Annotated in this window: 36 protein-coding genes and 4 pseudogenes; 21 read left to right on the forward strand and 19 right to left on the reverse strand. The window is 70.0% G+C overall.

The window, feature by feature from the left end; translation table 11 throughout:
• Positions 1-123: 123 nt before the first annotated feature.
• The 10 genes from ABT147_RS41720 to ABT147_RS41765 form a co-directional block, all read right to left on the reverse strand.
• Positions 124-1,125: a DUF6236 family protein gene (locus ABT147_RS41720; protein ID WP_351416524.1), complete on the reverse strand. Its 1,002-nt coding sequence runs from the start codon at positions 1,123-1,125 to the stop codon at positions 124-126.
• Positions 1,126-1,767: 642 nt separating this feature from the next.
• A complete protein-coding gene (drmB, locus tag ABT147_RS41725) occupies positions 1,768-3,702 on the reverse strand; it encodes a DrmB family protein (RefSeq protein ID WP_351416526.1) in 1,935 nt (644 codons plus the stop codon).
• The gene (locus tag ABT147_RS41730; protein WP_351416528.1) at positions 3,699-7,145 is read right to left on the reverse strand and encodes a helicase-related protein; all 3,447 of its coding nucleotides are present in this window, start codon (positions 7,143-7,145) and stop codon (positions 3,699-3,701) included. Before ABT147_RS41730 ends, drmB begins: the two co-directional genes overlap by 4 nt.
• A complete protein-coding gene (locus ABT147_RS41735) occupies positions 7,142-8,845 on the reverse strand; it encodes a nuclease-related domain-containing DEAD/DEAH box helicase (RefSeq protein WP_351416529.1) in 1,704 nt (567 codons plus the stop codon). Before ABT147_RS41735 ends, ABT147_RS41730 begins: the two co-directional genes overlap by 4 nt.
• Complete coding sequence (locus ABT147_RS41740) at positions 8,833-10,350, reverse strand: DISARM anti-phage system protein DrmE domain-containing protein (protein ID WP_351416531.1); 1,518 nt, start codon at positions 10,348-10,350, stop codon at positions 8,833-8,835. Before ABT147_RS41740 ends, ABT147_RS41735 begins: the two co-directional genes overlap by 13 nt.
• Entirely contained in the window at positions 10,347-11,282 is a 936-nt protein-coding gene (locus ABT147_RS41745) for a hypothetical protein (protein ID WP_351416533.1), read from the reverse strand. Before ABT147_RS41745 ends, ABT147_RS41740 begins: the two co-directional genes overlap by 4 nt.
• 638 nt (positions 11,283-11,920) lie before the next feature.
• Positions 11,921-12,085: a hypothetical protein gene (locus ABT147_RS41750; protein ID WP_351416535.1), complete on the reverse strand. Its 165-nt coding sequence runs from the start codon at positions 12,083-12,085 to the stop codon at positions 11,921-11,923.
• Between the two features lie 163 nt (positions 12,086-12,248).
• Positions 12,249-12,626 (reverse strand): (2Fe-2S) ferredoxin domain-containing protein, encoded by a 378-nt coding sequence (locus ABT147_RS41755; protein WP_351416537.1) that lies wholly within the window; start codon positions 12,624-12,626, stop codon positions 12,249-12,251.
• A gap of 635 nt (positions 12,627-13,261) precedes the next feature.
• Positions 13,262-13,642 (reverse strand): 2-keto-4-pentenoate hydratase, encoded by a 381-nt coding sequence (locus ABT147_RS41760; RefSeq protein ID WP_351416539.1) that lies wholly within the window; start codon positions 13,640-13,642, stop codon positions 13,262-13,264.
• Positions 13,643-13,706: 64 nt separating this feature from the next.
• The gene (locus ABT147_RS41765; RefSeq protein WP_351416541.1) at positions 13,707-14,345 is read right to left on the reverse strand and encodes a TetR/AcrR family transcriptional regulator; all 639 of its coding nucleotides are present in this window, start codon (positions 14,343-14,345) and stop codon (positions 13,707-13,709) included.
• Between the two features lie 202 nt (positions 14,346-14,547).
• Here ABT147_RS41765 and ABT147_RS41770 point away from each other — a divergent pair.
• From ABT147_RS41770 to ABT147_RS41795, 6 genes and pseudogenes are all read left to right on the forward strand, one after another.
• Positions 14,548-14,871 (forward strand): annotated as a pseudogene (locus tag ABT147_RS41770) (VOC family protein); the annotation flags it as partial.
• A 265-nt stretch (positions 14,872-15,136) separates the two neighbouring features.
• Entirely contained in the window at positions 15,137-15,988 is an 852-nt protein-coding gene (locus ABT147_RS41775) for a methyltransferase domain-containing protein (protein WP_351416543.1), read from the forward strand.
• A 14-nt stretch (positions 15,989-16,002) separates the two neighbouring features.
• Positions 16,003-16,892 (forward strand): annotated as a pseudogene (locus ABT147_RS41780) (IS5 family transposase).
• Positions 16,893-16,990: 98 nt separating this feature from the next.
• Positions 16,991-17,207: pseudogene (locus ABT147_RS41785) on the forward strand (VOC family protein); the annotation flags it as partial.
• A gap of 656 nt (positions 17,208-17,863) precedes the next feature.
• Positions 17,864-18,874, forward strand: a complete 1,011-nt coding sequence (locus ABT147_RS41790) for a lysylphosphatidylglycerol synthase transmembrane domain-containing protein (RefSeq protein ID WP_351416546.1) — start codon at positions 17,864-17,866, stop codon at positions 18,872-18,874.
• A 146-nt stretch (positions 18,875-19,020) separates the two neighbouring features.
• Positions 19,021-20,289, forward strand: coding sequence for a beta-ketoacyl-[acyl-carrier-protein] synthase family protein (locus tag ABT147_RS41795; protein WP_351416548.1), 1,269 nt, complete (start codon positions 19,021-19,023; stop codon positions 20,287-20,289).
• Between the two features lie 346 nt (positions 20,290-20,635).
• Here ABT147_RS41795 and ku read toward each other — a convergent pair whose 3' ends face one another.
• Complete coding sequence (gene ku, locus ABT147_RS41800) at positions 20,636-21,760, reverse strand: non-homologous end joining protein Ku (RefSeq protein WP_502983254.1); 1,125 nt, start codon at positions 21,758-21,760, stop codon at positions 20,636-20,638.
• A 271-nt stretch (positions 21,761-22,031) separates the two neighbouring features.
• Here ku and ABT147_RS41805 point away from each other — a divergent pair.
• From ABT147_RS41805 to ligD, 3 genes and pseudogenes are all read left to right on the forward strand, one after another.
• Positions 22,032-22,305: pseudogene (locus ABT147_RS41805) on the forward strand (VOC family protein).
• 232 nt (positions 22,306-22,537) lie between these two features.
• Entirely contained in the window at positions 22,538-24,937 is a 2,400-nt protein-coding gene (locus ABT147_RS41810) for an ATP-binding cassette domain-containing protein (protein ID WP_351416552.1), read from the forward strand.
• A gap of 210 nt (positions 24,938-25,147) precedes the next feature.
• Complete coding sequence (ligD, locus tag ABT147_RS41815; protein WP_351416554.1) at positions 25,148-26,029, forward strand: non-homologous end-joining DNA ligase; 882 nt, start codon at positions 25,148-25,150, stop codon at positions 26,027-26,029.
• A gap of 4 nt (positions 26,030-26,033) precedes the next feature.
• Here the strand turns inward: ligD and ABT147_RS41820 are convergent, their stop codons facing one another.
• On the reverse strand, positions 26,034-26,837 hold the full coding sequence (locus ABT147_RS41820) for a nuclease-related domain-containing protein (RefSeq protein ID WP_351416556.1): 804 nt from the start codon (positions 26,835-26,837) through the stop codon (positions 26,034-26,036).
• A 112-nt stretch (positions 26,838-26,949) separates the two neighbouring features.
• Between ABT147_RS41820 and ABT147_RS41825 the strand changes: the two genes are divergently transcribed.
• From ABT147_RS41825 to ABT147_RS41855, 7 genes are all read left to right on the forward strand, one after another.
• Entirely contained in the window at positions 26,950-27,471 is a 522-nt protein-coding gene (locus tag ABT147_RS41825; RefSeq protein ID WP_351416558.1) for a protein-tyrosine phosphatase family protein, read from the forward strand.
• A gap of 67 nt (positions 27,472-27,538) precedes the next feature.
• Positions 27,539-28,306, forward strand: a complete 768-nt coding sequence (locus ABT147_RS41830; RefSeq protein ID WP_351416560.1) for a hypothetical protein — start codon at positions 27,539-27,541, stop codon at positions 28,304-28,306.
• The gene (locus ABT147_RS41835; protein ID WP_351416562.1) at positions 28,303-29,571 is read left to right on the forward strand and encodes an ATP-binding protein; all 1,269 of its coding nucleotides are present in this window, start codon (positions 28,303-28,305) and stop codon (positions 29,569-29,571) included. Before ABT147_RS41830 ends, ABT147_RS41835 begins: the two co-directional genes overlap by 4 nt.
• A 129-nt stretch (positions 29,572-29,700) precedes the next feature.
• The gene (locus ABT147_RS41840; RefSeq protein ID WP_351416564.1) at positions 29,701-30,060 is read left to right on the forward strand and encodes an SH3 domain-containing protein; all 360 of its coding nucleotides are present in this window, start codon (positions 29,701-29,703) and stop codon (positions 30,058-30,060) included.
• 52 nt (positions 30,061-30,112) lie between these two features.
• On the forward strand, positions 30,113-31,546 hold the full coding sequence (locus ABT147_RS41845; protein ID WP_351416566.1) for an FtsW/RodA/SpoVE family cell cycle protein: 1,434 nt from the start codon (positions 30,113-30,115) through the stop codon (positions 31,544-31,546).
• A complete protein-coding gene (locus ABT147_RS41850; protein WP_351416568.1) occupies positions 31,543-33,006 on the forward strand; it encodes a penicillin-binding transpeptidase domain-containing protein in 1,464 nt (487 codons plus the stop codon). Before ABT147_RS41845 ends, ABT147_RS41850 begins: the two co-directional genes overlap by 4 nt.
• Positions 33,007-33,157: 151 nt before the next feature.
• Entirely contained in the window at positions 33,158-33,679 is a 522-nt protein-coding gene (locus ABT147_RS41855) for a DUF3291 domain-containing protein (protein WP_351416570.1), read from the forward strand.
• Here ABT147_RS41855 and ABT147_RS41860 read toward each other — a convergent pair.
• Complete coding sequence (locus ABT147_RS41860; protein WP_502983256.1) at positions 33,672-34,517, reverse strand: hypothetical protein; 846 nt, start codon at positions 34,515-34,517, stop codon at positions 33,672-33,674. The two genes, ABT147_RS41855 and ABT147_RS41860, sit on opposite strands and share 8 nt — an antisense overlap.
• A gap of 127 nt (positions 34,518-34,644) precedes the next feature.
• On the opposite strand from ABT147_RS41860, the gene ABT147_RS41865 reads away from it, so the two are divergent.
• The 4 genes from ABT147_RS41865 to ABT147_RS41880 all read left to right on the forward strand — a co-directional run bounded on the left by ABT147_RS41865 (position 34,645) and on the right by ABT147_RS41880 (position 37,779).
• On the forward strand, positions 34,645-35,601 hold the full coding sequence (locus tag ABT147_RS41865) for an AurF N-oxygenase family protein (protein ID WP_351416574.1): 957 nt from the start codon (positions 34,645-34,647) through the stop codon (positions 35,599-35,601).
• A gap of 303 nt (positions 35,602-35,904) precedes the next feature.
• Complete coding sequence (locus ABT147_RS41870) at positions 35,905-36,630, forward strand: TetR/AcrR family transcriptional regulator (RefSeq protein WP_351416576.1); 726 nt, start codon at positions 35,905-35,907, stop codon at positions 36,628-36,630.
• A 24-nt stretch (positions 36,631-36,654) separates the two neighbouring features.
• Positions 36,655-36,996: a DUF8847 domain-containing protein gene (locus tag ABT147_RS41875; RefSeq protein WP_351416578.1), complete on the forward strand. Its 342-nt coding sequence runs from the start codon at positions 36,655-36,657 to the stop codon at positions 36,994-36,996.
• A gap of 102 nt (positions 36,997-37,098) precedes the next feature.
• A complete protein-coding gene (locus ABT147_RS41880) occupies positions 37,099-37,779 on the forward strand; it encodes a coiled-coil domain-containing protein (protein ID WP_351416580.1) in 681 nt (226 codons plus the stop codon).
• A 110-nt stretch (positions 37,780-37,889) separates the two neighbouring features.
• Here the strand turns inward: ABT147_RS41880 and ABT147_RS41885 are convergent, their stop codons facing one another.
• The 5 genes from ABT147_RS41885 to ABT147_RS41905 form a co-directional block, all read right to left on the reverse strand.
• Positions 37,890-39,125, reverse strand: coding sequence for a styrene monooxygenase/indole monooxygenase family protein (locus tag ABT147_RS41885; protein ID WP_351416582.1), 1,236 nt, complete (start codon positions 39,123-39,125; stop codon positions 37,890-37,892).
• A gap of 104 nt (positions 39,126-39,229) precedes the next feature.
• Positions 39,230-39,805 carry a GTP-binding protein gene (locus tag ABT147_RS41890; protein ID WP_351416594.1) on the reverse strand — a complete coding sequence of 192 codons (576 nt, stop codon included), beginning with the start codon at positions 39,803-39,805 and terminating at the stop codon, positions 39,230-39,232.
• Between the two features lie 244 nt (positions 39,806-40,049).
• Positions 40,050-40,526, reverse strand: a complete 477-nt coding sequence (locus tag ABT147_RS41895) for a DUF742 domain-containing protein (RefSeq protein WP_351416584.1) — start codon at positions 40,524-40,526, stop codon at positions 40,050-40,052.
• Entirely contained in the window at positions 40,523-41,026 is a 504-nt protein-coding gene (locus tag ABT147_RS41900; RefSeq protein ID WP_351416586.1) for a roadblock/LC7 domain-containing protein, read from the reverse strand. The genes ABT147_RS41895 and ABT147_RS41900 overlap by 4 nt, the downstream gene beginning before the upstream one ends.
• Complete coding sequence (locus tag ABT147_RS41905) at positions 41,023-43,905, reverse strand: sensor histidine kinase (protein ID WP_502983255.1); 2,883 nt, start codon at positions 43,903-43,905, stop codon at positions 41,023-41,025. Before ABT147_RS41905 ends, ABT147_RS41900 begins: the two co-directional genes overlap by 4 nt.
• A 378-nt stretch (positions 43,906-44,283) precedes the next feature.
• Between ABT147_RS41905 and ABT147_RS41910 the strand changes: the two genes are divergently transcribed.
• The gene (locus tag ABT147_RS41910) at positions 44,284-45,069 is read left to right on the forward strand and encodes a protein phosphatase 2C domain-containing protein (RefSeq protein ID WP_351416590.1); all 786 of its coding nucleotides are present in this window, start codon (positions 44,284-44,286) and stop codon (positions 45,067-45,069) included.
• A 21-nt stretch (positions 45,070-45,090) separates the two neighbouring features.
• Here the strand turns inward: ABT147_RS41910 and ABT147_RS41915 are convergent, their stop codons facing one another.
• A complete protein-coding gene (locus ABT147_RS41915; RefSeq protein ID WP_351416592.1) occupies positions 45,091-45,585 on the reverse strand; it encodes a MarR family winged helix-turn-helix transcriptional regulator in 495 nt (164 codons plus the stop codon).
• Positions 45,586-45,842: the final 257 nt, after the last annotated feature.

Raw genomic sequence — 45,842 nt, forward strand, 5'->3', positions numbered from 1 at the left:
CATCGCCCGCCTGCACAACCTCACCCTCGCCGGATGACAAAGCAAACAGCCAGGTCAGCAGGCATACCCGAAGCCATTTACGGGACAGCGCTTAGTCTCGCGCGCTGCCGATGGCAGTCGTGGTTACGCCAGCTCGCGATCAACCTGGTGCAGATAGCTGAACGGGTGCTCACTCCTCGCGTGGAACAGCGGGCGGACTTCACGGGTAGCGATATTGAACCCTATGCCGCCCGCTATGCCAGCTACCCAGGCAAGATCCGGAACAACCAACGCGCCAGCAGCGGCTGTAGCCACTCCCACCGTCACTGAGATAGACCTCTGCACCCAGGCCATGCGGCTGGCTCGGGCAGCGGCCTGGTAGTCCTCGCGTGCCTGTTTCAACCCGACGCGCATGCGTTGCAGCACGTCGGCCGGGTGCTCCCATTCCTGGCGCAAGTCGCAGAGCATGGTCTGAGTGGCGCCCATCAAGCGTTCCCGCTCGGCGGCATACCTTTCACGAAAGGCCAGGACTTCAGATGTCGGGGTCCCCGGTGCTGGCATGGGCAGCAGACGGCTAAGCTCAAGTCGCCAGGCTGCCACACCGAAGCCAGGAGCCATCGGCCGCAGCGACGTCTCGTGAGCGGATCGCTGATCGGTGTACGGCGTGTAAGCGCGAGTGTCAGTCGTGAGGGCCACTTGCGTGGCCAGTGTGCCGAGCAACAAGAGGCGCACCTCCCGAGACACTGCGAGACCTGCACCGCGCCGCCTATCCGAACTGTCAAGCCTTCGCCCCAGCCCTAGGCGGATGACTTCTTCCTCCAAAAGGTGACCGAGCTTCGAGCGGAAGAGGAAGGCGTCCATGACGAGTGCCTGACGACTAGGCGGCCTGGCGGCAAGCTCACGAAGCTCTCGGGTCAAGACTTCAAGATGAGGCGGGTCGTCGAGCGGCTCGCGGAACTGGGTACCGAGGGCGATTGGGTGGTAGAGCCCTCGTTCCTTGAGATCCTTCAGCTCCTCCGAGATCGCATCCTCGTATACCTCTCGATCCTTCGGCACCAGGGACGCAATGTCGTCCCAGTACAACAGCGCCTGGTGCAGGACCTCCTGAGGTGGTCTGACAAGAGGGTAGTAAAGAAGCGTAGGCATCGGGCCCCCCTTTCAACTGGGTGATCAACCGTAGTGGACAGTCGGAACGGTCACCAGGAGGCATGACTCGCCGGACGGAATGAGCGGTTGTCCTCCAGCAACTGGCCCATGCAACAGCGCAGGCGACGGCAGCACCGGGACCTGCACCATCACCTGCTGCGCGCTACCGCCTAAGCAACGGAGTGAGTATCTTCGGCCTGTTTCTGGTGGCTCCGTCTCCAGGTCCTCTGACAGAGCCGGCCGCACACGTCCGCCCCCATCAACGACGCCTTCCGGAGCCTCCATCAGACCCGGAGCGGTTCACTCTGCCCCTACCCGGATCTGATGGACGGCTGGCATCCATGACTGACATCAACGACGCCGGACGGATGCCTAGACCAGCGACTCTGTCCGGCCGCCGCACCAGTCGTCGGCAGCAGTCAGAGCGGGCCCGGCTCGACTGAGGTGACAGAGCACCTCATCCGTAGAGGGAACAGCGACATGCGGGACTATGCTGACCGGTCGCGGGAGCCTGGTTGAACCGCGAGCGGTCGGCCTCTCTGAGGGGAAGCGGTCAGTCAACTGCCGTGTGCGGTTGGGCACCCTCCGACTACCGACCGCGAGACACGTCTGTCGCGGATGCTCTATACAAGAGCGACGTAGCTACAGCGCGAAGTCCGAGAAATACCCCAGGGTAGGTTGATCGAACGTACCGATCACCAAGCCGCGGTCGAGGAAACGGTTGAACTCCTCGCAGCTCGTCTCAGGCAGCAGTGCGCAGCCATGGCAGGCGGCCAAATTGCATGAGTCTGGGCCTTGGCCCTTCTCCCCCGCGTCCATACAGACCGGATCCGTCGAGCACCAGCACGCATCACTCAAGGCGGACGCGAAGACGGACCGCAGGTGCTCCTTCCGGGCCATCCGGACTAGACCTCCCATGGTGCCCTCAGAGTCGCCAGCTGCGGTATAGATCAGCAGACCAGCCATGTCACGCCCACTCTGTTGCGATACGTAGAGACGCTCCCGCAACGATGCTGAGCTATAGCCACTGGTGAATACAAGCTCGTTGATCAGCAGGTGTCCGAGCGTGTGCAGCATTACGAACCCTGGGCTAAGGTCTCGGAGTCGTCCGCCCCGATCGGTGATCACTTGCGAATGGCGCTGCGCAATCATGGCTGCACGCGCCTGGACTTCGCCCCGAGCCTCCCACCGCGCGAGCCGGTCGGGGTCGAGCTCGAGGTAGATGCCCTCGCCCTTCACCACATACGCGGGGAGCCAGTCCCTGTCCGGCGGCAATGCGCGGCGCCGGAGCATGGCCTTGCCTACCGGCAGCTTTAGCTCACCGTCGCGTCCCCGCGTAAAGCCTCGCAGGGCACGCGTCTCCTGGAGGACCCTCACGCTTCTCACTCGGCCGATGTGAGAACTCAGATCAGCGTGGATGCCGGGGTCGGTCGCGCGCAGGGCGTCGTCATCGGGGGTCTCGCGGAGCCTCTTGAACTCGGGGTAGCGCCAGATGTCGTCGCTAGTCAGGTCGTCCGCGCCGTCTCCCCCTCCCTCGCCATCGGCGCCAATGCCGTGTCGGTCGTGGTACATGGCGAGAAGTTGCTCGTCGCTGTACGAGTCAAAGAGCTCGGGCGCCAACTGCTTCCGGAGCATCGCAGGGGTCGCGTCAGCACCCGCGAACGAGTGGACGATCTCCATGACCACGCCGACGTCAGCCCGCTTCAGAAGCTCTCGCATGGCATCGGTTACGACTCCCTCCTGCTGTGGCAGGAAGATCGATGATTCGACCTGCGGGAAGTAGACGTTGCCGGCAGCTCGGAGGGCGCCACGGACGGGCTTGTCGCACGGACCGTCCGCCTCGTGGAGCCACGGACGGGCCCCCGAGCAGCGATAGGGATCGCTGCGTCCGGCCAGGTCCTCGGTGAGGACGGTGCTTTCCAGGCCGTCGTCACCGCGACGGCCGCCCATCGTGATGCCCTGCAAAGTGCGGGACGCCCCACACCCCCGCCGCTCGTCGCGCTTGCCCTTGTCGTCGTAACCACAGCGGACGACCTGTCCTTCAAGCCCGCCGCCGCCGGTCGAGAACAGCCGCAGCACGCCCGCGCAATTCGGGTTCTTGGACCGGTGCACCCACTTGTCGAATGGGAAGTCGTCAACGTGTCCGCTCTCGCAGATGGCCACGAACGGCACTTGTGCCATGCGCGGACCGCTGCCACGACGCCCCTCGTGGGCACGGTCCTCGCAGCGGACGACATCCTGGAAGCTCAGCGTCGTCAGCGTGAGCCGCTTGCAGTACATGCAAAAGCACCAGCGAGGGAACCGCAGGACGGGGACTGTCAGCTTGACGTTGCGCTGGTCCTTGCCGCTCCCAGCCGACCGGAAGTCCGGAGGTAGTCGGAACCCGGCCACCTTGAGACGAGCTTCAAGGCGCCAGTCGTGGACGACAAAATCCTCCAGCGCGAGGTTAGGATCATCCTTCGGGTACCAGTGATCTAGACCGGCCGTAATCACCGACGTACCGTCGACGAGCACGCTCATCGCACCCACGCCGAACGGCGCCACAAGCTGCGCCCGCCGAATGCTTCCGCTACTCATGCCTCACTGTCCTCCGCTGCCAGGTCATCCATGATGTACGCCCGCGTGATCTCCAGTCGGCACTCCGCGTCGACGCTGCGCATGCTCATGGGTGTGTCCCAGGTGATCGTCTTATTGTCGGGATCGGCGAGTTCACCGGCCGGGCGCATCAGGCCCTGCTTTGAGTCGCCGTCGAAGTATGTGCTCGCGGCCCACGCTGTCCGCTCACCCAGGCCCCACTGACGGGCCCGCTCTGCGGCCCAGTGGTCAAACACGGGGACCTCCTCGGGGTCGGCAAGCTCGGCACGCTGGCGCAAGAGCGCGATCGCCGCGTCGTATGCAGCCTTCGGGAAGGGATACGGCTCGAGGTCGGGATCCAGCTGCCGCATGCGGGAGATCGCCGCAGCGTGGAGTGCACGCTTCAGCACAGGCTCGGCAAACGGCGTAACGGATGTCGGTTCGACTTGGGCGTACAACTGCTGGTGGTACGTCCGAAACCGCTCGTAGTGGCTCCGGTCGCGCGGCTTCGCGGCGCCGTAGATCGTGATGACGAGGCCGGGCGCTCTCGGATCGCGGCCGACACGGCCGCTGACTTGGATGTACTGGGCAGTCGTCTTCGGCTGGCCCACGATCGTCATGAGGCCGAGGCGGGACACATCGATACCGACCTCGATGATGTTGGACGCAAGGCAGATGTCGATGCAGTCCGGCGAGGGGAGCTTCTCCTGCAACTGCTCGATCGCCTTGGGGATCTCGTCGCTACGCCGACGCGACGTTAGCTCCATCGCGTTGCGGGGCCAGCGCGGCGCGATGCCGTCGCGGCGCTGCAATCCGACGAGGTAGTCAGGCACGTCGGACTGCAGTAGCGAGACCGTGTTGCCCAGCTCTCGCAGGCTGTTCAGGAAGTTGAGGTTCGTCCAATAGCTGTCGCGGTCGGCCTCGTCCGGGATCTGCGGTCCCGCCTGAAGTGTCGCGGCGGCGACGCGGACCTGCACGGTCTGCGTCGAGCCGAGCGAGGAGCTCATGACCCCCAAGTACTTCCGGCCGGGGGCGGGCGTTCCATCCTTCAGCGTTGCCGGCTCGGCGAAGAACGAATGCCCCTCGGTCAACCCGTGCGGCGGGAACAGCGCCACTTCAGTGCGCCCGAACAGTCCCTTGATCTGGTCCTCGTAGCGCCGGACGGTCGCGGTCGACGCGATGATCTTCGCGGGAATCGGCTGCCCTCCACGGCGATCGGTAGTCAGATCGTCGATCACCGGCTCGTAAAGGCCGACCATCGACCCGAGCGGGCCGGAGATTAGGTGTAGCTCGTCCTGGATGATGAGACCCGGTGGCGAGTACAGACGCTTGCCATGCTCATCGAGCCCGAACAAGTAGCGCGCCTTGGGGCGCCACGCCATGGTCGCGAACTTGTCGACGGTGCCGATCACGATCGACGGCCTGGACTCGTAGATGTCGTCGTCGACGACATGCACCGGCAGCGTTCTGCGCCCGCTGAAGCGGCAGAGCTCGTCGATGCACTTGAGCACGAAGCGGTTGCCTGACCATACGTACCCCGGCGTGTCCTGCCCCTTTTTGGCACGTCGTACTGGTCCCATCTTTGTGCCACACCAAGGGCACTTGAGGAGCAGGAACCGGTTCGGCGCAGTGGAATCCGAACGCAGCTTTTTGAGGCTTGAATCGGCGCTCTTCCACGTGTTCGGCGTTGAGTCGCCGCCAAGCCAGACGCCGATACCGAATGGACTCTTGCCGAGCTCTTCCTCGTTCTTGGAGCGCATGTCCTCAAGCACGCAGATCAGGGATGACGCCCGAAGGAACTGCTGGGCGGTCAGGAGCCGCAGGGTGTAACGCATCAGGGTGTCGGTGCCGGCGTCGTCCGGGTTGCGCAGACGGCGGGCGATGAGCGAGATGGCCGAAGCACCCAAGTAGGCCTCAGTCTTTCCGCCACCGGTCGGGAAGAAGATCAGGTCGACGACGGACCGCTTCGCGTGCGTCGGGTCAACGAGCTCTGGCAGGCTCGCCAGTACGAACGCGACCTGGAAAGCACGCCACCGACCGTCACGGAGTCCAGGCACGGCGTCCGGATGTGCGCCGACAGGACGGTAGACATCCTGCGCGTCTTTGACGACCTCGCGAGTGTCAAGGCGAGAGCGGACCTGCTGATAGAGCATCGCGAAGTTGGCGAGCTGGAAGGCGCGCGCCGCCAGAGGGTCATGCAGCACGAGCTGCCAACCCTCCTCCATCCGCTTGAGCGCTTCGCGGCAAAGCCGCATGTGCCGCAATGCGGCCGGGTGGAAGCGCTTGTCGAGATCGTGGATCGAGGCCTCGCGCTGTTCGATCCATTCGCGGTACAGCCTGAGCACCTTCTCGACCTGGGCATCACCCTCAGGGGTCTGCTCCGCAAGCTCGGCCATGCTGACGCTGACTGAGGTCCGGCTTCCGTCCTGATGTACCTCGTAGACGTCAGGCGTCAAACTCGCGACTTCGTACGCAGGCATGGTGTCCGCCTCGACCCAGGTCACGGGCTCGGATTCCTCCCAAGCTGCGGCGCAGCCGTGACCGATCGCGTAGGTGAGACGCTCGCGGTAGAGCAGCGCGATCGACTCCTCTTCCTCGTCACTATCTGGCTGTTCGACGGCCGGGTAGGGCTCGATCCGGAGACCTCCCTGCGCGGTTGCCTTGAACCCCATCTGGAAGAAGGCGCTGCTCGGTCCCGTACCGGGCACCTCGTTGGTCACGGCAAGGGTGACGAGTCGGAGGTCCGCATCAGGCTCGCCCGGCACCATCCGGCTAAAGACACTGAGCGTCGGCACCTTGGCGGGAGCAATCTTCGGCTCACTCACCGACGGCGCCGTCGGCACGACCTTGATCCTGTGCACCTCGTTTAGGAGCGTGGCGCCGGACACCGTCGCGTCGAGCTCGAACGGTCGGCGCACCCACCAGTCGAGATCCGAGACACCGGGAATTGTTACGACGACCCGGTCGTAGTACGCGCCGGTCACGCGCACGCCGAGCGAACCGTCCGACGGCACCCTGACCTTGAACGAGATCGCCATCGCCGAGGGTTTCCGCCGGTTGGCGTCGGAGAGGTCGAAGTCGTCCGTGTCAACCTCATCCCGGGCGACGTGCCCCTTCACTTCGACCGGCGGCTGATCGGGGTTTTCCTCACTCTGGGGAGCGCCGTCGATCACGACTGGGTGCTCGTCGACGACCGTGCCCCCGGCGCTCCCGCCGCTGGAGAGGACACCCACGCCGTACCGCCGCAGCGGGTCGGAACGCGTCAGCACCTCTTCAAGGGTGTCACGGTCATGGAACTGCCCGTTGCCCTCCTCCTTGGTCGTGAACCTGTACTTTGGCCCCGAGCAGTCAATCGGGGCGCCGAGGGGCTGCTCGCCCGGTTCCGGTCCGAACAACTCGCGGCGCACCGCTGCCTCGACGATGCCGCGTGCTTCCTCACCGGTCACCGCTTGCCCTCCATACATGCGCGTAGCGTGTCAGCCTCAATAACTCCGTACAGCCGGTCGGTCGCCCTGGTGAGCCCGACGTACATGAGCGACTCGAAGTTGGGCACGAGCTTTCGGTCAAGATCTGTGACCACGACCGCCGGCGCCTCAAGGCCCTTGTACGCCTGAATCGTGGCGTACTGCACTTCACCCTTTCTCCGCGCCTGGCCGGTCGCCGGTTGCAGAATCTGCCGGAGCCACTGATCGGTCGTGGACGCCGCGACTGACCCTTCCGCAAGTGGGCTGAGAACGACAATCTCGTCCAGCTTGTAGTGGTCATCCCGGAGCCTCCGGATCGCCTCCAGCAGCAGTGACGTCTGGTCGCTCCCGGCCTCGTATTTCATCCATCCGGGGTTTATGCCGTCATCGCTGCGGCGGAACTTCCTGTAGCCAGGCTCGAGGCCGCTGAAGATGTTGACGCTGTGACCGATGCGCGGCAGGTTGCGGCAGTTCATGGTCAGCCGACAGCTGGGCAAACGTGGCATCCTCGTGCGAAGCAGTTCCCGGCCCGCGCCGTCGTCGTAGATCACCTGCCGCTCAAAATCACCGAACAGCAGCACACGCCCTGACCGGAGTCCCCCTTTGACCATCAGGTCAAGAACATCAAGATACGGCTCGCTGAGGATGTCCTGGACCTCGTCGATCACAAGGAAGTCCACCGCCGCGCCGTCGCCCATAGCAACGATGCTCTCCATAGCTCGTTCCGGCAGCTCCTCGGTCCAGAACTCGGCTGGTGGATCAGCGGGCGGCTTCACCCCGGCAACCGCCAGCAGCTGGCGATGCAGGGTACCGACCTTCAGGTTTGGATCCTCGGGCATGTCGGCCATTAGGCGCCTACCGAGCAGATGGTTGAAGCAGAGCAAGCGGCCCTGATGCCCCTGTGCAAGCTCACGCCGTGCCGCTTCCATGGCCAGGAGAGTCTTGCCAGACCCGGCCGGCCCGGTGAAGAGCACCGCATGGTTGTCAGCCATAGAGTCGAGTGCATCGTATTGCTCTTCGACGAAGTGGATGAGCTGGTCCTGGCGGGCGTGTCTGAGATCGCCGGCGACCACCCCCACCTCGAACTGGGGTCGCAACAAGGACGCGATCTGTTGGGCCATCGTTCTATCGGGGCCGACCCCGCCATACGCGACATACGTGGTCTTGTCGAGGTGCGCAGTGCCCTTCTTGATCGTGCGCATGACCGCAGCCGCGACGCCGTTCTTGAGGTCTTCGGAATCAAACACCTGCCAGTCGTGCCACTCGGGCGACTCGGGAAGCATCCTCCGCGCACGCACGGCGGTGAACCACGCGGCGCTAAGCACCGGGATCGAGCTGAGGTTGACCTTCTTCTTCAACAGGTACTTACGCAAGCTGTGCATGGCGTCACTCGCCTGCTTGAACGGACTTCGCGCAGTTGGAGCGTCGTTGCCAAGTTTCCACACCCCGTTCCGATAATCGAACGTCAGGTGCGACTTCACTTCGATGACCAGAATCCCGTGTTCTGGCACGATGACAATGAAGTCGGCCTCCCCCTCGGGCTTCCTCACATGATCGGCAATCGCAAGCGAGTGCAGCACGATCCAGCCGTCAGTGCCGTCGCTCTCGGCGAGCGCCTTATACAGCTCCTGCTCCCCCGGCGGCGCACTCGTCGGGAAATATGAAGGAATCATTCGAGCCATTCGCCGCTCCGATCGAAGAAGGGAACCCTCGTGCGCAGCCGCGGCACGATCTCTGTGTACGGGGAACGCGCCTGCACCTTTGCGACCACGATGCTTCGGAAGCCCTCGCGCTGGATATCCAGACTCATGCGGCCGTCACGCTCAAGGGCCGCCAGGTCAGCCCGACTCACCGCATTCTCCAGTTCTTCGCGCAGATCAGCGCTCGCCTGATATACCGCCCGGCGCAGCGCCATCGCATTCTGATGCGAGGGCTCCGCAGCCAGGCCCAACCACTCGAGCAAGAGAACCAGATCCTGCTCATTTTTCGGGCTGATGAGCGTTGTCTCAGTCCACGCCCGAACGCGTGCTGCCGACCTGACACCCCGTGCTCGCAGCTCCGCGATGCTCGCTCTCACGCCCCTGCTTGCGAGCCGTTCCTCCAACGCCGTCTTCCATCCGCGCTGCGTCGCCTCGATTGCCCCGGCGCGCGGCCCCATGAGATGCAGCGCGGCCTCGTACATGGCGCCGCGTTCCGTCTCCCCATCGCGCAGCACCAGGTATGTTCCCGGCACGACGTCCTTGACCGCGGCGTATGTCACCCGTTCGCCCTCAGGCTGACGCGGGTCAAGCGCCCGGATCCGGTCGCCATCATCCAGCCAGATAGCGAGATTACCTGCGAGGAGGACCTTCCACGCCTCGGCTTCGTCCGGTCCCGGCTCGCTATCACCAGAAATACGCCCGCGCCATATCGGCTGCGGATAGTAGACGTCCTCCATCGGCTCATCGTCGGAGATAGGCGCCTCCGGCTCGCTGAGATCGCCGACAGTCCACTCCCTAACCCTGGCTTTTATCGCACCGTCAGCCTGGTCGGCAAACCGCGAGACCGGGATCGCTCGATGGCGAAACCATGCCGGCATGAGGAAGGTCAGCTCGTTCGCCGCCGGCGCCGTCACCAGCGACGGCGGGAAGAAAGACGGCGGCCCAACGACGTACAGCTGCTCAACGCGCTCACTTACGTCACTGAGCTCGCCGGGTAGCAGCACGGGAACGGAAAGCGAGGTAAGCCACTCTTGCAATCCTGCCCGGGCCCTATTACTGCTGGCCACGACGGCACAGATCGACGGGTCTGCCTCTTCGATCGAGCGCCAGAGCTCGCCGCTAACCGGCGAATCGGTCTGACACACACCCTGGGCGGCCGCGGCGATCTCGTCTAGGAGCACCTCGTCTGCCACTGCGCCGCGAAGCATGCGTGCCTCGCGGACGACCGCGCTGGCGGCCTCGGTAACGGCCAGATGGAACCCGTCGGGCTGCGGCTGCATCATACGGCGCCAGCGCAGGGCGTTCGCCGCACGTAGCAGGTCGCCCCTAACGTCGCTGCTGTTCTCGCTGACGGTGTAAGCGAGGCTGCGAACCGCTGCATTGAGCCGGGCACCCGCCGGATCACCGACGACAAAGATCTCAACGCCATGACGTACTACTTCGACGGACGCCTTATACCGCCTGATGACGTCGTGCACCCGGTTCATAGGGCCACCGTGAACGCAAGCGCCTCTACACCCCCGGGCGGTTGCCAGTGCAGCTCACCCTTCAGACCAACTGGGCGGCTGTTGGAACTCCGGGCTTCCATTATCGTCTCCGCAGCGGACTCATCCGCAACCGACCGGTCAATCACACAGACCACGATCGGCGCAAGGATGTCGTTGAGGTACTTGATCGCACCGTAACCATCGAGGATGGCGGCTTGGTACCGCTCGACAAGGTGCGGATCATCCGCCAATTTGGGAGCCGACACCACCTGAGTTGACCACGTCGCCGCTCCCTTCACCTCGGGCAGCACGTAGTTCGAGAGCGGGCACGGCACATCCTTCGGATCCTCAGCGTTACCGATGCACGCTGCCAGGTCCTCCAGGAGCCATTTGGCGGTGCCGACAAGGACGAGGTCCGACGGCGGATCAGCCATCCGCTCCGCCCACGACTCTGACGCGCCAACGAACTGCGCCAGGAAACCCGGTGCGGGCAGCACGGAGTGCGCCGATTCCACCGCTGCATCGAGCTCGGCTACCGCCTCGTATCGCGCGACAGGCAGCAACTTGTCGGCGACGATGACCCGCAGCTCCTCGGGGCCGACTTGAAGCCCCGCGAACGCGCCGGTGTAAATGCGGTTGCTCGTCACCGCCCGGAGGTACGTCGTCTGGGTTGCCGCCTGGAAGACCTCAATCGGATCCGCTAGCTCGGGCGCCGGGCTGGACAGCATCCAGCCACTGGCGATGAGCGCGGCCGCATAGTCGCGCTGCGGAACCGAGACGGCGAGCACCAACTGCCGTCCATCGAGCTTCGGTATGAAGCGGCGGAGCCTTGAGCCAAGCACGATGAACGATCCGATCCACGGGGCCCACTCGATCGCTCGTTCGGGAGCATCCGCCAGACCAAGTCTGACTGGCGAGCGTCCCTCCGTCACTGTGGCTGGCTCCCTCCGGCTGGGCATACGACTCTTACTAGGCTTAGACCGGATGCTAGAGCCGGGTACTGACATATGACTCAGAGATCGAAAATCTTATACCGGCGGTGGCGCATGGTCGCCTCCCTGGCCGACAGGGAATCGCCGGCGCCAGTGGACGCTGTGGGGCCGTGGACTATCCGTGGACTCGCCTCGCCTCATCTGCCACGTGCAGATCCGTGACCTGCTGTGTTGCCCAGGCCCCAAGCGGCCTCCGGAGCCGTGTGCGCAGGTTCGAATCCTGCCGGGGGCACTCGCCGGTCAGACAGCAAGAATCATGTTCTGACCTGTGCGGATGCCGATATGAGAGAGCGGGAGTCAGTTTCACTGGCTCCCGCTCTTTCTCGTTGTCTCCCTGTTCACGCATCATCTGCGATTCACCGCGACGCACCCACGCGCTGCTCACGCCCCCCCAATTGTCGTCGGGGGCCGTGCTGAAAGATGTGGACATCCCCAGACCGAAGAGAGCGATCGTGAGAGCGGCAGCGGCGGCCTCGCCCGCGATGTCGTCGCTGATCCCGACTGGCCGTCTGGTACGCCGGCGCAGAAGGCGCTGCACGGGATGGACGCAGTGCTCCATGCCGCCGTGGGGTGGCCTTTCACAGCTCGGAACCCTCGTCCAAGCAGACGACGAGGAGTTGCTCCGCCGTGTCGAGGATGGCGACAAGCCGATTCAACTGGCGGACGCGTAGCCCCAGACCGACGCGGACGCCGTGACGCTCCTCCGATGGATTAGCTCCGGTGGCCGCTTTGGAGGTGTTCATTTTATTGGCCGTTGTGAGGCATCGCTGCTTACGGCCACTATGGGCGGGGAGTTGCAGGATTCGATCGACGGTCGCCAGATCCGCGGCCGCGTGGTGGGACATCTTCCGGACCGCCCTCTCCGCACGTTCGGAGCCTGCCGGGGACACCCTGTGTGAGGTGCCGTTATGGGGAAGGGCGGCGGCGGGGTGGGGTGAAGATGTAGAGGTCGAGGATGGGGGGCATGGGGGTGATGCCTGGGCCGCCGGACCTTACCCAGGTGGCTATGTCCTCGGTGGCTTCGGGGTCGTTGACCAGGCCCAGCCAGACGGGGCGGGCGCCGGCGGCTCGGCCTGTTGAGGAGGGTTGGACCACGATCACGTTGGCCTGGTCGCAGGTGTCCAGGCAGCTGGAGATGCGGGTGGGGACCAGGGCTTGGAGGCGGGTGGTCTGGGCCTCGTGGTCCACGCCGGGGAGTTTGGGGGTGCCGCAGCAGCAGTCTCGGCAGATCGTTACTCGGCACGGGGTGGGGGTGGGGCCCGTGTTTGTGTGTTCGGGGGTCACCTGGGGGTGGAGGGGGTGAGGGTGGGGGGCATTGGGCGGCGGCCTCGTGTGGTGGGTGAACTGGGGTTTTGTGGGGGGAGTTTACTCGCCCCCGCCGCCCCTACCCATCCCGTCACCAGGGGCTCCGCCCCTTCGACCCCGGACTGGCCCCGGGCCCAACCCCGCATAGATCTTCGGCTGCGCGTCCGTTGTGGCTTGTCGCGCAGTTCCCCGCGCCCCTGAGAAACGGGGCGTGGAGCCCGGGTTGTGCGCTCGGTGTCTCGTGCTGGGGGCAGGTGAAGTTCGGTGTCGCCGTGCCCAAGCCGGTGAAGTGGGCCTCCATCCTTTGGTCCGCCCGTATGAACGGGGCCGTTGTCATCGTGCCCGGGAGGATCAGGTCGCCGGGTGGAGGAGGGTGGGGACCGGGGCGAGGGTGTTGGCCGGCCAGGCGATGGCGGCTGCCGGGTGGCCCAGGACTTCCGTGCCGGTGCCGTGTGCCACGGGTGTGTCGTCGATCAGGAGGTCGGTCGTGATCGTGGGCAGGTCGGGGGCGTCGGGGAGGGGGGTCCAGGGGCCGTGGAGGAGGGTGACGGAGCTGGCGTTGTCGGCGACCGTGTCGGGGAGGGTGGTGTTTCAGTCGTGGATGCGGCTGTCGACTATCTCCAGGGCCGGGCCACCGCCTCGGTGGCGGCGAGGACGTCGGAGATCGTGACGCCGGGGCCGCGCAGCGGGCGGGCCAGGCGGAACAGGATCTCCGGTTCGACGCGGGGCGCGTAGTAGCGGGCCGCCGAGAGGGTGGCGCCGTTCTCGTGGAGCGTGTCGTCGAGGAGGTGGCCGAAGTCCGGTTCGGACACCCCCAGCAGCTCTCGCGTCGCGGCCGCCGTCAGCCCGACCTTGTGGCCGATCAGCGTGGCGCCGGCGGCCGGGCAGCGGGTGACGTTCCGTCGCTGGATAGCAGGCGTGTACGCGTCCGCGACGGTCAGACCTGGGAACAGGGTCGACAGAGGGGATGTCGACAGAGGGGATATGGGGGCCACTTGCTCTTCGGCCTCGTGGAGCAGCGTCGCGGCCTCGTCCAGTTCGGCGGTGGTCAGGGCGGCGTCAGCGGCTCCCTTCCGTCCCGGCCGTCAGGCGGACCGCCGCGTCGTGGACCAGGCGGGCGTGGAGTTCGAACAACTCGACCAGGTTCACGTCGTCGCCGTGGATCTCGCGTTGGACGAACAGGCCGTCGGCGCCCGCCACCGCGTAGGTGGTGAGGAGGCGCACGGACGCGTCGTCCAGGGCCGGGAAGAGGTCGGTGACGACGGCAGTGATCTTTCGGCTCGCGATGTCGCGGACCTGGAGGAAGACCGTGCGGCCCTGGGGTTCGGTGGGGCGACGTTCCAGGGCGAGCATCAGGCCGAGGCGGAGGAAGTCGGGTGCGTCGACGAGTGACCTGGCCACGCCGACCGCCATGAGGGTGGCGCGCTCCAGCGGGGTGCCCGCCTCCTCGCCCGGCAGTTCGACGGCCGTGAGCCAGCTCTCGAAGCTGCGCTCGATCACCGCGGCGATCAGGTCGTCCTTGTCCTTGAAGTGCCAGTAGATCGAGCTGGCCGGCAGCCCGCACTTGGCACTGACCGCCGCGATGGACGTGCCCTCGTATCCGCGCCCGCCCGCGATCTCCACGGCGGCGTCGAGGATGCGCTGACGCGACTCCACCCCGTTGGCGCGCTTCTTGCGCGTCGTCTGCGGCCTGGTCATCGGATGTGCCCTTCCTGTCGTGCTCACCCCTTGGCCCTCTTCTACACCTCAGGAGTGAGTGCCGATGCATGACAGTGAGGTGGCTCCGTGAGTGCGTTCAGCATCGCGGGTGGAGCCGGCGATTCGTATGACGTGGCCGTCATCGGCTACGGGCCACAGGCGTCACCGCCGCGAACCTGCTGGGGGCCATGGGGCTCCGAGTCGTCGTGGCGGAGCGGGACGCCGAGACGAGGACGTCCTCGCCACCGGGTGGCACATCGACGGCCACGCGACGTTCGAGCGGATCGAGGCGCGGGTGCGCGCCCACGGCGTACCCGTGCGGGTGGGGACCGTCGATGGGGCGGTCCTGCGTGTTGTCGAGCGGCTGCTGCGGTTCCCCGGGCCCAAGGGGATCACCCAGGAGATCCGCACGACGCCGGTCATCGCGGCCGAGCCGTTGCGGATGCTCGCCTCCCGGTTCGTCACGGGTGAGTCCGGGATGGGGCATGTGGCGATCACGTCCGCGAGGCCGACGCGGCTGCGGGGCTAGGTCGTGTCTCCCAACTCCGTTGGGGCGTGAGGGGCTTCGCCGATGCTCGTAGACTCATGACGTGGCATTCATGAGCACCCCGCACTGCTGCTTCCTGTGACCGGAAGGCGCTGAGGGCGATGCCGGACGGCGTCGCTCTCCTTGGTGTGCCTGCTGCGTGAACCATGTTTCCGACGCTGCCCCCGTTCCTTCTTGAGGCAGTGACGCTCGAGCGCGCGTGCAGGCACGGTCTCTATTCCTTCGCCCTTGCCAGGAGTGCCTCGTGCCCGTGTCGCTTCCCCCTGCCCTCGAGCTGTCCCTCGACCTGCTGTGCTGCCCGACGTGCCGCATGCGCCATCTGCTCCCCGCCCGCGGCGCACTGCGCTGCCCGGTAGGTCACACCTTCGACATCGCCCGTCACGGCTACGCCGGCCTGCTAACGGGCACCCGCGCCACGAGCGGGGATGACACAGCCATGGCCCAGGCCCGGAGCCGGTTCCTGTCCACCGGCACCTACGCGCCCATCCGCAAAATCGGGGCCCGCCTGGCGATCGATACTGCGCCCGAGCAGGCCACGGTTGTGGACGTGGGATGCGGCACGGGCTACTACCTGGCCGGTGTACTTGACCGGCTGCCCGGCGCCCGTGGTCTGGGTCTGGACACATCGGTGCGCGCGCTGCGCTCGGCAGCCCGTGCCCACGACCGAGGCGCTGCGGTGGCCTGGGACGTTTTCCGTCCCTTCCCGCTGGCCGACGGGGTGGCCGATGTCGTGCTGGACGTGTTCGCCCCGCGCAACCCGGCCGAGTTCCATCGCGTGCTGCGCCCGACCGGCCGGTTGATCGTGGTCCGTCCCACCGGGCGGCACCTGGCCGAGCTGCGCGGACGGTTGCCCGCGATGGTCACGATCGACCCGGCCAAGGAACAGCGCCTGCACCGGGCGCTGGACCCCTTCTTCGAGGCCGCCGTCACTGAAGAGGTGGAATACTCCGCGACTCTGTCCAGGCAAGATGCCCTGGACCTGGTGGCGATGACGCCGAGCGCCCGCCATGTGAGCCGTGCAGACCTGACCGATGACGGCTTCCTGCCCGATCAGGTCACCGTCTCCGTGCTGGCCACCGCCTACCAGCCTCGGTGACCACGAGCGGGCGTATGCGCCTGCTGACTGACGAGCAATGGGCTCGCCTGGTGCCCTGCCTTCCCCGCAACACGGGGAAGGCAGGGCGTCCGTTCGCCGATCACCGGCGCATCGTCGAAGGAAGCATCTACCGGTACCGCACCGGAATCCCCTGGAGAGATCTGCCCTGCGAAGCGTTCTTCCTTGGCAGACAGTATGGAAGCGTCATCGCAGGTGGGCAGCGGACGGCACCTGGGACACGGTTCTGGCGCAGCTGACCGCCTAGGCGGACTCGATCCACAGAATCGACTGGACGGTCTCGGTCGACTCGACGATCAACCGGGTCCACCAGCACGCCACGAACACAGCCCGGCCGCAGAAGGACACCGGCGCCGCCACCCGCCACAACAAGAGCGAAGTTCCTGACACCAGGAGTGAGCCAGCAGGCCACGCAAAGCCGGTCCCGCGGGGGCCTGACGACCAAAATCCATCACGCCGTGGATGGCAATGGCCGCCTGCTGGCCGTCATAGTCACCAGGTCCACGACGCTCAGGTCCTGCCCCTCCTGCTGGACGACATCCGGGTTCCGCGACTCGGCCGCGGCAGGCCGCGGACGACACCGGACGCTCTGCTCGCAGACAAGGCGTACTCCTCGAAGCAGGTCCGCGCGGACCTCGCAGCCCGTGGCATCCGCACCGTGATCCCCGAACACGCCGATCAGCAGGCCAACCGCAAAAGAAAGGGCCGCAGCGGCGGGCGCCCCCGCGCTCTGGACACCGAGACCTACAAGCGCAGGAACGTCGTGGAACGATCTTTCAACCTGCTCAAGCAGTGGCGAGGTCTGGCCACCCGTTACGACAAACTCGTGATCGTCTATCGCTCTGCAGCCGTACTGGCGGCCGTCATCACCTGGCTACGAAGTTGAGAGACACGTCCTAGTTCGACACGGTCTTCGACGCCCGGCTGACGGAGTGCATCGACGAGACGATCGGCTTCGAGTGGGAGGTGGGTTCGAGTGGGAGGGGGTTCGAGTGGGAGGTCGGCTGGAACCCGATCGTCGTCGACGAGACCACCTGGGAGCCCAGCAGCCATCAGGGCATCAGTGTCTGGGGCCAGCCACAGGCCCGTCGGGCAGACGATCATCGACGAGCTCGACCGGTTCCGGCTGGGCGCGCGGTCGCCGGCCCGGTCCGAGGACACGGTGCCGGCCCTGAGCGGGGCGGGGATCCCGAACGGCTGAGGGCGCCGTCGGCGTGCTGCCGTGGCGGCGGGTGTGGTCGGCGGGCGTGGGCTCTCGGGAGGGCGGGTGCGGGGTGGCCGGGAGTGACTTGTGTCTCAGGCGGGGTGGTGGGTTCGGGTGGGTGTCGGCGGTGGAGTCGCTGTTGGGGAGCGGTGTCGTCGCTCTGGCGGTGGCAGGAGTTCGGGTGGTGCATACCGGGGAGTCATTTGGGGTGGGAACGGTCCTGGGGTTCCCTTCGTTCTTGACTTGCCCTGCCTCCGTCGGTGCGGTCCCCCGCCGTGCCGACGCGACGCGGAAGGACGACGTGCCCTTTGTTCCCGCTCCCGCTCGACGCGCCGCCCCCCTCGCGGCCCACCCCGTCCCCGACCCCCGAACCCCTCACGCTGATACCCAGCCCGGCCCGGCCCCCGGACCTCACCCACGTCCCGAGCCGGACCACGGCCACGACGGTTGCCACGACGGTGGCCACGGCCGCGACCGCGACCGCGGGCACCGACCCCACGGCGCCCTCCGACGCACCCTCCGACGCGCCCTGTGATCTCACGGCAGCCGCCGGCCCGACGTCCCCCACCTCCCCTGACTCCCCCACCTCCCCCGCTTCTCCCACCTCCCCCGCTTCTCCCGCTTCCCCCTGTGACCCTGTCCCCGGTCAGGCCGTGGCCCTCCGTCCGGCCCGGCTGGTGGCGTTGCTGCCCGCCCGGGTGCGGGCGCTGCTGCCCGCCCGGTCGGCCGTCAACGGCCGGCGGCTGCGGCTCGCTCTCACGCTGCTGCCGTTGCTGCTGCTCGCGGTCTGGGCGGCGGTCGACTGGCGGACGGTCCACGGCGGGGCGGTGCGGCTGGCGTCGGCCGACCCGTGGTGGCTGCTGGCCGGGGCCGTGTTCACGGCCCTGTGCTCGGTGGCCTCCGCGTGCATACGGCAGGGGGCGGTGCCGGAGCGGCTTCCGCCGGGGCAGTTGCTGGCGGTGCAGTTCGCCGCCGGCGCGGCGGGGCACGCGCTGCCGGGCAACATCGGCGCCCATGCCGTCGTCCTGCGCTTCCTGCGCCGCCGTGACATCCCCCTCGCCCGGGCCACCTCCTCGCTCGCCCTGTACTCGGCGGTCAAACCGGTGGCCAAGACGCTGGTGATCGTCGTCTTCGTCATCGCCTTCCCGGGCACGCTCCGCCTGACCGAACTCCTCCCCAAGGGGGAGACCCTCGCCCTGGCCGGCGCGATCACCGGCGTCAGCCTGGCCGCCCTGGTCACCCTGATCACGACCGTACGGCCGTTGCGGCGGCCCCTCATCGGAGGGCTGCGCACCGCCCTCAGCGACACCCGGCTCGTGCACAGCCGTCCCGTCCGGGCGGTCTCCCTGTGGGGCGGGGCCGCCGCCTTCCCCCTGTGCCAGGGGGCCGTGCTCGCCTCGGTCGGCTCCTCGCTCGGGCTGCCGGTGTCCTGGACACAGATGCTCTTCGTGTACCTCGTCGCCAGTACGGCGGCCGGTGCCGTACCCGCGCCGGGCGGCCTCGGTCCCATGGACGCGGCGCTCGTCTTCACCCTCGTCGCCTTCGGCGCGCCGGCGACCCTCGCCACCACCACCGTCATCGGCTACCGCGTCCTCACCGTCTGGCTTCCCCTCCTCCCGGGCACGTTCGTCCTCTCGGCGCTGGTGCGCGCGAAGGTGCTCTGAGCGGGGCCGACGTCCGTACGGGAACACCGGGGCCCCGGGGAGCCCCGGTGCCCCGCTGTTCGGCATGCCCTCGCGGGGTGCAGTGGGCAGTTGAAGCGGGAACCATTCCTGGGACATGAGGAGTCGGACGGGGCTGGGGATGGTGCATGTCGTACTCGGTGGGTCGGCGCGTGGTCGTCACGGGGCTCGGGGCGGTCACACCGCTCGGGGTGGGTGTGGGCGAGCTGTGGCAGGGGTTGCTGGCAGGGCGTTGCGGGATACGGGAGCTGGAGGGGGAGGAGTTCGCGGAGTTACCCGTGCGGGTCGCGGGGACGGTGCCGGTGGACCCCGCCGGCCTGCTCCCCCGGCCCCGGGCGCGGCGGATGAACCGGGCCGCGCGGTTCGCCGTACTGGCGGCGCGGGAGGCGTGGCGGGACGGGGGTCTCGATCTCCTCGGTACGGCCGCGAGCGGGCTCGATCCCGAGCGGGTCGGGGTGTCCGCCGGGGCGATCCTCGGTGACGCGTCGGTGCTGGTGGCGGGCGACCGGCAGTTACGGGACCGGGGGCCGCGCGGGGTCTCGCCGCTCACCACGCCGATGTGCGTGCCCTCGCAGGCGGCGTCGCAGATCTCCCTCGACCTCGGTATCACCGGGGAGGCGCGGACCGTCACCAGCGCGTGTGCCTCCGGAACGGAGGCGATCGGGCAGGCGGTCGACCGGATCCGGTACGGGCGGGTGGACGTGGCGCTCGCGGGCGGGGCCGAGGCGGTGGTGACGCCGGCGATCATGGCGTCCTTCGCGGCGATGCGGGCGTTGTCGCGGCACGGGCTGGACGGCGGCGGTCAGAGCCCGTCGCGTCCCTTCGCCAAGGACCGGGACGGGTTCGTGAACGGGGAGGGGGCGGGGTTCGTGCTGCTGGAGGCCGAGGAGCGGGCGCGGGCGCGGGGTGCCCGGATCTACTGCGAGGCGGCGGGCTGGGGGCTGTCCGCCGACGCGCATCACATGGCGGCGCCGGATCCGTCGGGCTCGGGGGTGGCGCTCGCGCTGCGGCGGGCGCTCGCGGACGCGGGGGCGGCGCCTTCCGATGTGGTCCATGTCAACGCGCACGCCACCGCCACGGTCGACGGGGACCTCGCGGAGGCGAACGCGCTGGCGGCGGTGCTGGCAGGGCGGCGGGTGCCGGTGACGGCGCTCAAGGGGAACCTCGGGCACCTTCAGGGGGCCGCCGGTGCGGTGGAGGCCCTCGTCACGGCGCTGACCCTGCACCACGGTCTCATCCCCCCGACCATCGGCTGCGCCGACCAGGACCACGCCATCACCCTCGACCTCGTCACCACCACCCCCCGCCCCCTCCCACCCGACGGCGACCTCGCCCTCACCAACTCCTTCGGCTTCGGCGGCCACAACGCGGTCCTGGCCCTCCGCCGCGCGGCGTAGCCCCGGACGCGCACGGGCGGCGGTGCCACCGCTCCCGGGCGCGCACGAGCGGCGGTGCCACCGCTCCCGGGCGGTTCGCCACCGCCGGTCACGGACGTCGTGGCTGAGCACCGCTGCGGCGGAGAGAGGGTGACCGGGGAGAGGGGGTTGACCAGGGACAGAGGGTGACCGGGGTGTGGAAGGCGAAGGAAGGGGCCGACGGCAAGCGGGCTCGCGCGAGCCCTAGGGGGCCGCGAGCCCGCTCGGTGCCAGCCCTCTTGGCGCCAGACCTAGGGGACTCGTCGGTGCCGGCTGCGCCATCGGCAATGGCGGCTGCCGTGGACGTGGCTCGTCGATTGTTCGGTGGTCAGGCTGAGCGTTTGCGGGCGGTTGTTTTCTTTGTCGGGGTCTTCTTCGCGGTGCTCTTCGTCGCGGTGCTCTTCGTCGCCGTGGCCTTGGCTCCCGTGGCTTTGCTTTCCGTGGCCTTGGCCCCCGTGGCTCTCGTCCCCGTGGCTTTCGTTCCTGTGGAGCTTGTCGGTGTCGTTTTCTTGGGCGGTGGTTTCTTCGTGGCTGTCTTCTTCGTCGGCTGGGTGGAGGTGGAGGTGGACTTCTTCGGGGCGGCGGCCGTTTTCTTGGCGGGGGTGGTGGATTTCTTGCCCGGGGGTTGTTTGGGGGTCGGGCGGGACGGGAGGGGGGTGATGTCGGCTACGTCCTCGCCGCGGGACTCCCTGGCTTCGCGGACGCTTTTCTCCAGCGCGGCCATGAGGTCGAGGACCTTGCCGCCGGGGGCCGGGGCGGGGGCGGTGGGCGGTTCCTCGCCGGAGGCCTTCGCGGCGATGAGTTCCTCGACGGCCTCGCGGTAGTCGTCGTGGAGGGAGTCGAGGTCGACCTCCCCGAGGGTGTCCATGAGGGCGTCCGCGAGGTCGAGTTCCTTGTCGCGGACGGTGACGCTCGCGTCGGGGGCGACCCCCTCCGTCGTACGGATCTCGTCCGGCCACAGCAGCCCGTGCATGGCGAGGACGTCGTCCACGACCCGGAGCATGCCCAGCCGCTCCCGCCCGCGCAGCGCGAACTTGCAGATCGCGACCTTCTCGCTGCGCTTGAGCGCCTCGCGCAGGAGGGTGTACGGCTTGGCCGCGGGGACGCCGTTCGCCGCGAGGTAGTACGCGGCGTCCACCTGGAGCGGGTCGACGCTCTCCGCCGGGACGAAGCCCTCGATCTCGATCGTCTTGGCCGTCGGGATGGGCAGCGACGCGAGATCCTCGTCCGTGATCGGGATCATCGTCCCGTCCGCGTCCTCGTACGCCTTGCCGATCTCCCCCTGCGCCACCTCGCGGTCCTCCAGCTCACAGACCTTGCGGTAGCGGATGCGGCCGCCGTCCTCCAGGTGGACCTGGCGGAAGGAGACGGAGTGGCTCTCGGTCGCGTTCACCAGCTTGATGGGGATGCTGACCAGGCCGAAGGAGATGGCGCCGTTCCAGATCGATCGCACGGGCAGCACGCACCTTTCGGGTCCCTGCTTCCGGTTTGTCCACACCGTAACTCCGACCGACAGCCCCTGCCTGTCGGTCGGCCACCGATCGCCCCGTACGACCCGATCGCCCCGTACGACCCGATCGCCTCGGACGACCCGCTAGGCCCGTACGACCCGCGTGCCCCGTACGCCCCTCTCGGCTCGGCCCCGTCACGGACCGGTCAGGATTCGAGAAGCGCGGGCGGGTGGAGCGCGCCTAGCGTGAAGGGCATGGCCCTCAACCCTCACCATCGACGCGAGCTTCCTCCCACACGACGACCCGGACGCCTCCCTCGCCTTCTACCGCGACATCCTCGGCTTCGAGCATGATCGTCGAGATCATGGCCAAGGCCACCTACGCCCGTATCCTCCTCGCCACCGCCGACCTCGACGGCACCTTCGCCCGGCTGGAGGCCGCCGCCGGTGGCGAGATCGTCCAGGAGCCGACGCGGCAGCCGTACGGCTGCCGTGACTTCGCCGTCCGCGACCCCGCGGGCAACCTCGTCCGCGTCCACGAGGTCTGAGGTCCGGGGGCACGGAGGGACGGCCAGGAGAGGTGGGCCCGGAGGGGTGGACCCGGAGGGGTGGGTTCCGCCGGGCGGGGCAACGCTCGGCCTTCGCCCGGGCATCGTGCGTCCTTCGCCGTAGACCCACGAAGGACGCAGCACCGCACGTACTCTTCCCAGCGGATCGGATCCGGTCGGGCGACGCCGGCGGGGACCGCGGGAGCGGCTCCGCACGACAGATGGAGGAACGATGACCAAGGCCACGAGGGCGCGGACGCAGGTGCGGTCTCCCGGGCCGCACGCCGCCGACAGCCATGATCTGATCCGTGTGCACGGGGCGCGCGAGAACAATCTCAAGGACGTCAGCATCGAGATCCCGAAGCGCCGGCTGACGGTGTTCACGGGGGTCTCCGGCTCGGGCAAGAGCTCGCTGGTGTTCGACACGATCGCCGCGGAGTCGCAGCGGCTGATCAACGAGACGTACAGCGCCTTCCTCCAGGGCTTCATGCCCAACCTCGCGCGGCCCGAGGTCGACGTGCTCGACGGGCTGACCACCGCGATCACCGTCGATCAGCAGCGGATGGGGTCCGACCCGCGTTCCACGGTCGGCACGGCCACCGACGCCAACGCGATGCTGCGCATCCTCTTCAGCCGGCTCGGCACGCCGCACGTCGGCCCGCCCGGCGCGTTCTCGTTCAACGTCGCCTCGGTCTCGGCGAGCGGCGGGCTCACGGTCGACCGGGGGGCCGACAAGACCAAGACCGAGAAGGTCACCTTCAGCCGCACCGGCGGTATGTGCACGCACTGCGAGGGCCGGGGCACGGTCTCCGACATCGACCTCGCCCAGCTGTTCGACGACTCCAAGTCGCTCTCCGAGGACCCGTTCACCATCCCCACCTACACCGGGGACGGATGGGTCGTACGGGTCATCGCCGAGTCCGGCTTCTTCGACAAGGAGAAGCCGATTCGCAGGTACACCAAGAAGGAGCGGCACGACTTCCTGTACCGCGAGCCGACCAAGGTGAAGATCAACGGCGTCAATCTGACGTACGAGGGTCTGATCCCCAAGTTGCAGAAGACCTTCCTCGCCAAGGACCGCGAGTCGATGCAGCCGCACATCCGGGCCTTCGTGGACAGGGCGGTCACCTTCACCCGGTGTCCCGACTGCGACGGCACCCGGCTCAGCGAGCTGGCCCGCTCCTCACGGATCGGCAAGATCAACATCGCCGAGGCCTGTGCGATGGAGATCCGCGACCTGGCCGAGTGGGCCCGCGGCATCGACGAGCCGTCGGTGGCGCCGCTGCTCGCCAAGCTGCACTACACCCTGGACTCGTTCGTGGAGATCGGCCTCGGCTATCTCTCGCTGGACCGGGCCTCGGGCACGCTCTCCGGCGGTGAGGCACAGCGGACGAAGATGATCCGCCATCTCGGTTCCTCGCTCACCGATGTCACGTACGTCTTCGACGAGCCGACCATCGGGCTGCACCCGCACGACATCCAGCGGATGAACAACCTGCTGCTGCGGCTGCGCGACAAGGGCAACACGGTGCTCGTCGTGGAGCACAAGCCGGAGACGATCGCCATCGCCGACCATGTCGTGGACCTCGGTCCCGGCGCCGGTACGGCGGGCGGCACCGTCTGCTTCGAGGGCACCCTGGAGGGGCTGCGGGCGAGCGACACCGTCACCGGGCGCCATCTCGGCGACCGGGCCGCGCTGAAGGAGACGGTCCGCGAGCCCACCGGCATGCTGGAGATCCGGGGCGCGTCGGCGAACAACCTCCAGGACGTCGACGTGGACATCCCGCTCGGTGTGCTCACCGTCATCACCGGCGTCGCGGGCTCCGGCAAGAGTTCGCTGGTGCACGGGTCGATCCCCACCGATGAGGGCGTGGTGTCGATCGACCAGACCGCGATCCGCGGCTCCCGGCGCAGCAACCCGGCGACGTACACCGGCCTGGCCGATCCGATCCGCAAGGCCTTCGCCAAGGCCAACGGCGTGAAGCCGGCGCTCTTCAGCGCCAACTCCGAGGGCGCCTGCCCGACCTGCAACGGCGCCGGCGTCATCTACACCGACCTGGCGATCATGCAGAGCGTGGCCACGACGTGCGAGGAGTGCGAGGGGAAGCGGTTCGAGGCGTCGGTGCTGGAGTACCGCTTCGGCGGGCGCGACATCAGCGAGGTGCTCGCGATGTCGGTGGCGGAGGCCGAGGAGTTCTTCGGCGACGGCGAGGCACGCACCCCGGCCGCCCACAAGATCCTGGAGCGGATGGCGGACGTCGGGCTCGGCTATCTCACCCTCGGCCAGCCGCTCACCACGCTCTCCGGCGGCGAGCGGCAGCGGCTCAAGCTGGCCACCCACATGGGCGAGAAGGGCGGGGTCTACGTCCTCGACGAGCCGACCACCGGCCTCCACCTCGCGGACGTGGAGCAGTTGCTCGGGCTGCTCGACCGGCTCGTCGACGCGGGCAAGTCGGTGATCGTCATCGAGCACCACCAGGCGGTCATGGCGCACGCCGACTGGATCGTCGACCTCGGCCCCGGCGCCGGCCACGACGGCGGCCGGATCGTCTTCGAGGGCACCCCGGCGGACCTCGTCGCGGCCCGCTCGACCGTCACGGGTGAGCACTTGGCCGCGTACGTGGGCGCCTGAGGGTGTACGCGGGGGCGCCCGGCCACGTCCGGGAGGCCTGAGCGCGTACGGGGCGCCCGACCGTACGCGCGGGCGCCCGACCCGGGTGCGGGCGCCCCACCGTATCCGCGGGCGCCCCACCGAATCCACGGGCGCCCCACCGCATCCGCAGGCACCCGCCCATCGCCCACTTCGCCCGCGTTCACACCGAATCGTGGGATTCTGGCTCCCATGACACCGATCACCGAGGTGGAGGGCCGCAGGGTCGCCCTCTCCAATCTGGAGAAGGTCCTCCACCCGGCGACGGGCTTCACCAAGGGTGAGCTGCTGCACTACTACGCCACGACCTCGGACGCCCTGCTGCCGCATCTGCGCGACCGCCCGGTCTCGTTCCTGCGCTACCCGGACGGGCCGGGCGGCCAGGTGTTCTTCACCAAGAACGTGCCGCCGGGCACGCCCGACTGGGTCACCACCGCCGAGGTGCGGCGGATGGAGGGCCCGGCCCGGATGGTGCTGGTCCAGGATCTGGCGAGCCTGATGTGGGCGGCGAACCTGGTCGCCGAGTTCCACACACCGCAGTGGACCGTCGCATCCTCCGACGAGGCCGACCGGCTGGTCCTCGATCTGGACCCGGGGGCGCCCGCGACGGTCGTCGAGTGCTGCGAGGTCGCCCGCTGGCTGCGGGAGCGGCTCGCGGCGGACGGGATCGAGGCGTACGCGAAGACGTCCGGGTCGAAGGGGCTGCATCTGCTGGCGGCGGTGCGCGGGGCGTCCTCGGAGCGGGTGTCGGAGTACGCCAAGGAGCTGGCCGTGGAGGCGGAGGAGGCGCTGCCCCGCCAGGTCGTCCACCGGATGACCCGCAGTCTGCGCCCCGGCAAGGTCTTCGTCGACTGGAGCCAGAACGCCGCCCGCAAGACCACGGCCACGCCCTACACCCTGCGCGCCCGCCCCGAGCCGACCGTCTCCGCCCCGGTGACCTGGGCCGAGGTCGAGGAGTGCGCCTCCCCCGGCCGTCTGGTGTTCCGGGCCCAGGACATCGCGGCCCGCCTCCAGGAACACGGCGACCTGCTGGCGCCGCTCCTGGACCCGGAGGCCGCGCACCCGCTGCCGTGACGGGCTACACCCGGGTCCATGTCCGCCGGTCCCGGGCCGTCGCGTGCAGGGCCTCGACGTCCGCCGGTTTCAGCACCCCGCCCGCGCGGGCGAGTTCCGCGAGGTCCGTGTCGCGCAGGACGCGGACCTCGCGCGGGGGCGTGGTGAGGGCGAGGCCCGACGGTTCGACGACGGCGAGGACGGGGCGGACCTCGGCGGTGAGGGCGTAGGAGGCGCGGTCGGCGTCGGCGCGGAGCCCGAGCAGCAGTGCGCGGGGCTCGTGGCGGCCGACGGCGACCATGGGGTCGGTGACGACGACGCGCTGCCTGCGGGCGGGCAGGGACCGGACGCAGTACAGGCCCCCCGGGCCGATGACCAGATGGTGGATGCGGTGCCCGCCGGGCAGCGGCACGGAGTGCAGGGTGTGCCAGCCGGCGCCCTCCAGCAGGTCCAGCGCGTCGCCGACCCTCTCCTCGGCGGCCAGCGCACGGCGGCGCGGGTCGGGGCGGAGCCGGCGCTGCGGGCCGGGGGCGCGGTCGAGGGCGATCAGCAGGGCCTCGCCGGGGCGGTTGGGGGCCAGGTCGTCGTCCGGGTGGAGGCTCAGCCGGGCCAGTTCGGCGGGGGTCGGCACGGGCGGCGGGCCCACGGCGACCGGGCCGGTGACGAAGGGGCGGAGAACGGCCAGCACATCCTCCCTGTGCTGCTCGCTGAGCAGGTTCACCCGGCCCGCCTCACGGTCGTACCAGGCGATGTTCTTCCCGTCGGTCCGGCACACGTACAGGCGCTCCTGTCCGTGCCGCCAGGTCGGTATGACGCGCAGTCCGCTCATGCACCATCACCCCACGACCATGGGAACAGGCGGGGTGCTCCATCGGCAAGAACCCGGCTACCTTTGGGGGGACGATCCGTCGTCAGGGGGCTACGGCCCAGGGGAGGCCTCGTTGCGGACGCGCAGGAAGCAACCCGATGTCCCGGCTCCGGGCGAACCGTGGAGCGAGATCGTGCCCGGACTGTGGATGGGCGGGCACGAGTTCGCGGGGCGGACCGGTACCGGTGACGTCGAATTCGCGGTCGTACGCGATGAGTTCGACCTGGTGCTGACACTGCTGCGGCTGCCGGGGTACGGGCCGGACGAGGGGGTCGAGCACCATGTGTGGCCGATCCCGGACGGGCCGTTGGACGGTACGCAGCTGGCGGGGGTGATCCGGCTGGCACAGGCGGCCTGCGACGCGCTGGAGGACGGCAAACGGGTCCTCGTCCGCTGCTACAGCGGGTACAACCGGTCCGGTCTGGTCGTGGCCCACGCGCTGATCCGCGACGGGCACTCCGCGGAGGAGGCGATCCGGCTGATCCGCACCCGCCGTTCACCGTGGGCGCTGCACAACGAGCTGTTCGTGGAGTATCTGCACACGGGGCTGGCGACGGTCCGGTTCCTGGAGGAGCTGGAGGAGCTGACGGAGTAGCGCGGCGGACGGAGGACTTCCGCGCGAATAGGGTGTACGCGACCGTATCGACACCCCCAGGAGTCCCGTGTTCCCCAGCCGCCCCGCGCCCGCGCGTGTGGCCGTCGGCGCGTCGCTCGCCGTGGCGGCCGCCCTGCTGCTGGGCGCCTGCGGCGACTCCGGGGGCCTGGTGAGCGCGGGCGCGACGCCCACCGCGAGCGGTCCGACCCGGCTGTGGCCCGGGGAGCCGCCCGCCTCCTCCCCCGCGTACGACTACGGCGAGGCCGAGACGGAGGTCGTCGAGGGCGTCAGGGCCCCCGGCGAGGACATCCGCGAGGTGGACCCGGTGGCCGTCGTACGCGCCGAGATCGCCGCGCACCCCGACATGTACGCCGGGTCCGGGGCGCCCTTCGGCGGGACGGCCGCGCGTATGGCGGACTGCGGCGGGGAAGGGACGGCCCGCGCCCGGTGCCCCGTCCTCAAGGCCTACTACCGGGACCTCACCGGTGACGGGCGCGACGACATGGTGCTCGGCTTCCGACTGCTGCCCGGCAACCAGACGGCGGTGCGGATGTACACCTTCGAGGCGGACCGGCTGGTGCAGGTGCTGGCCAGCGACGACGCGGTGCTCGCGGTCGAGCTGGCCGGCGATACCGTGATCATCCGCTCCCCGGCGGCGATCGTCGGCTACGAGTACCGCACGCAGTGGACCTGGGACGAGGACCAGTCGGCGATGCTGCTCACCCGTGACGAGATCCTGCGGGTGGGCGGACCGGCGAAGCCGTCCCGGTCGGTCTCCGGAGCGTCCTCCGCCTCGCCGTCGCCCTCCGCCTCGCCCCCGGCGAGCCCGCGATGAGCGCCGGGAGGCCCCTGCGGAAACGGTTCGGCCTGCGTCGCTGGACCTCCTCGCTCACCTGGAAGGCGCTGGCCTTCATCACGGTCATGTGCTGTGGGCTGGCCGCGCTGCTCGGCGCCCTCGTGCATGTCTCCGTCACCAACCGGACCGTGAGCGACGCCCGTTCCCGGGCGCTCGTGCGGCTCGACGAGGCGGTGCGGGCGTACCAGGAGGGGAACCGGCTGCCGCCCGACTCCGGGATCGACGCGCGGGGGCTGCCGGGGTCGCTGCGCGAGCTGGCGGTGAGCGGGCGGCGCGGCACGATGGTCGGTGTCGTCGACGGGTCCCCCGCGATGTGGGCGGCGGCCCCCGCCGACGGCCGCGCCCTCGCCGTACGGATCGACTACGCGCAGAGCGCGGCCACGATCGAGAACCTCGACCGGGCCATCCTCGGCTCCTCGGTGCTGGCGATCGGGGTGACGCTGGCCGTGGGCGCGCTCGGCGTCGGCGGGGTGACCCGGCGGCTGCGTACGACCTCGCAGGTGGCCCGGCGGATCAGCGCCGGCGATCTGGACGCGCGGGTCGGCGACCCCCGGACGGCGGACCCGGCGCGGTACCGCGACGAGGTGGCCGCGGTCGCCGCCGCCCTCGACACCATGGCGTCCACGCTCCAGCGGAAGCTGCTCAGCGAGCAGCGATTCACCGCGGACGTCGCGCACGAGCTGCGGACCCCGCTGACCGGGCTGCACGCGGCGGCCGAGCTGCTGCCGGCGGGGCGGCCCACGGAGCTGGTGCGGGACCGGGTCGCCGCGTTGCGGACGCTGACCGAGGACCTGCTGGAGATCTCACGGCTGGACGCGGGGAGCGAGCGGCTGGAGGTGGACGTGATCCGGCTCGGGGTGCTGGCCGAGCGGGTGGCCGCGCACGCGAGCGGTGACACGGTGGTGCGTGTGGTCGAGGACGCGTGTGTGGAGACGGACCGGCGGCGGCTGGAGCGGGTGTTGGGGAACCTGGTGGCCAACGCGCACAAGCATGGGGCGCCTCCGGTGGTGGTGACGGTGGAGGGGGCTGTCGTGTCCGTGCGGGATCACGGGAACGGGTTCCCGCGCTATCTGGTCGCCGAGGGGCCGCAGAGGTTTCGTACGGAGGGGTCCGCCAAGGGGCATGGGCTGGGGTTGACCATCGCGGTGGGGCAGGCTGAGGTTCTGGGGGCGCGGTTGGGATTCGAAGACGCTCCGGGTGGGGGTGCGTTGGCCGTTCTGCGGCTGACGGCCGGTGGGGGCTGATCGCGCAGTTCCCCGCGCCCCTTTGGGGGCGCTGCTGCCCTGATGGCCCAGCGCAGAAGGCGCCGTATCCTCCCTCCTCCTAACGTGGCGAATAGTCAGGTTCGCCCACTTTTTTCTGGAGGAGCATCGATGTCCCTGCGGATTCTGCTCATGCGGTTCGGTATAGCGGCTGCCGGTGGCGCCCTGTTGGCGTTCGCGGCCACGACTCCCGCCGCCGGTGTCGAACAGGAGGACCCCCGAGAGAGCAAGCAGATCGTCCAGGGTGAGGTCACCGCCCGGGCCGGTCTGATCCTGCGCAGTGCGCCGACCCGCGGCAGCGAGGTCATCCGGGTCGCGCGCTACGGCGAGATCGTCGACATCTACTGCCGGACCGTGGGCCAGAGCGTCGACGGCGTCCGGCAGTGGTACCTGCTCGTCGACGGCACCTGGGCCTGGGGCTCGGCCCGCTACATCGAGGCCTTCAGGACGCCAGTCGTGTGCGACGCCTGAGCGACAAGCCACACAAGACACGCAAAGCGTTCCCTTTAGGTAGGTTCCGGTCATGACCACCAAGGCCGGACCGACCCTGGCGGCGGATCCCTCGGACCCGTCGCCGCCGCCCGCCGTACGCCTGCTCCGGCGCCGAGGCGTCGAGTTCACCCTCACCGTCGTGGCCGTCCTGCTCTCCGTGTACGGGTACTGCGCGGTCGGTCTGGCGAAGAACGGCACCGTCCCGCCCGGCGCCGCCGACTACGGCGCCGGGCTCGGCGTGCTCGCGCTGCTGGCCCATCTGGTGGTGCGGCTGCGGGCGCCGTACGCCGATCCGCTGCTGCTGCCGATCGCGGTGCTCCTCAACGGCCTCGGCCTGGTGCTGATCCACCGGCTCGACCTGGAGACCCCGGCCGACCACGCGGCGCCCGCGCAGCTGAACTGGTCGACGCTCGGGGTGGCGCTGTTCATCACGGTCGTGGCGCTGCTGCGCGACCACCGGGTGCTCCAGCGGTACGCGTATGTGTCGGTGGTGGCCGCGCTGGCGCTGCTCGCGCTGCCGATCCTGTTCCCGCCGGTCAACGGGGCCCGGATCTGGGTGCGGATCGCCGGGTTCTCCCTCCAGCCGGGCGAGTTCGCGAAGGTGCTGCTCGCGCTGTTCTTCGCGAGCTATCTCGCGGCGAACCGCAACGCGCTGGCGTACGCGGGGCGCCAGATCTGGCGGTTCAAGCGCCTCCAACTGCCCACCGGGCGCGTCCTCGGCCCGATCGTCACCATCTGGCTGCTGAGCGTCGGCGTCCTGGTCCTGGAACGGGACCTGGGGACCTCGCTGTTGTTCTTCGGGCTGTTCGTGATCATGCTGTACGTGGCCACGGGCCGCACCGGCTGGATCGCGGTGGGTCTGCTGCTCGCGTGTGTGGGCGCGGTGGCCGTCGGCTGGCTCGAACCACATGTCCACAGCCGTGTCGAGGACTGGCTGCACCCCTTCGCGTCCATCGAGGCGGGCCAGGGCCCCAACCAACTCGCCCAGTCCCTCTTCGCGTTCGCCTCCGGCGGGCTGCTCGGCACCGGTCTGGGCCTCGGCCACTCCATCCTGATCGGCTTCGCCGCCAAGTCGGACTTCATCCTGGCCACGGCCGGCGAGGAACTGGGGCTCGCCGGTCTCGCCGCGATCTTCCTGCTCTACGCCCTGCTGGTGGAGCGCGGCTTCCGCGCCGGGCTCGCGCTGCGCGACCCCTTCGGCCGGCTGCTGGCCACCGGCCTCGCCTCGATCGTCGCCCTCCAGGTCTTCGTCATCGCGGGCGGCGTCACCGGTCTCATCCCGCTCACCGGGATGGCGATGCCCTTCCTCGCCCAGGGCGGCTCCTCCGTCGTCACCAACTGGATCATCGTGGCCCTGCTGATGCGGCTCAGCGACTCCGCCCGCAGACAGGACGACCCCGGGCCCCTCCCCGGAGGGACTCTCCCCGCCGGTCCGCTCGACGGCCCGGAGGTCCGGGGCGCATGACCACGTACATCCGCCGGGCCGCCGCCCTGTGCGCCCTGCTGCTGCTCGCCCTCCTCGTCAACGCCACCCGCGTCCAGGTCCTCCAGTCCCGCGCCTACGACGACAATCCCGCCAACCGCCGCCCGGCGATCGCCCGTTGGGGCCAGCCGCGCGGGAACATCGTGGTCGAGGGGCGCCCGGTCACCGGCTCCAAGGACACCGGGGAGCAGCTCCGCTACGAACGCACGTACCGGGACGGCCCGTTGTACGCGCCGGTCACGGGCTTCGCCTCGCAGGTGTACGGGACGAGTTTCCTGGAGCACGCGCAGGACTCCCTCCTCGACGGCAGCGACCCGCTGCTGTCCTTCCTCCCCCTGTGGAACGACCTCACCCGCGACCGGAACGCGGGCGGCCAGGTCGTCACCACCCTCCAGGACGCGGCCCAGCGGGCGGCGTACCTGGGGCTCGGCGCCCGCCGGGGCGCGGTCGCGGCGCTCGAACCGGCCACCGGGCGCGTCCTGGCGCTGGTCTCCCGGCCGTCGTACGACCCCGGAGTGCTCTCCGGCAACGGCCGCGAGGCGACCGAGGCGTGGGCACGGCTGAACGGGGACGCGGCCAAGCCGATGCTCAACCGGGCGGTGCGGCAGACCTATCCGCCGGGGTCGACGTTCAAGGTGGTGACGGCCGCCGCGGCGCTGGACGCCGGGGTGGTCACGGACGTCGACGCGCCCACCCGCTCCCCCGCCCCGTACACCCTGCCGGGCACCACGACCTCCCTCTCCAACGAGGTCGAGGGCTGTGAGAACGCGTCCCTGCGCTATGCCTTCGAGTGGTCCTGCAACACGGTCTTCGCGAAGCTGGGCGTGGACGTCGGCCTCGGTGCCATGACGGACACGGCGCGCGCCTTCGGCTTCGACAACTCGGGTCTGCGCATCCCGTTCTCGGTCGCCCCCAGCAGCTTCGACACCGAGATGGACCGCGCCCAGCTCGCGCTGTCCTCCATCGGCCAGTACGACACCCGGGCCACACCGCTGCAGATGGCGCTGGTCACGGCGGCCGTCGCCAACGGCGGCTCGGTGCGGACGCCGTACCTCGTCGAGCGCACCACCACGGCGAGCGGCCGCACGGTCGCCGGCTCCGGCGCACGCCCCCTGCGCCGGGCCATGAACCCCGCCACCGCGAGGCAGTTGCGCGACCTCATGCGCGGCGTCGTCGAGGACGGCACCGGCGCCAACGCCGCCCTGCGCCACGCCACCGTCGGCGGCAAGACCGGCACCGCCCAGCACGGCATCGGTAACTCCGGCACCCCCTTCGCCTGGTTCATCGGCTGGGCCCAGTCCGACGACGCGCTCGAACCCCAGGTGGCCGTGGCGGTGGTGGTGGAGGACGCGGAGGCGGTACGGGGGGACATCAGCGGGGGCGGGGACGCGGCCCCGATCGCGAGGGAGGTGATGAGGGCGGTGCTCAGAGCCTCCGGCTGAGGCCCGCGCCCGTAAGGGGCGCGGGGCCGTATCGATGTGCGGCTCCGCCGCGTGGGCGCGAGAAGCCCCACCGGCGCGCGCCTGACGAACCATGCCCACCAGCCGAGATAAACGGTGTCACCTCCGGACCCGCCCGGCCTACCGTTCGGCCATGACTCCCACCACGCACGAACTCGCCCAGGTCAACATCGCCCGCCTCAAAGCCCCTTTGGACTCCCCACAGCTGAAGGACTTCGTCGACGCCCTCGACCCGGTGAACGCGGTCGCGGACCATTCCCCCGGCTTCGTCTGGCGCCTCCAGAGCGACTCCGGGAACGCGACGGACATCCCCGTCCTCGGAGACGAGTGGCTGATCATCAACATGTCGGTGTGGCGGGACACCGACGCCCTGACCGCGTTCATGTACCAGGGACAGCACAGGGAGCTGCTGGCCCGCCGGCGGGAGTGGTTCGAGCGGCTGGCCGAGGCGGCGACCGCGCTGTGGTGGGTCCCGGCCGGTCATCACCCCACCGTGGCCGAGGCGGAGGAACGGATCCTCCACCTCCGCGCCCATGGCCCGACGCCGTACGCGTTCACCCTGCGCACCTCGTTCCCGGCGGGGCCGGCCGAACCGGCCGGACCGGCGGAGCCGAGCGCGGAGCCCGTCGGGCCGGACGCCGCCGTCGTCAGCTGATCGGCTGCCGGATCTCGGAGCGGACCTGAAGGGTCCGCTCCGCGAAGGCCTCCATGTCGACCTCCGAGGCGTCCTGCCCGACGCTCTCCACGGTCAGCTCCGCGACCGACGCGCCGGTGTTGCCGTCCGCCCAGGCGCACATGGGGTACGTGATCTCGCTGCCGGCCTGTTCCTGGGTGACGACCTGGCAGCTGATGGTGAGGCCCGAGCCGTCGGGGGTGAAGTCCTCGGGCGGCACGGCCACCGTGATCGTGTCGACGTCGGCCGCGCCCTTGAGCATGTTGTCGCGGGCGGCGTCGGTGTTCTTGAACCGGCCGTACATGCCCGAGACGATCAGAGCGCCCTCGGCCCCGTCCGCCCGCGGTGCGTACTGCGCGACGGCGGCCTTGACGTCACGGGCGTCGAAGGCACCCTCGGCCTCGTCCTCCACCTGCTTGCCCGTGGTGTCGGAGAGGTCCTGGGCCAGCTTGTACTCACCGTCCAGCACGGTCTCGGGCAGGGCCAGCTTGTACTCGGCCTCCGGGAAACCGCCCGTGCTCTGCGTCCCGACGACCCACAGGCCCACCGCGCCGGCCACCATGAGACCGACGACCCCGCCGACGATCCCGAGGATCAGCCCGACCCGGCTCTTCGGCGGCGGCACGGGCTGCCAGCCGCCGGGGTGCGGCGGCTGGCCGTACGGCTGCGGCTGCGGCTGCGGCTGCTGGGGCGGGTACGGCTGCTGACCGTACGGCTGCGGCTGGGGCTGCGGCGGGTACGGCTGGCCGTACGGACCGGGCTGGGGCTGGGGCGGCGGCTGTTGGCCGTAAGGACCCGGCTGCTGAGGCGGTGGAGGCATGGACACGCCAGCACGCTACTCCACAAGTGGTGCGCGAGGGATTGACGGCCTTGCTGACAAGTAGTCTCATAAGCGGTGACCGCTGGTAACTCCCTTCCTGAACTCCCGTACGAGGAGCTGCGACAGCATGACTACGGTGACCTCGGTGAACTCGACGGCCCCGGTGTCGGAGGCGGAGGTGCTGCGCGACGCGCTCGGGCTCCTCAAGGACCGGGAGCAGGTGGCCGAGCGGCTGCTCGTGTCCTCCGCGAAGCACTCCTTCGACCCGGACAAGGAGCTGGACTGGGACGCTCCCTTCGAGGAGGGGAAGTGGTTCTGGCCGCCGGAGCTGGTGTCCCTGTACGGGACGCCGATGTGGCGGAAGATGTCGGAGGAACAGCGGATCGCGCTGTCCCAGCACGAGGCGGCGGCGCTGGCCTCCCTCGGCATCTGGTTCGAGATCATCCTCATGCAGCTGCTCGTACGGCACATTTACGACAAGGCCGCGACCAGTGCGCACGTCCGCTACGCGCTCACCGAGATCGAGGACGAGTGCCGGCACTCGAAGATGTTCGCCCGGCTGATCAGCAAGGGGGACACCCCGTACTACCCGGTGAGCCGGCTGCACCACAATCTGGGCCGCCTCTTCAAGACGATCTCGACGACCCCCGGGTCCTTCACCTCCACCCTCCTCGGCGAGGAGATCCTCGACTGGATGCAGCGGCTGACCTTTCCGGACGAGCGTGTCCAGCCGCTGATCCGGGGGGTCACCCGCATCCATGTCGTCGAGGAGGCCCGGCACGTCCGCTACGCCCGTGAGGAGCTGCGGCGGCAGATGGTGACGGCTCCGCGGCTGTCCCGCAGCTTCACCCGGGTCACCTCCGGCGAGTTCGCCCGCGTCTTCGCGGTCGCCTTCGTCAATCCCGACGTCTACACGCACGTCGGCCTCGACCAGCGGGTGGCCGTCGCCCAGGTGCGGGCGAGTGGGCACCGGCGGGAGGTCATGCAGACGGGCGCGAAGCGGTTGACCGACTTCCTGGACGACATCGGGGTGTTGCGGGGTGTGGGGCGGCGGATGTGGAGGTCTTCGGGGTTGCTGGCGTAGGGGTTTGGGGGCGCGTGAGGGGGTGGGGGTGCGGTGCGTTGGCGGGTGACGGTCCGGTGGGGCTTCTCGCGCAGTTCCCCGCGCCCCTGAAGATTCAGGCCCCTGCGGGCCTGAAAGACCACGGGCAGGCGGGTCTGAAAGGCGACGGGTGGGCGGGTTGAAAAGCACGGGGCGCAGCCCCTGCTTTTCAGGGGCGCGGGGAACTGCGCGACCAGCCCCCACCGGACCCGCGGCCGCCCACGCACCCGCACCCCCCACCCCGTAGGCACCCGGCCCAGCGGCGCAGCCCGTACGCTGCGAGGTATGACGTCCGAGGCCCCCACCCGCGCGTACCGTCGGCTGAGCGTGGAAGAGCGGCGCAGCCAGCTGCTGGACGCCGCGCTGGAGCTGTTCGCGCGGCACGCCCCGGAGGACGTCTCCCTCGACGACGTGGCGGAGGCGGCCGGCGTCTCCCGCCCCCTCGTCTACCGCTACTTCCCCGGCGGCAAGCAACAGCTCTACGAGGCGGCCCTGCGCACGGCCGCCGAGGAACTGGAGCACTGCTTCGACGAACCCGCCGAGGGCCCCCTCACCAGCCGTCTGGCCCGTGCCCTCGACCGCTATCTGGCCTTCGTGGACGAGCACGACACCGGTTTCAGCGCCCTCCTCCAGGGCGGCAGCGTCGTGGAGACCTCCCGGGCGACCGCCATCGTGGACGGGGTCCGCCGGGCCGCCGCCGACCACATCCTGCGGCATCTGGAGGTGGCGGAGCCGGGGCTCAGGCTCCGTATGACCGTGCGGATGTGGATCACCTCGGTCGAGGCCGCCTCCCTCATCTGGCTCGACGAGGGCAAGCGGCCGGACGTCGGCGAGCTCCGCGACTGGCTGGTGGAGCAGTTCGTCGCCTGTCTCACCGCCACCGCCGGCCGCGACCCCCAGACCGCCGCCGCCGTACGGCACGCCCTGGCCGTCGAGACCCCCGCCGGCGCCGTCGGCAGCCTGGCCCGCCGCATCCTCCCCGTGGTCGGCGACGCCGGTCACCTGCTGTGACACCGGTCCTGTGACACTGGTCCGGTGAAGAGCCAAGACACCCCCTTCGTGGGCGGCCCCCTCGACGGGCGCGTCCTGCCCGTGCTGCTCGGCATCACCGGGCACCCCCCGAAGACGTACCGGATCCCGGTGCCCGACGCGGCCGGCGGCCCCCCGACCGTCCTCGTCTACCGCCGGGTCGACGCGGGCCGGGGCGGCTTCCTGCACCAGCTGTGGAAGTACGAGTACGCCCCCGACGCGGACCCCGGCCGCCGCCTGAAGTGGCCCTGGTCCAAGCCGGACACCCCGGCCGGTTCCGATGCCCCCGGCTCCCCGGACGGGCAATCCGCCACGCCGCCCGCGAGGCCGCGCCCCACCGACGAGTGACCCCCGGGCGCCGAACGGTCCACCCGGCGCGCGCCCGCCCCACGCGCCCCCCATCCTGCCGATGCGAGGTGGACGGCCCACCCCCGCACCGGAGGTGATGACGTGTCAGTAAGGCTTCTGCGCCTGGTCGGTACGGCGACGGTGACGGCGGTCACCACCGGCGCCCTCCTCACCGCGGCCCCCGCGCCGGTCATGGCCGCGCCGGAACCCCCCGCCGCCCGCTCGGTCGCCGACCTCCTCACCGATCTCCGGCGGCTCTACCGCGAGGTCGAGAAGGCCACCGAGGCGTACACCGCGACCGACGCGGAGCTGACGCGGCAGCGGACCGTGGTGACGAGGCTCGACCGGCGGCTCGCGGCGGCCCGCCTCTCCCTGTACGCCAGCCGGGGCGCGGCCGGCCGACTGGCCCGGCAGCAGTACCAGAACAGCAGCACCGCGCTCTCCCCGTACGTACGGCTGCTGATGACCCGCGACCCGCAGCGCGCGCTGGAGCAGGGTCATGTGATCGACCAGGCCGCCCAGGAACGGGCCGACACGGTCGAACGCCTGGTCGGCAGCGAGCAGGACACCGACGCCCTGGCCCGCAAGGCCCGCGCGGCCCTCGACCGCCAGCTCACCCTCACCGAGCAGCGCAAGAGAGAACGATCCGACGTACGCGACCACCTCGACAAGGTGGAAAAGCTCCTGGCCTCCCTGACTCCGGAACAGTTGGCCGGCATCAGGCAGTTGGAGAAGACCACCAAGGCCGACATCGCGAGGCTCCCGGGAACCGCAGGCCTTTAGGGGCGCGGGGCTGTGACATATGCGGCTCCGCCGCGTGGGCGCGACCAGCCACGACGAACCCGCGCACGGCAGCCGGGAAGCACCCCCACGGCGCCCACCCGCAGGCCCCCCTACCCCCCGGCGACCTCCGAAAGATACGCTCGGGTCTTCTCCGCCTCGTAGAAATACCCCTCGAAATCCGCCGGATCGTCGAACCCATTGGCAAAACGATCCGCCACCACCGGCAACCCCTCGGCCGCCCCCACCAGCCCCAGCACATGCGCGGCCGGCGGAGCCAGCATCGTGTTGGTCCACTTGGTGACCGGCCCCGCGATCTGCCAGAACCGCTCGAACGTCCGCCGCATCCACACCTCGTCGAACTCCCCGTCCCCGTGGTCGAGGATCGCGGCGAGATAGACGGCCGCGCACTTGGTCGCCGAGTTCGCCCCCTGCCCGGTGAGCGGGTCGTTGGCCACGACCACGTCCCCGGCGCCCAGCACCAGGCCGCCACCGGGAAGCCGCGCGACGGGATGCCGGACGACCGGCGTGTAACGGCCGGTCAGCGCCGCGCCCGGGTCCGTCACCTCGGCCCCGGTGGCGCGCGCGTACTCCCACGGCGTGTACCGGCGCATGAGGTCCAGGGTCAGGGAGAGCTGCTCCTCCGCGTCCCGGACGCCGCCGAAGACGTCGAGCGGACCGCCGGGCAGGCCCAGCCAGAACAGGGCGTCGGCGCGGCCGGAGGTGGTGAGGACCGGCTGGACGATGAGTTCGCCGAGGCCGGGCACCAGGTTGCAGCGGGCCGCGTCGAACTCCGGGTGTTCGGGGCGGGGGCCCAGACCGTGGACGTACACGGCGGCGAGCGCGCGCTGCGGCTCGGTGTAGGGCGAGCGGGCGGCGTCGCGGCGGAACATCCGCACGAGTTCGCCCTTGCCGGCGGTGACGAGCACGAGGTCGTACACGCGGGAGAAGTAGTCGAGGTCGGAGACCGCGGCGCCGTGGACGACCAGCTGGCCGCCGCGCCGGGCGAACGTCTCCATCCAGCCGGCCATCTTGACCCGCTGGTCCACGGCCTGCGCGTACCCCCGCAGCCGGCCGACCCAGTCGACGGCGCGCTCCCCGTCCGGACCGGCGACGGAGACGCCGACGCCCTCGATCCTCGGGGCCTGGGACTCCCAGAAGTTCAGGTCGAGGTCGCGCTCGTGGCGCAGCGCCGAGTCGAACATGCACTGGGTGGACATGATCCGGCCGGCGCGTATCTCGTCCGGGGTCCGATTGGACATCAGTGTGACCTCGTACCCGTGCGACTGCAGTCCGAGGGCCAGTTGCAGCCCGGACTGGCCGGCTCCGACGACGAGAATCTTCCGCATCCGGACAGGTCTCCTGGTTCGTCCGTGGGGTCCCGTGTCCTCCCGCGTCCACCCGTGGCGTCCCGCTGGGACGGACTGGAGGGAACTGGAGGGAACTGGCGGGACTACTCGGGGCTGAGGGATATCGCGTGGCCGCAGAGTGCCAGCAGAGTCTCCATCGCGGAGGCCCGCTTGCGCGCGTCCATGATCATGACAGGCACATGGTCGGGCACGGTCAGCGCCTCCCGTACGTCCTCGGGCTCGTACCGCACACTGCCGTCGAACGCGTTGACCGCGACGATGTACGGCAGTCCGCAGCTCTCGAAGTAGTCGAGCGCGGGGAAGCAGTCGCCGAGGCGCCGGGTGTCGGCGAGGACGACCGCGCCGATCGCGCCGCGCACCATGTCGTCCCACATGAACCAGAACCGCTCCTGGCCGGGCGTGCCGAACAGGTAGAGGACGAGGTCGTCGTCGAGGGTGATGCGGCCGTAGTCCATGGCCACCGTGGTGGTCAGCTTGTCCGGGGTCGCGGAGAGGTCGTCCGTGCCGGCGCTGGCCTCGGTCATCAGCGCCTCGGTCCTGAGCGGGGTGATCTCGGAGACCGCGCCGACGAAGGTGGTCTTGCCGACACCGAAGCCGCCCGCCACCACGATCTTGGTGGCGATGGGGGCCCGGCTGAGGTCGGACTGCCAGGGTTTCAGCTCCTCCTCGGGCTCCGCCGCGGGCCCGGGGGCCTCGGTGTCGGCGAGCCGGTCGAGACCGCGGGAGGCGGCGCGGGCGTAGCCCCCGGGCGGGGGCGTGTCCACGTCGGCGCCGTGCGCACCGGTGCGCACGGGGCCCCCCTCGGGACGAGGTGCGTTTGCGGCGACCACGACGCGGGGGGGGGGGGGGGGATTGTATGTGACGCCTGCCGAGGCGTCGGGGTTGACGCCGGCCGAGGCGGCGTCAGAGACGGCGGAGTCCACTCAGCACCCTTTCCAGCAGAGCGCGGTCCGGCTGTCCCGGTCCGTGACCTGTTCCGTACACACGGATCTTTCCCTGGTCCGCGAGATCACTGAGGAGGACGCGGACCACGCCGAGCGGCATTCTCAGCAGCGCGGCGATCTCCGCCACCGTCCGCATACGGCGGCAGAGTTCGACGATGGCCCGCATCTCGGGCATCACCTTGGTGTTGAGTGAACCATTCGGCAACTCGCGCCGCTCCGCCGGGGCTTCGAGTACGGCGACGAAGGTCTCGACGAGCAGGACATGGCCGAAGCGGGTACGGCCGCCGGTGAGCGAGTAGGGGCGTACACGGGCGGGTTTGCGGTCGCCGCCGCGCACCGGGAGCTTCGCGCCCTTCGACCTGGTGCCCTTGGGCGTGACCGGCCGCTTCGCACCGGGTTCGGGGGCGCGCGGCCCGCTCTTCCTCTGGCCGCTCATCGGGTGCTCCCGGCCGCCTCGGTCTCCAGGGACTTGCGGAGTTCGCTGCGGAGTTCCGGGGTGAGGACATGGCCGGCGCGGCCGACGAAGAGCGCCATGTGGTACGCCACCACGCTCATGTCGCAGTCGGGGGAGCCGTGCACGCCGAGCAGTGAGCCGTCGCTGATCGACATCACGAAGAGGCTGCCGTGGTCCATGGCGACCATCGTCTGCTTGACTCCGCCGAACTCCATCAGCTTGGCGGCGCCGATGGTGAGGCTGCCGATGCCGGAGACGATGGTGGCCAGGTCGGCGGCGGAGCCCCGGGGGCTCTGCGGCCTCTCTTCCCGGGTCTGGCGGGCCTCGGCGTTTCTGCCGGGGTCGGAGGAGAGCAGCAGCAGGCCGTCGGAGGAGACCACCGCGACCGACAGCAGCCCCGGCACCTCCTCGACGAGGTTGGTCAGGAGCCAGTGCAGGTTGCGGGCTTCACTGCTCAGTCCGAAGGTCATGGGCGCGGTCAACTGCTTTCCTCCTCGGAAGTGCCCCCCGTGGTGTCAACTGCCTCTGTCCGGTACTCGTGTGCCACGGGCATCCGCGTCTCACCCGACTGCTCGGCGATCTCCGCCTCGACGTCGCGGCGCCCCTGACTGGCCCCCTGGTGGAACCCGCCGAGCCTGCGGCGCAGTTCCTCGGCGTTCACCCCCCCGACCCGTGGCCGGGGTGTCGTGGGCGTGGGTGTGGGCGCGGTGATCCTGGGCGTGCGCTTGGGCAGGCCCTTGTCGGTGAGGCGCGGGGTCTCCTCGGCCCGTGGCCCCTCGCCGGCCCGTGACACCTCCGCCGTGCGCGCCGCGTTCCCTTCGTCGGCGGCACGCTCATGGGTGTCGGGTTCGCCCGGGTACGCGTCCGCGTCCTCGTCGGCGATGTCCTCACCGGCGATGTCCTCGTCGGCGGCCTTCCCGGGGTCCACCGGAGCGAAGAGCTCCATCGTCGTCTCGGACACGGACTCGGACATGGACGCGGCCCGGACCGGGGGTTCGTCGTCTTCCGGTACGACGGTCCCGGTGGCCTTCGCCGCGTCGGCGGTGTCGGCGGCCGTCCCCACGGCCTCCCGCGCCAGCAGTGCCCGCTCGGCCGCCTCGATGAGCGGGTCGCCGTCGCCCTCGGGCTCGCGTACGGCGACGGAACGGCCGGGCAGGACGTTCGAGTTGGCCTCGGCGTCGACGCCCGGCAGGGAGAGCGAGGGCGTGAGCGAGACCGGGGTTCCCACGGGCACGGCGGGCGTGGGGGCCACCAGTGCCTTGGGCAGGACGACGACCGCCGCGGTGCCGCCCGAGCCGTGCCGCTGGAGCCGCACGGGGGTGCCGAGCCGGTGGGCGAGGCGGGCGACGACGTACAGGCCGAGGCCGAGTCCCTCGCCGTCCTCCTGCTCGTAGGGGGCCTCGGGGTCGAAGTCGGTGAGGCGGGAGTTGAGCCGGGCGAGCCGGTCGGGGGTGACGCCGATGCCGCCGTCCTGGACGGAGAGGGTGATCTCGCCGTTCTCCATCAGCCAGCCGGTGACCTCGACGGACATCTCCGGCGGCGAGAACGACGTGCCGTTCTCCATCAGTTCGGCCAGGAGGTGGCTGAGGTCGTCGGCGGCGAACCCGGCGACATGGGCGCCCGGCGGCAGCGCGGCGATACGGACGCGTTCGTAGCGCTCGATCTCGCTGACCGCGGCACGGACGACGTCGACGAGCGGGACGGGTCCGGCGTGGTGCTGGACGTGCTCGTGGCCGGCCAGGACGAGGAGGTTCTCGCTGTGGCGGCGCATGACGGTCGCGAAGTGGTCGAGCTTGAAGAGGGTGGCGAGCCGGTCGGGGTCCTGCTCGCGCTCCTCCAGGGACTCGATGACGGCGAGCTGCCGCTCCACGAGGCCGAGGGTGCGCAGCGCGAGGTTGACGAAGGTGGCGTGGACGCTGTGCTGGACCTTCGTCAGATGCGCGGTGGCCTCGGCGAGTTCGGCGCGCAGCCGGTCGCGGTCGTCGGCCATGGTCCGGCGCTGGCCGATGAGGTGCTTGCGGTCGCCCTCCAGGGGCGCGAGCCGCTCGTGCAGGGCGAGGGCGTGCGCGTGGAGCGCGTTGACGGAGCGTACGACCTGGGCGAACTCGTCGTCGCGGCCGGTGAACTTGACCGGTTCCTCGCCGGCCGGGTCGCCGGCGACGCGGGCGGAGCCGATGCGCAGGACGGCGAGCGGGCGGGTGAGGGAGCGGGCCATGCCGGTGGCGACGCCGACGGCGAGGAGCATCAGGGCGCCGAGGACGGCGATCCGGATCTCCAGTGCGGTGACGTCCTCGTCGCGCAGCTGGGCGAGGTCCTTGGTGCGCCGGTCGTAGAGGGAGGACTCGGCGCCGCGCATCAGGTCCACGCGGGCGGAGAGCGCCGCGCCGGCCTTCTTCGCGCTGGTGCCGGCCTCGCTCGCGGAGAGCGTGGGCTGGTCGGTGAGGTCCGTCAGGTACTTCTCGGCGCTGTCGGCCTCGGGGCCGGTGACCGTGGCGTCGTAGGAGGAACGGCCGGCGGCGGGCGCGGTCTCGCGGAAGTGGGCGAGGGCGGCGTCGGAGCGGACGCGAGCCTGCTGGGCGACGGTGGTGAGGGCGTCGCGCTGCTTGGTGTCGGCGTCGGAGGCGCCGGTCGTGGTGGTGGGCAGCCCGGTGGTGGGGTCGACGACCGTCCGGGTGGTCGTCGGGAAGCTGAGCGCGGCGACGAGGAGCCCACGGGCTGCGGCGGCCTGCTGGACGGCGGTGTCGAGTTCGGCGAGCGCGTAGGCGCCGCCGCCCGCGCGGGGCGGCAGCTTCTCGGCCAGTTCCTCGGCGAGGGCGTGGAGTTCGGTGACGACGGCGGTGTACGCCGTGTGCGCTTCGAGAGCGGTGCTCTTTCCGGAGAGCGCCGCTTCCCGTACGCCCGCGATGGACTCGATGTCCTCACGCAGCGTGGCCGAGGTGTCGGTGTCCGCGCTCAGCTCCTGGACCTGGGTGTCGACGCGGTCACTGCGCTGCTTGCTGGGCGCGGCCGACTTGGGCCGCCCGGCGGCGATGTACGCGGTGACCTCGTCCCGCTCGTCCGCCAGCGCGTGCGCGAGGGTGAGCGTCTCCTGGGTCTGCCCGGCCAGCGTGACCAGGCTCTGGGTGTCCCGCAGTTGCTCCGAGGCGGCGAGGATCGAGGGCGCTCCGGCGCCCGCTATGGCGGCGGCCACGACGGCCACGGCGACGATGAGCCGGTTGCGTACGCGCGCCTTCCGCCCGGTGCCGACGGCCGGGGCCCCGGCCTGTGCCGTCCCCTGCTGGTTCGGGGAGGCCGCGGAGGCCTTCGAAGCTGCCTGCTTGCCTGCGCGCCGAGGCCGCGTCTTCTGCACCGGTGCTCGCATTCCTGACTCGTGTACCCATGGGCCGGGGTGACGATCCGTCGACTCATCGCATGTCGTATGTCGTTACAGCCGTCCCCCCGGTACGGCTCCCGACCCTCCCAGTGCCGGTGGGCAGTGGTCCCGCATCATCAGTCCCGCCACCCGAAGGAGTGAACATCGCCGGGGAGTTGGCGGGCAAGTTCCTCCGGCTCACGTCGATGCCCCGTACAGCGGGCCGGTTGGACGTCGGCGACGCGCTTTGACAGTATTCGCCGCCGCGCTTCACCGCCCACGATCATTCCATGCCAAACCCGGCGCCCCGCCTGGAGGGTCCGGGCCGTACGGCGACCGTTGTCGGCCTTTCACGGATCTCGTGGAGAGCTCGTGCAGACTGGCCGAATGCGCACTGAACTCGTCTCGGAGCCCGGCGACCCGCTTCGCCCCAACGAGGACTTCGCGTCGGTGGCCCTGCCCGCGGAGGGACAGGGCGGAGCCCTCGTCCTCCTCGACGGCGTGACCCCGCCGCCCGACGGCTACGGCTGTCGACATTCGGTCGCATGGTTCACTTCCCGCCTCGGCGGCACCCTGACCGAACTGTCCGTTTCGGAGCGGGATTCGCCGTTGCCCGACGTGCTCTCACAGGCCATTTCCCGTACCGCCCGGGCCCACGTCCAAACCTGTGACCTTTCTCACCCACGGACACCACAGGCCACAGTGGTCCTCGCCCGCTGGTCATCGACGGCCGTGGAGTACCTGGTGTTGTCGGACTCGGCCCTGCTGCTCGAACGGCCGGACGGGGCGGTGACGGCCGTACTGGACGACCGGCTGTCCCTGTTGCCCCGGTCCGCGTTGGCCACGGCGGCGATCGTCGACTCGACCGTCCGGAACAGGGAGGGCGGATTCTGGACGGCGGCCGCCGATCCCGCAGTGGCGGCGCGCGCGGTGACGGGAACCGTCCCCCGCGAGGAGGTCCGTTCCCTGCTCGCGTTGACGGACGGGGCGAGCCGGTGGGTGGAGACGTTCCACGAGGGCGACTGGGCGGACTGCCTCACCTTCGTCCGGAAGGCGGGGGCGCGGGGCCTGGTGCAGCGGGTGCGGGAGCTCGAAGTCACCGATGTGGAGCGCGTGTTCCTGGGCCGCGCCAAGACGCACGACGACGCGAGCGTGGTGTTCGTGGAGGGGTGAGCGCCGCCGCCCCTCCCCCGGTCAGCTCTCGACCCCTCGGTTCAGCTGGTGCAGCAGCCGCGCCAGCTGGGCGACCTCGTCCCGGTCCCAGCCCGCCAACTGCCGTACGTACGCGCCCCGGCGAGCGTCCCGGACGGCCCGGAACCGGTCCCGGCCCTCCTCCGTGAGGTGGACGAGCCAGGCGCGGCCGTCGGCGGGGTCGGGTTCGCGGGCGATGAGGCCGAGGTGTTCCAGGGCGCGGAGTTGACGGGACATGGTGGCCTTGCCGACGCCGATGTAGGCGGCGAGTTCGGTGGCACGCAGCCGGCCGGTCTCGTCGAGGCGGGCGAGGAGGCCGTAGGCGGCGGACTCCAGGTCGGGGTGGACGGCCCGGGCCATCTCCCCGGACTTGGCGCGGGCCCTTCGCAGCAGGACCGTCAGCTCCCGTTCCAGTGCCAGGTACGCGTGGTCCATACCGCCCGCCGGCAAGTCGGTCCCGACACCGCGGCCGTCGCCGTTTCCGCCCTCGTCGTGCACGTCAGCGCTCCTGATTCCGATCCCGCGTACCTGAAAGCCCCCGCCTGCGCCGCCGTCCCGGGCGGCGCCGCTCAGTATTTCGCAGCCCCGGGCCGACACGGACCGCGGTCGCCTGCCCTGGGGTGGCCGCCGGGTCAGCCGCGGGCCCGGTGGGGCTTCTCGCGCAGTTCCCCGCGCCCCTGAAAAGCAGGGGCTGCGCCCCGTGCTTTTCAGGGGCGCGGGCCCCCCCGCGGTGAGGGCGGGCCGGCCCGGGGGTT

The organism is Streptomyces sp. NPDC001868, from assembly GCF_040297125.1.
GTDB lineage: Bacteria > Actinomycetota > Actinomycetes > Streptomycetales > Streptomycetaceae > Streptomyces.

What these genes read in the sequence shown, in the direction of transcription:
- ABT147_RS41720 (WP_351416524.1), bottom strand. Translation starts at nt 1,125, where the DNA reads ATGCCTACGCTTCTTTACTACCCTCTTGTCAGACCACCTCAGGAGGTC.
- drmB (WP_351416526.1), bottom strand. Translation starts at nt 3,702, where the DNA reads ATGAGTAGCGGAAGCATTCGGCGGGCGCAGCTTGTGGCGCCGTTCGGC.
- ABT147_RS41735 (WP_351416529.1), bottom strand. Translation starts at nt 8,845, where the DNA reads ATGGCTCGAATGATTCCTTCATATTTCCCGACGAGTGCGCCGCCGGGG.
- ABT147_RS41740 (WP_351416531.1), bottom strand. Translation starts at nt 10,350, where the DNA reads ATGAACCGGGTGCACGACGTCATCAGGCGGTATAAGGCGTCCGTCGAA.
- ABT147_RS41750 (WP_351416535.1), bottom strand. Translation starts at nt 12,085, where the DNA reads ATGAACACCTCCAAAGCGGCCACCGGAGCTAATCCATCGGAGGAGCGT.
- ABT147_RS41765 (WP_351416541.1), bottom strand. Translation starts at nt 14,345, where the DNA reads ATGACCAGGCCGCAGACGACGCGCAAGAAGCGCGCCAACGGGGTGGAG.
- ABT147_RS41795 (WP_351416548.1), top strand. Translation starts at nt 19,021, where the DNA reads ATGTCGTACTCGGTGGGTCGGCGCGTGGTCGTCACGGGGCTCGGGGCG.
- ABT147_RS41810 (WP_351416552.1), top strand. Translation starts at nt 22,538, where the DNA reads ATGACCAAGGCCACGAGGGCGCGGACGCAGGTGCGGTCTCCCGGGCCG.
- ligD (WP_351416554.1), top strand. Translation starts at nt 25,148, where the DNA reads ATGACACCGATCACCGAGGTGGAGGGCCGCAGGGTCGCCCTCTCCAAT.
- ABT147_RS41820 (WP_351416556.1), bottom strand. Translation starts at nt 26,837, where the DNA reads ATGAGCGGACTGCGCGTCATACCGACCTGGCGGCACGGACAGGAGCGC.
- ABT147_RS41835 (WP_351416562.1), top strand. Translation starts at nt 28,303, where the DNA reads ATGAGCGCCGGGAGGCCCCTGCGGAAACGGTTCGGCCTGCGTCGCTGG.
- ABT147_RS41840 (WP_351416564.1), top strand. Translation starts at nt 29,701, where the DNA reads ATGTCCCTGCGGATTCTGCTCATGCGGTTCGGTATAGCGGCTGCCGGT.
- ABT147_RS41845 (WP_351416566.1), top strand. Translation starts at nt 30,113, where the DNA reads ATGACCACCAAGGCCGGACCGACCCTGGCGGCGGATCCCTCGGACCCG.
- ABT147_RS41850 (WP_351416568.1), top strand. Translation starts at nt 31,543, where the DNA reads ATGACCACGTACATCCGCCGGGCCGCCGCCCTGTGCGCCCTGCTGCTG.
- ABT147_RS41855 (WP_351416570.1), top strand. Translation starts at nt 33,158, where the DNA reads ATGACTCCCACCACGCACGAACTCGCCCAGGTCAACATCGCCCGCCTC.
- ABT147_RS41860 (WP_502983256.1), bottom strand. Translation starts at nt 34,517, where the DNA reads ATGCCTCCACCGCCTCAGCAGCCGGGTCCTTACGGCCAACAGCCGCCG.
- ABT147_RS41865 (WP_351416574.1), top strand. Translation starts at nt 34,645, where the DNA reads ATGACTACGGTGACCTCGGTGAACTCGACGGCCCCGGTGTCGGAGGCG.
- ABT147_RS41870 (WP_351416576.1), top strand. Translation starts at nt 35,905, where the DNA reads ATGACGTCCGAGGCCCCCACCCGCGCGTACCGTCGGCTGAGCGTGGAA.
- ABT147_RS41885 (WP_351416582.1), bottom strand. Translation starts at nt 39,125, where the DNA reads ATGCGGAAGATTCTCGTCGTCGGAGCCGGCCAGTCCGGGCTGCAACTG.
- ABT147_RS41895 (WP_351416584.1), bottom strand. Translation starts at nt 40,526, where the DNA reads ATGAGCGGCCAGAGGAAGAGCGGGCCGCGCGCCCCCGAACCCGGTGCG.
- ABT147_RS41905 (WP_502983255.1), bottom strand. Translation starts at nt 43,905, where the DNA reads ATGCGAGCACCGGTGCAGAAGACGCGGCCTCGGCGCGCAGGCAAGCAG.
- ABT147_RS41910 (WP_351416590.1), top strand. Translation starts at nt 44,284, where the DNA reads ATGCGCACTGAACTCGTCTCGGAGCCCGGCGACCCGCTTCGCCCCAAC.